48 protein-coding genes, 1 tRNA gene and 8 pseudogenes (1 of these 57 cut by a window edge) are annotated in these 56,677 nt (G+C 68.4%); 28 read left to right on the plus strand and 29 right to left on the minus strand.

Going from position 1 to position 56,677, the window contains the following annotated elements; translation table 11 throughout:
• Nucleotides 1-60 precede the first annotated feature (60 nt).
• Nucleotides 61-509: pseudogene (locus ACTWQC_RS04570) on the plus strand (helix-turn-helix domain-containing protein); the annotation flags it as partial.
• Nucleotides 510-556: 47 nt separating this feature from the next.
• Nucleotides 557-1,399, plus strand: coding sequence for a GNAT family N-acetyltransferase (locus ACTWQC_RS04575; protein ID WP_443314213.1), 843 nt, complete (start codon nt 557-559; stop codon nt 1,397-1,399).
• A 57-nt stretch (nt 1,400-1,456) separates the two neighbouring features.
• Here the strand turns inward: ACTWQC_RS04575 and ACTWQC_RS04580 are convergent, their stop codons facing one another.
• The 4 genes from ACTWQC_RS04580 to ACTWQC_RS04595 all read right to left on the minus strand — a co-directional run bounded on the left by ACTWQC_RS04580 (nt 1,457) and on the right by ACTWQC_RS04595 (nt 5,438).
• Complete coding sequence (locus ACTWQC_RS04580; protein WP_443314214.1) at nt 1,457-1,606, minus strand: hotdog domain-containing protein; 150 nt, start codon at nt 1,604-1,606, stop codon at nt 1,457-1,459.
• 37 nt (nt 1,607-1,643) lie between these two features.
• Complete coding sequence (locus ACTWQC_RS04585) at nt 1,644-3,881, minus strand: molybdopterin-dependent oxidoreductase (protein ID WP_443314215.1); 2,238 nt, start codon at nt 3,879-3,881, stop codon at nt 1,644-1,646.
• Between the two features lie 233 nt (nt 3,882-4,114).
• Nucleotides 4,115-4,786, minus strand: coding sequence for an enoyl-CoA hydratase-related protein (locus tag ACTWQC_RS04590; protein WP_443314216.1), 672 nt, complete (start codon nt 4,784-4,786; stop codon nt 4,115-4,117).
• A gap of 40 nt (nt 4,787-4,826) precedes the next feature.
• Nucleotides 4,827-5,438, minus strand: a complete 612-nt coding sequence (locus ACTWQC_RS04595; protein ID WP_443314217.1) for a TetR/AcrR family transcriptional regulator — start codon at nt 5,436-5,438, stop codon at nt 4,827-4,829.
• A gap of 314 nt (nt 5,439-5,752) precedes the next feature.
• Here ACTWQC_RS04595 and ACTWQC_RS04600 point away from each other — a divergent pair.
• Nucleotides 5,753-5,990 (plus strand): annotated as a pseudogene (locus ACTWQC_RS04600) (DUF4158 domain-containing protein); the annotation flags it as partial.
• A 189-nt stretch (nt 5,991-6,179) separates the two neighbouring features.
• Here the strand turns inward: ACTWQC_RS04600 and ACTWQC_RS04605 are convergent.
• Together ACTWQC_RS04605 and ACTWQC_RS04610 are read right to left on the minus strand one after the other, a co-directional pair.
• Nucleotides 6,180-6,677, minus strand: a complete 498-nt coding sequence (locus tag ACTWQC_RS04605) for a lamin tail domain-containing protein (RefSeq protein ID WP_443314218.1) — start codon at nt 6,675-6,677, stop codon at nt 6,180-6,182.
• 478 nt (nt 6,678-7,155) lie between these two features.
• Nucleotides 7,156-8,592, minus strand: a complete 1,437-nt coding sequence (locus ACTWQC_RS04610; protein WP_443314219.1) for an MFS transporter — start codon at nt 8,590-8,592, stop codon at nt 7,156-7,158.
• Between the two features lie 63 nt (nt 8,593-8,655).
• On the opposite strand from ACTWQC_RS04610, the gene ACTWQC_RS04615 reads away from it, so the two are divergent.
• Nucleotides 8,656-9,480, plus strand: coding sequence for an ArsR/SmtB family transcription factor (locus tag ACTWQC_RS04615; RefSeq protein ID WP_443314220.1), 825 nt, complete (start codon nt 8,656-8,658; stop codon nt 9,478-9,480).
• A gap of 244 nt (nt 9,481-9,724) precedes the next feature.
• Here ACTWQC_RS04615 and ACTWQC_RS04620 read toward each other — a convergent pair whose 3' ends face one another.
• On the minus strand, nt 9,725-10,051 hold the full coding sequence (locus ACTWQC_RS04620; RefSeq protein ID WP_443314441.1) for a GYD domain-containing protein: 327 nt from the start codon (nt 10,049-10,051) through the stop codon (nt 9,725-9,727).
• 553 nt (nt 10,052-10,604) lie between these two features.
• A pseudogene (locus tag ACTWQC_RS04625) lies at nt 10,605-11,663 on the minus strand (IS110 family transposase).
• Between the two features lie 940 nt (nt 11,664-12,603).
• Here ACTWQC_RS04625 and ACTWQC_RS04630 point away from each other — a divergent pair.
• The 3 genes from ACTWQC_RS04630 to ACTWQC_RS04640 all read left to right on the plus strand — a co-directional run bounded on the left by ACTWQC_RS04630 (nt 12,604) and on the right by ACTWQC_RS04640 (nt 14,441).
• Nucleotides 12,604-13,011, plus strand: a complete 408-nt coding sequence (locus tag ACTWQC_RS04630; protein ID WP_443314221.1) for a hypothetical protein — start codon at nt 12,604-12,606, stop codon at nt 13,009-13,011.
• The gene (locus ACTWQC_RS04635) at nt 13,008-13,748 is read left to right on the plus strand and encodes a hypothetical protein (RefSeq protein ID WP_443314222.1); all 741 of its coding nucleotides are present in this window, start codon (nt 13,008-13,010) and stop codon (nt 13,746-13,748) included. The genes ACTWQC_RS04630 and ACTWQC_RS04635 overlap by 4 nt, the downstream gene beginning before the upstream one ends.
• Nucleotides 13,749-14,027: 279 nt before the next feature.
• Nucleotides 14,028-14,441: a hypothetical protein gene (locus ACTWQC_RS04640; protein WP_443314223.1), complete on the plus strand. Its 414-nt coding sequence runs from the start codon at nt 14,028-14,030 to the stop codon at nt 14,439-14,441.
• Between the two features lie 872 nt (nt 14,442-15,313).
• Here the strand turns inward: ACTWQC_RS04640 and ACTWQC_RS04645 are convergent.
• The 8 genes from ACTWQC_RS04645 to ACTWQC_RS04680 all read right to left on the minus strand — a co-directional run bounded on the left by ACTWQC_RS04645 (nt 15,314) and on the right by ACTWQC_RS04680 (nt 23,102).
• Complete coding sequence (locus tag ACTWQC_RS04645; RefSeq protein ID WP_443314224.1) at nt 15,314-16,984, minus strand: Shedu anti-phage system protein SduA domain-containing protein; 1,671 nt, start codon at nt 16,982-16,984, stop codon at nt 15,314-15,316.
• Nucleotides 16,985-17,803: 819 nt separating this feature from the next.
• The gene (locus ACTWQC_RS04650) at nt 17,804-18,472 is read right to left on the minus strand and encodes a hypothetical protein (protein WP_443314225.1); all 669 of its coding nucleotides are present in this window, start codon (nt 18,470-18,472) and stop codon (nt 17,804-17,806) included.
• The gene (locus tag ACTWQC_RS04655; protein ID WP_443314226.1) at nt 18,469-19,146 is read right to left on the minus strand and encodes a hypothetical protein; all 678 of its coding nucleotides are present in this window, start codon (nt 19,144-19,146) and stop codon (nt 18,469-18,471) included. Before ACTWQC_RS04655 ends, ACTWQC_RS04650 begins: the two co-directional genes overlap by 4 nt.
• The gene (locus tag ACTWQC_RS04660) at nt 19,139-19,486 is read right to left on the minus strand and encodes a hypothetical protein (protein WP_443314227.1); all 348 of its coding nucleotides are present in this window, start codon (nt 19,484-19,486) and stop codon (nt 19,139-19,141) included. Before ACTWQC_RS04660 ends, ACTWQC_RS04655 begins: the two co-directional genes overlap by 8 nt.
• A gap of 221 nt (nt 19,487-19,707) precedes the next feature.
• Entirely contained in the window at nt 19,708-20,988 is a 1,281-nt protein-coding gene (locus ACTWQC_RS04665) for a putative T7SS-secreted protein (RefSeq protein WP_443314228.1), read from the minus strand.
• Between the two features lie 23 nt (nt 20,989-21,011).
• Nucleotides 21,012-21,332: a hypothetical protein gene (locus tag ACTWQC_RS04670; protein ID WP_443314229.1), complete on the minus strand. Its 321-nt coding sequence runs from the start codon at nt 21,330-21,332 to the stop codon at nt 21,012-21,014.
• A gap of 34 nt (nt 21,333-21,366) precedes the next feature.
• Complete coding sequence (locus tag ACTWQC_RS04675) at nt 21,367-22,389, minus strand: hypothetical protein (RefSeq protein WP_443314442.1); 1,023 nt, start codon at nt 22,387-22,389, stop codon at nt 21,367-21,369.
• A 50-nt stretch (nt 22,390-22,439) separates the two neighbouring features.
• Nucleotides 22,440-23,102, minus strand: coding sequence for a hypothetical protein (locus tag ACTWQC_RS04680; RefSeq protein ID WP_443314230.1), 663 nt, complete (start codon nt 23,100-23,102; stop codon nt 22,440-22,442).
• Between the two features lie 598 nt (nt 23,103-23,700).
• Between ACTWQC_RS04680 and ACTWQC_RS04685 the strand changes: the two genes are divergently transcribed.
• Entirely contained in the window at nt 23,701-24,498 is a 798-nt protein-coding gene (locus ACTWQC_RS04685; RefSeq protein ID WP_443314231.1) for a fumarylacetoacetate hydrolase family protein, read from the plus strand.
• A 10-nt stretch (nt 24,499-24,508) separates the two neighbouring features.
• Here the strand turns inward: ACTWQC_RS04685 and ACTWQC_RS04690 are convergent, their stop codons facing one another.
• A complete protein-coding gene (locus ACTWQC_RS04690; protein ID WP_443314232.1) occupies nt 24,509-25,864 on the minus strand; it encodes a hypothetical protein in 1,356 nt (451 codons plus the stop codon).
• Nucleotides 25,865-26,304: 440 nt separating this feature from the next.
• Here ACTWQC_RS04690 and ACTWQC_RS04695 point away from each other — a divergent pair, with 440 nt between their 5' ends.
• From ACTWQC_RS04695 to ACTWQC_RS04725, 7 genes and pseudogenes are all read left to right on the plus strand, one after another.
• Entirely contained in the window at nt 26,305-26,760 is a 456-nt protein-coding gene (locus tag ACTWQC_RS04695; RefSeq protein ID WP_443314233.1) for an ATP-binding protein, read from the plus strand.
• Nucleotides 26,761-26,888: 128 nt separating this feature from the next.
• Nucleotides 26,889-27,173 (plus strand): hypothetical protein, encoded by a 285-nt coding sequence (locus ACTWQC_RS04700; RefSeq protein ID WP_443314234.1) that lies wholly within the window; start codon nt 26,889-26,891, stop codon nt 27,171-27,173.
• Nucleotides 27,174-27,569: 396 nt separating this feature from the next.
• Nucleotides 27,570-27,998, plus strand: a complete 429-nt coding sequence (locus ACTWQC_RS04705; RefSeq protein WP_443314235.1) for a hypothetical protein — start codon at nt 27,570-27,572, stop codon at nt 27,996-27,998.
• Nucleotides 27,950-28,498 carry a hypothetical protein gene (locus tag ACTWQC_RS04710; RefSeq protein ID WP_443314236.1) on the plus strand — a complete coding sequence of 183 codons (549 nt, stop codon included), beginning with the start codon at nt 27,950-27,952 and terminating at the stop codon, nt 28,496-28,498. The genes ACTWQC_RS04705 and ACTWQC_RS04710 overlap by 49 nt, the downstream gene beginning before the upstream one ends.
• 116 nt (nt 28,499-28,614) lie before the next feature.
• Nucleotides 28,615-28,941: pseudogene (locus tag ACTWQC_RS04715) on the plus strand (cobalamin-dependent protein); the annotation flags it as partial.
• Nucleotides 28,890-30,659: a radical SAM protein gene (locus tag ACTWQC_RS04720; protein ID WP_443314237.1), complete on the plus strand. Its 1,770-nt coding sequence runs from the start codon at nt 28,890-28,892 to the stop codon at nt 30,657-30,659. The pseudogene ACTWQC_RS04715 and the gene ACTWQC_RS04720, both read left to right, overlap by 52 nt.
• A pseudogene (locus ACTWQC_RS04725) lies at nt 30,656-31,848 on the plus strand (UDP-N-acetylglucosamine--N-acetylmuramyl-(pentapeptide) pyrophosphoryl-undecaprenol N-acetylglucosamine transferase). Before ACTWQC_RS04720 ends, ACTWQC_RS04725 begins: the two are co-directional and overlap by 4 nt.
• A 410-nt stretch (nt 31,849-32,258) precedes the next feature.
• Here the strand turns inward: ACTWQC_RS04725 and haaN are convergent.
• The 4 genes from haaN to haaT form a co-directional block, all read right to left on the minus strand.
• On the minus strand, nt 32,259-32,732 hold the full coding sequence (haaN, locus tag ACTWQC_RS04730; RefSeq protein ID WP_443314238.1) for a cyclophane-containing RiPP N-acetyltransferase HaaN: 474 nt from the start codon (nt 32,730-32,732) through the stop codon (nt 32,259-32,261).
• Between the two features lie 80 nt (nt 32,733-32,812).
• The gene (locus tag ACTWQC_RS04735; protein ID WP_443314239.1) at nt 32,813-33,973 is read right to left on the minus strand and encodes an FxsB family cyclophane-forming radical SAM/SPASM peptide maturase; all 1,161 of its coding nucleotides are present in this window, start codon (nt 33,971-33,973) and stop codon (nt 32,813-32,815) included.
• Nucleotides 33,974-33,986: 13 nt separating this feature from the next.
• Nucleotides 33,987-34,187, minus strand: coding sequence for a HaaA family cyclophane-containing RiPP peptide (gene haaA, locus ACTWQC_RS04740; RefSeq protein WP_443314240.1), 201 nt, complete (start codon nt 34,185-34,187; stop codon nt 33,987-33,989).
• A gap of 127 nt (nt 34,188-34,314) precedes the next feature.
• Nucleotides 34,315-37,095 (minus strand): cyclophane-containing RiPP biosynthesis TPR protein HaaT, encoded by a 2,781-nt coding sequence (gene haaT / locus ACTWQC_RS04745; RefSeq protein WP_443314241.1) that lies wholly within the window; start codon nt 37,093-37,095, stop codon nt 34,315-34,317.
• A 379-nt stretch (nt 37,096-37,474) separates the two neighbouring features.
• Between haaT and ACTWQC_RS04750 the strand changes: the two are divergent.
• The 4 genes and pseudogenes from ACTWQC_RS04750 to ACTWQC_RS04765 all read left to right on the plus strand — a co-directional run.
• Nucleotides 37,475-37,811, plus strand: a pseudogene (locus ACTWQC_RS04750) (IS1634 family transposase); the annotation flags it as partial.
• Between the two features lie 947 nt (nt 37,812-38,758).
• Nucleotides 38,759-39,367, plus strand: coding sequence for a restriction endonuclease (locus ACTWQC_RS04755; RefSeq protein WP_443314242.1), 609 nt, complete (start codon nt 38,759-38,761; stop codon nt 39,365-39,367).
• A 262-nt stretch (nt 39,368-39,629) separates the two neighbouring features.
• On the plus strand, nt 39,630-39,842 hold the full coding sequence (locus ACTWQC_RS04760) for a hypothetical protein (RefSeq protein ID WP_443314443.1): 213 nt from the start codon (nt 39,630-39,632) through the stop codon (nt 39,840-39,842).
• A gap of 263 nt (nt 39,843-40,105) precedes the next feature.
• Entirely contained in the window at nt 40,106-40,525 is a 420-nt protein-coding gene (locus tag ACTWQC_RS04765; RefSeq protein ID WP_443314243.1) for a hypothetical protein, read from the plus strand.
• A gap of 136 nt (nt 40,526-40,661) precedes the next feature.
• On the opposite strand, the gene ACTWQC_RS04770 is transcribed toward ACTWQC_RS04765, so the two are convergent.
• The 5 genes from ACTWQC_RS04770 to ACTWQC_RS04790 form a co-directional block, all read right to left on the minus strand.
• Nucleotides 40,662-42,398, minus strand: a complete 1,737-nt coding sequence (locus ACTWQC_RS04770) for a mobilization protein (protein ID WP_443314244.1) — start codon at nt 42,396-42,398, stop codon at nt 40,662-40,664.
• A complete protein-coding gene (locus tag ACTWQC_RS04775; RefSeq protein WP_443314245.1) occupies nt 42,395-43,018 on the minus strand; it encodes a mobilization protein in 624 nt (207 codons plus the stop codon). The genes ACTWQC_RS04770 and ACTWQC_RS04775 overlap by 4 nt, the downstream gene beginning before the upstream one ends.
• Before the next feature lie 226 nt (nt 43,019-43,244).
• Nucleotides 43,245-44,537: a hypothetical protein gene (locus ACTWQC_RS04780; RefSeq protein WP_443314246.1), complete on the minus strand. Its 1,293-nt coding sequence runs from the start codon at nt 44,535-44,537 to the stop codon at nt 43,245-43,247.
• A gap of 196 nt (nt 44,538-44,733) precedes the next feature.
• Nucleotides 44,734-45,885, minus strand: coding sequence for a DUF3631 domain-containing protein (locus ACTWQC_RS04785; RefSeq protein WP_443314247.1), 1,152 nt, complete (start codon nt 45,883-45,885; stop codon nt 44,734-44,736).
• A gap of 140 nt (nt 45,886-46,025) precedes the next feature.
• Nucleotides 46,026-46,268 (minus strand): helix-turn-helix transcriptional regulator, encoded by a 243-nt coding sequence (locus ACTWQC_RS04790; RefSeq protein ID WP_443314248.1) that lies wholly within the window; start codon nt 46,266-46,268, stop codon nt 46,026-46,028.
• A gap of 517 nt (nt 46,269-46,785) precedes the next feature.
• Between ACTWQC_RS04790 and ACTWQC_RS04795 the strand changes: the two genes are divergently transcribed.
• From ACTWQC_RS04795 to ACTWQC_RS04815, 5 genes and pseudogenes are all read left to right on the plus strand, one after another.
• Nucleotides 46,786-47,067 (plus strand): helix-turn-helix domain-containing protein, encoded by a 282-nt coding sequence (locus ACTWQC_RS04795; protein WP_443314249.1) that lies wholly within the window; start codon nt 46,786-46,788, stop codon nt 47,065-47,067.
• Entirely contained in the window at nt 47,068-47,526 is a 459-nt protein-coding gene (locus tag ACTWQC_RS04800; protein WP_443314250.1) for a hypothetical protein, read from the plus strand.
• A 124-nt stretch (nt 47,527-47,650) separates the two neighbouring features.
• Nucleotides 47,651-47,908 (plus strand): annotated as a pseudogene (locus ACTWQC_RS04805) (site-specific integrase); the annotation flags it as partial.
• A gap of 104 nt (nt 47,909-48,012) precedes the next feature.
• Nucleotides 48,013-48,099: pseudogene (locus tag ACTWQC_RS04810) on the plus strand (tyrosine-type recombinase/integrase); the annotation flags it as partial.
• Between the two features lie 6 nt (nt 48,100-48,105).
• Nucleotides 48,106-48,306 (plus strand): hypothetical protein, encoded by a 201-nt coding sequence (locus ACTWQC_RS04815; protein ID WP_443314251.1) that lies wholly within the window; start codon nt 48,106-48,108, stop codon nt 48,304-48,306.
• Between the two features lie 103 nt (nt 48,307-48,409).
• Here the strand turns inward: ACTWQC_RS04815 and ACTWQC_RS04820 are convergent, their stop codons facing one another.
• Together ACTWQC_RS04820 and ACTWQC_RS04825 are read right to left on the minus strand one after the other, a co-directional pair.
• Nucleotides 48,410-48,742, minus strand: coding sequence for a hypothetical protein (locus ACTWQC_RS04820; protein WP_443314252.1), 333 nt, complete (start codon nt 48,740-48,742; stop codon nt 48,410-48,412).
• Nucleotides 48,743-48,856: 114 nt separating this feature from the next.
• Nucleotides 48,857-48,929 (minus strand) — tRNA-Arg (locus tag ACTWQC_RS04825).
• A 478-nt stretch (nt 48,930-49,407) separates the two neighbouring features.
• On the opposite strand from ACTWQC_RS04825, the gene ACTWQC_RS04830 reads away from it, so the two are divergent.
• On the plus strand, nt 49,408-50,964 hold the full coding sequence (locus ACTWQC_RS04830) for an alpha/beta hydrolase (RefSeq protein ID WP_443314253.1): 1,557 nt from the start codon (nt 49,408-49,410) through the stop codon (nt 50,962-50,964).
• Nucleotides 50,965-51,117: 153 nt separating this feature from the next.
• On the opposite strand, the gene ACTWQC_RS04835 is transcribed toward ACTWQC_RS04830, so the two are convergent.
• Entirely contained in the window at nt 51,118-52,197 is a 1,080-nt protein-coding gene (locus ACTWQC_RS04835) for a M6 family metalloprotease domain-containing protein (protein WP_443314254.1), read from the minus strand.
• A 766-nt stretch (nt 52,198-52,963) separates the two neighbouring features.
• Between ACTWQC_RS04835 and ACTWQC_RS04840 the strand changes: the two genes are divergently transcribed.
• The 3 genes from ACTWQC_RS04840 to ACTWQC_RS04850 all read left to right on the plus strand — a co-directional run.
• Complete coding sequence (locus ACTWQC_RS04840) at nt 52,964-53,611, plus strand: TetR/AcrR family transcriptional regulator (RefSeq protein ID WP_443314255.1); 648 nt, start codon at nt 52,964-52,966, stop codon at nt 53,609-53,611.
• A 238-nt stretch (nt 53,612-53,849) separates the two neighbouring features.
• The gene (locus ACTWQC_RS04845; RefSeq protein ID WP_443314256.1) at nt 53,850-55,406 is read left to right on the plus strand and encodes an MFS transporter; all 1,557 of its coding nucleotides are present in this window, start codon (nt 53,850-53,852) and stop codon (nt 55,404-55,406) included.
• A gap of 267 nt (nt 55,407-55,673) precedes the next feature.
• Nucleotides 55,674-56,677, plus strand: the 5' portion of a protein-coding gene (locus tag ACTWQC_RS04850; RefSeq protein ID WP_443314257.1) for a DUF5954 family protein. 10 nt of this gene lie beyond the right edge of the window; 1,004 of the gene's 1,014 nt are visible here — the first part of the coding sequence; its start codon is at nt 55,674-55,676; its stop codon lies off the right edge, out of view.

Genomic DNA, 56,677 nt, shown 5'->3' on the forward strand with positions numbered 1-56,677 from the left:
AGAGCCGTGACCAGCGCCTCCAGATCAGGCAGGTGAACTTGCCATGGGATGATCTTGGCCATGGCTGGTGTGATCACGGCATCGGAACCCTCCTGGATAGCCCCATTCACCGGGCTGAACCCACGCGCCTTCGACAAATTGGTGACCGCGCTGCGCCGTGAGGGTGCCGACGAAGTGCGGCGGGGACGGCCCTGGGGGCTGCCCCTGGAGGACCGGGTGCTGCTGGTCGCCGCCTACCGAACTTGACGCTGCGCCAGCTCGCCCCGCTGTTCGGCGTCTCGAAGTCCGCCGCGGACCGCATCATCGGACAGCTCGGTCCGATGCTCGCGCTCCAGCCGCGCAAGCGGTTCCGCACGGACACCGTGCTCATCGTGGACGGCACCCCGGTGCCCACCCGCGACCATACGGTGGCCGAGCAGTCCAAGAACTACCGGTACTCGACCAACCACCAGGTTGTCATCGACGCCGACACCCGCCTGGTCGTCGTAGTCGGCCAGCCCCTGCCAGGGCGTAATGCGGTGGCAGCGGTTCGCGACCTGCTGCTTGGATGCGCGGTGTGACTTCTGTGGATCTTGATGATCGTAGTGAGCTGCTGGACCGGCTCGAGCAGTACTACGACGCTGTTCCCCGATCCGGTGCCCGGGCCGAGGACTTCGGGCCGCTCACGCTGTTCATCCGGGAGGGGCAGGGATGGCCCTTCTACGCCCGCCCGGCCCTGAGGTGGTCCGGAGCGGTGAGTGCCGCCGATGTCACTCGGGTGCGCGTCCGGCAGCGGGAACTGGGCGTCCCGGAGAGTTTCGAGTGGATTGCCGAGACGACGCCCGCGCTGAGGGCCGCGGTCGAGCAGACGGGGCTTGCGGTGCGCGAGCACCCCTTGATGGTGCTTTGCTCGGACGTACCGACCCCCGCCGTGCCCGAACGGGCTGACGATGTGGTGCTGCGGACCGTCGGGCCGGACGATCCCGTGCTGCCGAGCGCGCTGGCCGTCCCTCACCTGGCCTTCGCCGATCCCGGAACCGGTGTCGGTGAGGCCGGTGTGGCGGAACTGGGCGCGGCGGTGCGGGACCGCGCCGGTGACGGGTCGGTGGACGGCGCGGTGGCACGCATCCGGGCCGGTCTGACGTGTCTTGCCGCCGCGGTGGAGAACAGAACGGCGCTGTGCGCCGGTCAGCACCAGCCGGTCGGGAAAGTCAGTGAAATCGTCGGGGTGGGCACCCTGCCGACCGCACGCCGTCGTGGCCTTGCGCGCGCGGTCACCGCGGTGCTGGTGGCCGACACCCGGTCGCGAGGTGTCGAGACGGTGTTCTTGTCCGCGGGCAACGACGATGTCGCTCGGATCTATGCCCGGCTCGGCTTCCGCCGCGTGGCCACCGCACTGATCGCCGAACCCGTCGAGTAGCGACTCCTGGGCAGGGTTCCAGAGGCCTCTGTGGTGCTGGGAACGCTTGCTACAAGATCATGCAGGTGGTGGTGGCGTGGGCGATGGGCTTGCCTGGCCGTCCAGCACTTTGCCTTCGGCGGTGGCAGTGCGGCGGCCGGCGTGGATGACGGTGCCTTCTGCGGTGAGGGTTTGTCCGTCGGCACGCGCGGCGCGGATGTAGTTCACCTCATGCGGCCGTGATCGACCTCAGGGTCGGGGGGCGTCAGGCCGGGAGGGGTTCGATGCGGGCGGGGACGTGTTTGTGCCAGGGGGTGCCGGCGATGGGGTCGCGCCAGTGCAGGTCGGTGAGGGTGTTCAGGGCGACGCCGGTGCGCTCGGTGCCGTCCGCTGTGGGCAGGTCGAGGCCGAATCCGTTGGGCAGGGCGGCATGGCCCGCCTGCATGCGGTCGTCGATCTCGACGGTGGCCTGGGCGGTGCCGCGTTGGGTGGTGATCTGTGCGAATGCGCCGTCGGCCAGGCCGAGTTGCTCGGCATCGTGGCAGCTGATGCGCAGGGCGCCCTCCTGGTCGCGCTTGCGCCAGGTGTTGTCGCGGAAGATGGTGTTCGCGGTGAAGGCCCGGCGCTGGCCAGCGGCCAGGACGATGGGGAACTCCTCGGTGGTGTGCACGGCCTGGGTGGTGTCCAGACCGGTCAGCAGGTCCAGGAGTTCGGGGATGGGCAGCGGGATGCGGTGTCCGGGATGGGACACGTACCGCCAGGCGCCGTCGTGCTCATCCTGGGTGAAGGTGACGCCGGAGCGGCCGGCCAGCATCGCGGCGAACAGAGCGTCGGCGTCGGCATGTCCGGCGCGGCGCATGGCGGAGGGGTACTCCCTGGCGATGCGCTGGGCGAGCGCCCACAGCACGGCGGCAGACCGGGCGCCATCCGGCAAGGTCGGACCGAGGGTCTCGTACAGCAGGTACGGGGCCATGCCGATCGTGCTCTTGTCGATGGCGGCCAGGGCGGCGAAGGCGAGCTTGTAGGGCGTACGGCCCATGCGGGCCGCGGCGCGCAGCAGCGCCAGGCGGCTGTGGGGGACGGCGTGGAGTTCGCGGATGAGGCGTGCGTAGATCTCGGGTTCGGTCAGGGTGCCGGGAAGCGGGTCGAGGACCGGGGCGCGCAGGTGGAAGGTGTTGCGGGGGAACTCGAAGGTGAAGAAGGTGGCCTCCCACTTCTCGAACTGGGAGGCGGCGGGCAGCACATAGTCGGCCTGGCGGCCGGTCTCGGTCAGCGCGATGTCGATGACCACGACCACATCCAGAGCGGCCAGCGCCTCGGTGAAGGCGGCGGAGTCGGCCAGGGAGTGCGCAGGGTTGGACGACTCGATGATCATCGCGCGGAACCGGTCGGGGTGGTCGGTGAGGATCTCCTCGGCGATGACGTTGCACGGCACCAGCCCGCCGGGCATGCGGGCGCCGGTGACCGGGGTGCGGCGCGGACGGGTGGAGTAGTGGGCCAGCGGGGCGATCCACGAGTGCGGCTGCATGGCGCCGGGCTTGGCGAAGTTCCCGGTCAGGAGCCAGATCAGCTTGTTGAGGTAGGACACCAGCGTGCTGTTGGGGCCCTGCTGCACCCCCAGATCCTCATACGTCGACACGCTCGATGCGGTGCCGATCCGCCGCGCCGCCGTGCGCAGTTGCTCCTCGTCCAGGCCACAGGTCTGCGCGCAGCGGGCGATGTCCACCGTCTTCAACTGCTCCAGCACGGTCTCGGCGCCGGTGGTGCGGTCGGTCAGGAAGGCGTGGTCGACGAGGTCTTCCTGGACCAGGACGCCGAGGATGCCGGCCAGGCACCAGGCGTCGGTGCCGGGCCGCACCTGGAGGTGGATGTCGGCGAGGTCGGCGGTCTCGGTGCGCACCGGATCGATGACGATCATGGCGCGGTCCGGGTCTTTGGCGATGTCCTTCAGGACCGTACGGGCCCGGGGCACGCCGTGGGACTGCCAGGGATTCTTGCCGAGGAAGACGGCGACCTCGGCGTGCTCGAAGTCGCCGGTGGTGTGCCCGCCTGTCAAGTGGGCGTCGACGTAACCCTCACCGGTCTTCTCCTGAGCGAGGGGGTTGGAGCGGTAGCGGGCGCCGAGGGCGCGCATCAGCGCGCCGCTGTAGACGCCGCCGAGGTGGTTGCCCTGCCCGCCGCCGCCGAAGAAGAAGATCGACTTGCCGCCGTGGGTGTCGCGCACCGTCTTCAGCCGGGCGGCGATCTCGCTGATGGCGGTGTCCCAGTCGATCGGCGTGAAGTGGCCGTCCGCCTCCCGGCGCAGCGGCGTGGTCAGCCGGACGCCACCGTTTTGGTAATGGTCCAGGCGCAGCGCCTTGTTGCAGGTGTAGCCGGCGGTGGCGACGTGCTCCTTGTCGCCGCGAATCTTCGCGAACGCGCGTCCGTCGGTCTGGATCTGGATGCCGCAGTTGTTCTCGCACAGGATGCACGCGCTCTTGTGCCAGGTGGCGTCGGCTGTCATCTGCTGCTCCTCGGTTTGGTGTGCGGCCGTCCCGGCGCGCGGCATCTGTCCGTGGGTGGATCTGCGCTATCTGTCAGTGGGTGGATCTGCGGTGGGCCGGGCACCTGAGGCTCGAGGGTTCGGCGTCGTCGTCTGCTGCGCCGGTCCCAGCCCGTCGTCGTCTGCTGCGCCGGTCCCAGCCCGTCGTCGTCTGCTGCGCCGGTCCCAGCCCGTCGTCGTCTGCTGCGCCGGTCTCAGCCCAGGGGGTTGGTGGTGTCGCGCAGGGTGGCCAGCGAGGGAGCGTACATGCGGGCCTTGATGGTGCCGAGGGTGTCGCCCGCCTTGGTCACCTGTGCCTGGGCGATCTCGATGGCGGTCGACCGGACGGCGTCCTGCGCGACCGCCTGGTCGACGATGCCGGCGGCCGCGGCGGCGGACCCGCCGTAGCGGCGGGCGGTGACCATGGCCTCGTGCGCGGTCTGAGGAGCCAGCCGGGCCTGGATGAGGGCGGCCATGCCTGGGCTGAAGGGGATGTTGATGTCCGCTTCGGGCAGGCACCAGAAGCCGCGGTCGGCTCGCATGACGCGGAAGTCGTGGGCGAGGGAGAACATCGCGCCGGCGGCGAAGGTGTGCCCCTGCAGCGCTGCCACGGTGATCACCGGCAGGGACAGCATGCGCGCGAAGAGCTCATGGACGGATACGACGTAGTTCTGGTGCTGGTCGGCGTTGGCGAACAGCCATTCCAGGTCCAGGCCGTTGGAGAAGAACTTCCCCGTCGCGGCCGTCACCAGGGCCCGCGGCCCTTCCGCCTTCTCCACCTCGTCCAGTGCGGCGCTGACGGAGGTGAGCCAGTCGGGGTGGAAACGGTTCTCGCCGCCCCCGAGGTCGAGGACGAAGACGTTGTCCTGGCGGTCGAGCGTGGGCATAGCTGCTCCTCACATGGGATGGGTCAGGGGTGATGGCAGGTCACGGTCGTGGACCCGGACCGGTCTCGGGCCGGGTACGCAGCGCGTAGACCAGCAGGTCATGGATCTCGGCCGCGGCAGCGTCCAGCGGCGCGGTGCTCTGCTCGGCCCGGCACATGATCACCGCGCCTTCGACCGCGGCGATGATGAAGGCGGCCAGCCTCTTGCCCCGCTCCTCCGGCAGGCCATGCTGGGCGAACAGGGCAGCGAGAGCCTCCTGCCAGCGGGCGAAGACCGCGGCGGCGGACCGGGCCAGCTGCGGGGCGTCGTCGTTGGTCTCCACCGCCACCGCCACAATCGGGCAGCCGGCTCGGAAGTCGCTCTCGACGAGCCGGTCACGCCACAGCGCGAAGAACGCGTCGACCGCCTCCACCGGGTCATCGGCCTGCGTCGCCGCGTCGATCAGACCGGCAATGAAGTCGCCCGCAAGCGCCACCGCCTCGTCGATCAACTGCGCCCGCCCGCCGGGAAAATGGTGATACACCGAGCCCCGCGGGGCACCGCTGTGCGCGAGCACCCGGTCGATGCTCGTGGCGCTCGCACCGTACTCCCGCAGCAGCACCGCGGCACTGAGGACCATCCGGTCCCGGCTGTCGCTCCTGCGCGGGCTCACGCGCCCACCACCTCGACTACCGGGCGATTGACGGCCACAGCTTCAGCGCTCGAACCTTCGGACATACCGGATGCCGCCCTCCGAACCCTGGCGCAAGAGGCGCCCACAGGTAACTACCGGGCGGTAACTTAGGCTGTATGGCATAGAACCTGCAAGGCTTCCTGCAAGGGTTCCTGAACGGCGTCCTGAACGGCTCGGGACTGAGGAACATCCGTGCCAGTTCGCGACGCTAAGCCTGCGCTGCCCTGACCGTCGCTTTGACCTGGGCTGATTGTGCGGAAAGCCTTTCGCGGGCCGATGTTGTCGATCTCCGGAGGGCCGGGCCGTGGCGGTACTCCTTCCTGGACGGCGCGGACCGGGGGAAGGTGCAGGCCAAGCGGCGTGCGCACAACCGGCTCGGATTCGCCGTCCAGCTGACGAGCGTGCGGCATCTAGACCGGGTTCATGCCGGACCCGCGGCAGGTGCCGGCGGAGGTCACCGAGCACCTGGCCGAGCAGCTCGGCATCGCCGATGCGTCGTGCCTGAAGGAGTACGAGGAGAGGGACGGGACGGTCTACCGGGGCGGGTCGGTGATGCGAGGTCGAGCCACTCCTACAGGAGGCTCTGCTCCCGGTCGGTCAGGGCGGTGGTCTGCGGACGGATGCTGCCACGCCGGCGGCGTGCGGACTTGGTGTTCAGCCGTGGATGCCAACGGACGAGCCCCACCTCCGCTCAGGAGATGGGGCTCGCGCGTATCCGGCTCAGCTGTGGAAGCGGATGTAGCCGTTGCCGTCGGGGTCAGATCCGCTCTTGGTGTAGGAGTGGGAATCCGAGCCGCTGCCGGAGGGCTTGTACAGGTAGATCGTGTCGCGGTCGTTGTTCCATATGAAGTTGCAGTTGTCGCGGTACACCACGTTGTTCGCGTCGGAATCGGTGCCGTAGCCGCCACGGAGCTTCACGTAGTCACCGGGCTGGAGGTAGTGGTTGGCGGTGAAGGTGAAGGGATTGCCAGCGGCGTCCTTGACGAGGTAGCCCTTGAGGTTGATGGTCGCCGAGGACGAGTAGTTCTTGATCGTCAGATATTCCTCGTCGGTGTTGCCGCTGGAGCAGCTGTTGGAGTCCCGGCCTGGCGCGTCGTATTGGACTCCGCGGATTTTCAACGCCGAGTGGTACTCGGTGGCCTGAGCCGGCGTGGCGGCGAGGACGGCGGCGCCTGCGACGGCAACGGTCGCGACGGTGACACGAAAACGGTTCTTCAACGAAGAGTCCCCCCTACTTGGAACGGGCCGCGCCTCCCCTATGCGCAGCGGAGACCCAAGGTTACAAACGGAGGAACAGCAATCCTACGGCGAGTTACCAACATGTTACGGAATGCAGGCCCCAACTGCTGTACACCTGTGACGGCAACACCCCTCGCCCAGCGCTGTCGTCGACGCACACGGCTCCGGAGGGCCCTTGCCTGGCGATCAAGGATGCTGGTCTGAGCGTGGCGGGCCGCTTCTGGGTCCCACCCCGTCCACGAAGAGTCCACGGCCGGCTTCACCGGACGCCCCGAGACGCCAAGACGATGAACCCCTCCAAGAGCGCTCTCGCGCGCGGCCGTCTCTGCCGGCTCTCTCGGCTTCGACTTCGTCCGAGCGGTGTCAACGGACCGGCATCGGGCCGCTCATGCGCTGCCATAGCGTCTCCCCCGGATGACGTACGCGCCGTGGTATACGAGGGCGGCTTGTTCCAGGGTCAGGCAGCGGCCCGCGTCTTTGCGTTCCGCCAGGAGGACAGGGCGAGCAGCGCCGCGGCGAAGAATGCCGCCGAAGCGATGAGCGCCGAGGTGTGCAGGCCGGGGATCAGCTCTCCATGGCCCACGGTGAGGGTGGCGAACAGGGCCACGCCGAGGGCGTTGCCGAGCTGGCGTGCCACGTTGAACACCGCCGAGGCCACACCGGCGTTCTCGGCGGGGGCGGCCTGAACGATGGCGGCGGTGGCCGCCGGCACCGTGCTCGGGGTGGCGAGGCCGGTCGCGATCAGCGCGGGGAGCAGCATCCAGTACGGGGTGTCGGGACCAGCGAGTAGCCAGCCGATGAACCCGGCGGCGCCGAGCAGCAGGGCCCCGGTCATCGGCACGTACGGGCCGAAGCGCGCGGTCAGGCGACCGGAGAGCGGGGCCGCGACCACGGCCATGCACACCGTCGGCAGCAGGGCGAGACCAGCGCCCAGCGCGTCGTAGCCGCGCTCGTTCTGCAGGTAGAGCGTGGACAGGTAGAGCATGCCGTAGTAGCCGAGGTTGAGCAGGACGCCCACCGCGGCGGTGGAGGAGAAGCCGGGTGACCGGAAGAGCGAGGGGGGCAGCAGCGGCGGCCTCTCCTTGACCGCGCGCGCTTCCCTCCGGCGCTCGGTCAGGACGAACAGCGCCAGCGCGATGACGGCGAGGGCACCGGCCCCCAGCACCACCGGAGACGTCCATCCCCGGGTGCCGGCCTCGTTGAGCATGCCGGCCAGCGCTATCACGCCGATGAGGCCCAGCACTTGGCCGAGCGGGTCCAGGCCGCGTCCGTCTGCCCGGGCCGTGGGCGCGGGGATGTTTTTGCGGGTCAGCCAGACAGCCACCAGCGCGATGGGCACGTTGATCCAGAAGGCGGCGCGCCAGTTCAGGCCTGCCACCAGCAGGCCGCCGGCGAGGGGTCCCGCGGCGAACGCGATGCCGGAGATTCCGGCCCAGATCCCGAGCGCCCTGGCCCGCACCTCCGCGGCCGGGTAGGAGACGGTCAGCAGGGCCAGCGAGGTGGGCACCAGCAGGGCACCGCCCGCGCCCTGCAGGAGGCGCGAGGCGATGAGCGTCTCCTGGTTGGTGGCCAGGGCGCAGCCGACCGAGGCGAGGGCGAAGACAGCGAGGCCGCACAGGAACACCTTTCGGTGCCCGAGCCGGTCGCCGAAGCCGCCGCCCATGAGCAGTAGTCCACCGAAGACGACGCTGTAGCCGTCGACGACCCACGCCATCGCCGAGGCACCGGCGCCCACCGAGTCACGGATGGCGGGGACGGCGACGGTGACGATGGTGACGTCCAGCATCACCAGGAAATAGCCCAGGCTGAGGGCGATAAGCGGCGGCCAGGACAGCCGCCCGGTTGCGGGGGGCGATGCCGCCCGCCCCGTTGCCGTTCCGCTCGTTGAACTCATGACAGAGATCCTCCGCCGCCCATACTTAGGCGCATGCCAAAGTGTGCTTGTAGAGTGAGGGCCATGGGCGAAGCCAGGGACCAGGTCACGGACCCGAGCAAGGACGAGAGCAAGGGCCCGAGCACGGGCCGGGCCCTGGACAAGACGGAGCCCGATCTGGCGCGGACCGCACGCCTGTTGGCGAGCGCCTCCCGGGCCCGGATGCTCAAGGCGCTGTCCGACGGCCGGCCGCTGGCGGTCACGGTCCTGGCGGCCGAGGCCGGAGTGAGCGTGCCGACGGCGAGCGTGCACCTCGCGCACCTGGCCGAGGCGGGGCTCGTACGGGCCGAACACTCCGGACGGCACCGCTACTTCCGCCTGGACGGCCCCGACGTCGCCGCTGCCCTGGAGGCGCTGGCCGTCATCGCGCCGCCCGACCCCACCCCGGTGACCACTCTGCGCGCGCACAGCCGTCACAACGCGCTGCGCCGCTCGCGCACCTGTTACGACCACTTGGCGGGATCCCTGGGAGTGGCGATCATGTGCGCCTTCCTCGACCAGGGGCTGCTGCGGCGGGGTCAGAGCGAACCCGCGCCGGACCGGTCCGATCAGCCCGGCTCGTACGGCAGGGAGGCCACGTACGATCTGACGGCCGCGGGGACCGAGCGCTTCGCCGCGTTCGGCATCGACATGGGGGAGCTGGCCCGGGGGCGGCGCCCGTTGGTGCGCTACTGCGTCGACTGGAGCGAGCGGCGCCACCATCTCGCCGGTGCGCTGGGGGCCGCGCTGGCCACCCGGTTCTTCGACCTGGACTGGCTGCGTTACGGCATCTCGCCTCGCGTCGTCCACCTCACCGACACCGGTAGGTGCGGGGTGGCGGACACCTTCGCGGTCGAGATCGTGAACTGAACCGGTGGCCGGGCCCTACGGCCAGCGCGGAGAGGCACGCCTTCGCCCCGTCAGCGGCACCGGATACAGGCGGACAGCGAGGCCTGCGTGAAACACAATGCGGCTGGCAACGGGCGGAGTTGAACCCTCGCCCATCCCAGCCGCCCGTCGCGTCCCCCGCCGCGGGGAACGCCTCGCGCTGCCGCGGCGCTCTCCCTGACCGGAAAGGTCAGTCGCCCTCTCGGGCAACCGTGGGTGCCTTCCGCTACGCGCCAGGAGCCCGGTACTGGACTTGCTCCGCTGTGTGCAGGGCCTCCAGTGTTTCATCGACGGTCAGGAGAACAGTCGTCTCAAACGAGCTCAGCGCGCCGCCTCCGCTGATCGCCAGCGCAACCGCGGCCATGGACACGTTGTCCGGGGCCTCCCACAGGTTGTAGCCGTCGTGCGTGCCGAAGGCGTACCAGAAGCCGTGGAGCTTCCCGCCGACGGACTCGATGTACGACTGAGCGGCCTGCGCGCGGTCCTCCGGGTGGCCGATCAGCCTCGCCCAAGTCTCCGGCGTGTAGCTGAACCTCGATAGATACAGCGGCATCATGTCTCCCTTTCGTTCCATCAAGGGATGCCCTGCGGGGCGGGAAACGCGCCGACGGCGGCCCGCGTATCCCCCAAACGGCCGGGACGGTGACCGGTACGGCGACAGTCGGCGGATGAGAGACCCACCCGGGCGGTGTGGAGAGGCTTTGGGCGGGAGCTTCCGATGCGCTGATCTATCAGCACATGACCAGCGACCGTGACCGGGCCATCGCCGACCGACTTGGCGCCATGGTTCGTGGCGTTGGGGAGGGACCATGGCGTTGGGGAGGGGCCCTCGGGGTCTCAGAAGCGGGCCCCGAGGAGACGTAGTGGCACGCGTGTGGCACGGCGCCTGAAACGGCTAAGGGCCAGCCTGGGAGGGAAACCCTCCTGAGCTGGCCCTTTTCTCTGTGCCCCCGGCAGGATTCGAACCTGCGACACCCGCTTTAGGAGTTCGATCGAGAGACCGGCCCACCCCCTGGACCGCCGCGCCTACGGTGCCGCGCCTACTCCACAGGGAACCGTCGCGATCCGCGCGCGTCCGCCGTCGTTGATGAAGCTCCTATAGACCGTCAAGCGGTCTGAAGGGGCGGCTTGGGCTGGGGATTTGGGCGGGCGAGGTGTTGGTAGACCTCGCGGGCGATGAAGCGTTTGAGGCAGCGCAGGATGTCCTTCTTGGACATCCCTTCGGCGGTGCGGCGGGCGACGTACTCCTTGGTGCGGTTGTCGTAGCGCATGCGGACCAAGGCGATCATGTGGAGGGCGTGGTTGGCCCGTCGGTCGCCGCGGCGGTTGAGGCGGTGCCGGTGGGTGCGGCCCGAGCTGGCGGGGACGGGTGCGGCCGCGCACAGGTGCGCGAAGGACGCGTCCGATTTCAGCCGGTCGGGGGTGGTCGCCCGCGGTGATCAGGAGCTGGGCGGCGGTCTCGGTGCCCACCCCGGGTAGGGCGACCAGCGTGGGGGCGGTCTGGGCAGCCAGGGGCTCCAGTTCGGCGTCGGCGTCGGCGTCGGCGATCTCCTCGCTGAGGTGCTGGTAGCGGCGGGCCAGGCGTCGCAGGGCGGTGCGGACCGCGCAGGCCGGGTCGCTGGGGTCCGCGCCGGGGCGGGAACGGGCCAGGTGCCTGATGAGCTCGGCGGGGTGCAGGGGGCGCAGTCGTTCGCGGACCTGGCCGGGTGCGGTGACGATGAGGGTGAGGATCTGGGTGCGGGCCTTGACCGCGGAGCGGCGGACCACCCGCAGGGCTCGGATGGCCTCCACGATGCCGTCGCGGGTCTTCGGTGTCCCGCTGGCCCGGCCGGAGAGCACGGCGGTGGCGGCGGCGTAGGCGTCGACGGGGTCGGACTTGCCGTTCGCCCTGCGGACCCGCCGGTCGGGCCGGTCCACCTCGACGACGGTGACCTGGTGTGTTCGCAGGACGCGGGTGAGTTGCGAGCCGTAGGCGCCGGTGCCCTCGACGCCGACAGCGGTGACCTCGCCGTGCGAGCGCAGCCAGTTGAGCAGCCGGCGGTAGCCGTCGGGGGTAGTGGGGAGGCCTGGGTGGCCAAGTGCCGGCCGATGGAGTCGATCACGGCGGCCTGGTGGAAGTCGGTGTGGGTGTCGACTCCGCCGACCACCGTTATTTGGTCTGCCATCCTGGTTGCTGCTGTCCTTCCATGCGACGCGTGAGGGACGGCGCGCGCCGGTCGGGCGGCAGGACAAGACTGTGATGGGACCTTTGGCCGGGCTCCTATGAGGTCACAGACGCCCGACCGGCCGCGCGGAGCGGCACCGCCCAGGACGGCCGACAAAACATCAACAGGACAGCCGGATGGCGTCGGTCAGACAGAGAGTCAGACCCCCAGGGCGGCACCACCGGCATCCTCACAGTCAGAAGTAGATGTCAAAGGCCCCGGACCATGATCGGTCCGGGGCCTTTTGCCTGGTGCCCCCGGCAGGATTCGAACCTGCGACACCCGCTTTAGGAGTTTTCCCTGATCAAGGCTGCGACCTGCATAAATGTCACCCGTAGTGCCTCTGGCCTGGGGAAACTCCTCTCTGTAGTTCTCACGTGTTCGTGGGTTTCCCATCCTCATGTGTGCTGAATGCGTTCCGGGCGCCTACCTGACGGGCACCGCGGCACAGCTCATCAGCAACGGCCAGCCCTTGGTTCCAAGCAATCGGTCAGGTCCGCGACTGTGGCGATCACCCCTGCAGGTTGCTGAACCTGGCCTTCTCTTGATCAGTGGCGACGGGTCGGGACGATCTTGACCGGGTGTCTGGCGGCCGTGTGGAGCAGCCGGCCTCCTGGACTGGCCCGCGGAGGAGGCCCTGGGGCGCTCCCATGCCATGGACTTCGACCGTGGAGACCGACGGGCATGGGCTTGGGAGCTGCTACAGAGTCGCCGCAGCGGGCGTGGCTCGTGGCCGATCCGCAGTGATTCCGCCGCTCAGGTCGTGATTTCCAGTCAACTACCAGGAGACGATGGTTGGTTACTGAAGACCATCGACGCTTGAGCTCTGTTACGAGAGACCATCTATCCGTCACGGACGCGCGTAGCACCGCGCTCGGCATCTACCTCGGGGGTCTTCCACGTGCTTGACGCAGCAGCCGTAGCCGTCGCCACTGGCGCCGCCAGCAACGTTCTCGCCTACCTGCTTCAAGGCCGGGCCGACGCCCTACGCACCCGGATCTCTGCGATCTTCCAGCGCGGGACCGCGCGGGAAGAGTCTGACGCGCTGCGTGCGCTTGAAGAGCACGCCGAGGCTCTGGAACAGCGGCGGGTTACCCAGGTCGAGGTCACCGCCCAGTGGAGCAGCATGCTGACCGCGTTCCTCACCGCCTACCCCGAAGCCCGTGCGGATATCGAGGCGCTGCGCTCTTCGACGCCTTCCGGTACGAAGACGGTCCACATCGGATCTCAGCACAACCACGGGCGCGGCACTTTCATTGGCGGCGACAACCACGGCACTATCCGCGTCGATGGGCAGGAGGATCGGTGACGGACACTGTTCCAGAGCCGGAGCGGCACATCACCGAGCAGCACAACCACGGAGACGGTGCCTTCGTCGGTGGTGACAACCACGGCGAGATCCGCATCGAGGCGGTCGATGCGAAGACCAAAGCGCTGCTCAGAAAGATTTCCAAAGATTCCCCCGCCCTGGCCCAGCTGCTCGAAGAGGCTTTGGACGACGGGGTGATCTCCCCTGATACCGCGAGCTTGCTCGCCCTGGCGGCACGCAGCATCAACGAAGACGTCGCTCACACTCTCTGGCAGGCAGCCCAGCGCATTAACGAAGATGTCGCCGCGTTGCTCACGCGCGCCAGCTACAGCATCAACGAGGACGTCGCAGGCCAGGTGTCCCACGCCGCAGATACCCTCGACAAGGCGTCCAAGCAGCTCGACCTCAACGGGTTCAACAGGATCGTCAGTCGCTTTGAGGGGACCATCAGCTCGCAAAGCCACGACGACCTCAGCGGCTTGGTCACGCGTCTTGAGGGCAGTCTGAGTTCCCTGGACCAACTGGTCAGGGACATGGAAAGATCGCAAAGCAGGGACAAGCCTCTTGGACGGATCGAGGAGATAGGGACCGCACTGAATGGCGTGGCTGAGCGGATCGAGGCCACGGTGACCCCACCTCCACCAAAGATCCTTCCTGACCACCTGGCGCGAGCCGTCGCATTCTTCTGGGGCCTCGGAATCGGCGCAGCCTTCATCTTCTACCTGGTGAACCGTTGAGCCGTTCGGGCTGCAGCCCTGAAGTGAACGCTAGGCTCAGTGCCCAGTGCCCAGGAAGGGAGTATCTGGCCACGGGCCCGTGACCCTGCCCGGTCGGAGTTCACCTGCCTGCAGCGAGGCGGTCGAGTAGGGCAGGGGCGGCTGGCGCGCCGGTGCCGGCCGTAGGTGTGCCGGAGTCATTCCCCCCGACTGTGTACACGGATTGTCCCCTCGGAGTGTCAGTGTCGCCCGGTAGGTTCTGCTGGGGCACGTCACCACGAGCGGGGAGACATCTCGATCATGTACGACGCCGAATTAATGGCAGTGGCCACTGGTGCAGCTGGCACGCTCGTCGCGGCGATTGCCACGTCGGGTGCCGAGAAGATGCGCCTGAAGGTCGCGCACTTCTTCCGCCGGGCCACTCCGGATCAACAGAGAGCGGCTGCTCAGGCAGTGGACGACACCGCTGTGCAGCTCACCCCGCCCTCTCTAGAGGCTCAGGCGCTCGCGGCGACCGCGTGGGCGCAGCTCATCGCCCCATACCTTGCGGAGCACCGCGACGCCGTGAGAGAGGTGGACGAACTCGCGGTGCCTACCCCTCCGGCTTCGAAGGTCTGGAACCAGCACAACACCGGAACAGGAACGTTTATCGGTGGTGACGTGCATGGTGCCGTGACCTTCAACTACGGCGGGGCGTCAGATGGCGGACAATGAGCGCCGGGAGCAGCACAACCACGGATCCGGCACGTTTGTGGGTGGCGACGTCCACGGTGGCATATGGCAGGTCTTTCTCCCGCCTTACGGGAAGAAGACCTCCAGGAACCCGTCGCCGACTAAGGGGCAGCCCGAGCAGGATGACGAGGGGACGGATGACTACGAGGACGTCCTGAGCTCTCTGATCGGGTCTGCATGGATTGCCGCTTCGGCTGGTCTGGCAACCGTGTATGCGGTCATGGGCTGGCCTTGGACTGATGGTGCACCGACTCCGGGCATTGCTGCACGGCTCGGTGGAGGGCTCGTGGCCTTCTACTGTTGCTTGGCTGCGGTGGCTGCATTTTTTGCCCGTCTCGCTCAGGTCTTTGAGGTCTGGTCCGAACAATGCGCCGTCACGACTGTACAGAGCCAAGGCCGATGGGTTGCTAGACCCCCTGCGTTCATGTCCGGGGCTATGGCTGCCCTGACAGCAGCGGCAGCTGTTGCAGCCGAACTGCTTGCGTCTCTCTACGGCTGGTCATCTTTCGGGGGTGAAGTATCGCAACGCGCGCATCTAGCCCGACTCAACGCGGCTGCCAACGCGAAGTCGGCTCGCGCCGCGGCTAGGAGGCCCAAGACATAGTCAGCTTCCGCAGCTCACCTTGATCGCTAACACGTGCGAGCTTCTACCTGCACCTCTACCCGCATGATCTGCTCCTCCGATCAGCCCACTTGAGTAGGGGGCGTGCGTATTCGAGCTGGCATCCCCGGGGCCATCGCCTGGCGACATCAGCAACGGCTGATCGTTGAAGAGGGCGCTCTCCACCGACGGATGGAGGGCGCCCTTACTGCTTCCAACCCGAGGGCATGGGTGGGCTCGAAGTGTCTGCGCCCTATCGGTCCGAGGCCGTCAGATCGATTGTCCGCTGCGCGTTCTCGATCAGGCGGCCGTATGTAGTGACGCTCACACGCGTCAGGTACGAGTTGAAGGTGCGAATGGTTTCGTCGATCTCTTCGGGCGATGCATCTGTGGTCACGAATCCGCTGTGCCCGATCACGACCGTCATCGATGCGCGTCGGCAGTCGATACCCAAGTCGACCAGGATCTGGGGACGCTTCTCGTCCAGCTCGCGTAGGTAGTTCATTGCCTGCCCGACCGCCTTGTTGACCTCTGTGCCAACAATCAGGTGGTTCCGCTGCCCAGTGACCAGCCGCTCGATGTTGGCCTTCTTGAGTTCCACACCGTGCAGGGTGCCATCCGGCCGGAGCAGAGCCAGGTCGAGCTGGTCTCGCAGGGTGAGGTTGCGGCGGACCGTGCCCGGCAGGAACTCGCCACCGAAGATCCAGGTCATCCGCTCGACGAGTCTTTGCAGGTCACCTTCGCTGCTTTCGGGATCCTCGACTGCGGCACGCAGCTCATCCAGATCAGCCTGCCGTCTAGCACGCTGGACCAGAGTTGCGAGCAGCTGAGCCTCGTCGAGCTCACCGAGGGACGTGGCGGTCGCCGGCTCGCTTTCCAGAATGGTAAGTAGCTTGCGGATGGCGGTCGCAGCTGGCTGGTCACCGGCAGGGTGCAGCCGAAGGCTGATACGGGAAGCGTTCCGAAACGGGTCCAGGCAGTCCGTTGGCATCGTGACGCCGTTCAGCTGACGAAGCCGGAAAAGGGGCACTCGGGTGGCCACCATGCGTGGTCGCCGGGAGTAAGAGGACCGGATATCTCGTTCGCCGGTATCCACCCAGCGCTCCACCGGTGATTCGGGCTCAATTGCGAACTCCCCGAGATACAGACTCTCGCTGCGGTGCGCCACGAAGACCCTCAGCGGCACCCCGCGCCGCCTGTGCGCGAGCGCGGCCAGGTTGTCGTTCGAGAAGCTGTCCGTCCACTGTGACTGTCCGGAAGCCACCAGCACGGGGCCATCCCACCGAGGGGCGAGTTCGCCCGTGGCGGAGTGATCAAGGAAGAGGAACGCGTTGGGAGTCCTTCCACTGGCACCGACAGTGAGTCGTGAGCTGCCTCCGTAGACATCGTGCAGTTCGCTCCGCTTGACTACTGCCCCAGGCGGGATGCTCCACGCTGTGGGCATGTCATCCGGCGCCTGTGCTTTCTCCACGAGTTGAATCAACTCGCTCCATTGCTTGCCGGTCAGATCGGCCCCTACCAGCTGGCGCCCTTCAGTCGACGACCGCGCCCGCTTCACTACGTGATCAAGGCCCGAAGCCCGGAGGGTCTGGGCCGAGACAGGAGCGGCGAACGAGAGCTTCCCGAAGGACAGACGCACTCTCACATGAGGGGGAGCCGATCCGTCGTCGCCCCTCTCCATGAGCCGCGTGAGCGACCAATCAAGCGTGCCAGACTCCACAGGAGTCGTGTTGGCGATCTCCCCCAGCGCCACCACGCCGCCGCCTCGTCCCCTCCGCCACAGGAGGACTGCGTCACCTTCCTCAACCCCGAGGTGGCTGATGGTTGAAAGCGACGAATCCCAGCCCTCGGCCGTCTGGGAAGACCCGCGGGACATCTCGTACGCGGAGGTCTTGTTCTCGGCGGCTAACAGCCAGTACTTCACGTCTCTCCTCCCACTCCTGGAACACCGCGAAAGTACAGCGACTCGGCTCGCCTGCAGAGGGAGGTCGACACCAGCGGTCATCGCGGGCTGTCCCCTTCGAGCGGCTGCGCCGCTCGAAGACGGCGGGTCACCGTGGGCGCCGGCAGCGGGTGGCGCGGATCATCACAGTGAGCTCCCCGGACCGTGTGCCGTTTCCTGCAGGGACTCACTCACGAGCTTGGCTGGATTGGCGCCGACAATCCGGCAGTTGTCCTGGGAGCACGAGGTGGGCCCCGGGGGGGATTCACTGTTCAGCAGCTCAGACACATCCAGCCTGGCGTCGGTCGGTCGGCGACCCTTGTCAGAATCTCGACCATATCTGGTGGCTGGGCCCTGACGATGTTCCTGATGGCTGCCTCCTGTACGTGACCATCAGGGTCGTCGAGGAGCTGCCGGATTCAAACCAACGCCAGCGCCAGCCGCACATCGTCCGCGGCTACTTCGGCGGCCCCCACGTCCCCTACATCCTCGAATAGAACCCCTTGAGTTTCGGATCAATAAGCGCTGGGCCAGGAGTGTCAAGCTGCAGTACGAGCTGCACAGCGTAGATCCTTGTTGGATCTCGCCCACGCGGTCGCGATCAACCAGCCAGATGGCGGCCCTCTGCCCGAACTGCCACGTGGTCAAGACACGGGGAGTAAACGCGAAGCCCTCCGCGAGGTCCTGCTCAGGGTGGCGATGGAGCGAGGCTTGGCCTACGGGGTATCCGGAGACCGAAGCCCGGCCCACAGGCACGGACATGATCCCTCACGGTGACAGGAGCCGACGACCGCCCACGCCTCAGCCCTGCGACTTCGCGTCCGGCGGAGGATCCTCGTCTTCCGGTTCGAGATCCCAAACCGCGACGCTCACCGCATGCGCCAGCTCTCCAATGTCAGGAGCAGCCCGGATGACCTGCGCGGTGTCGTCGGTGGCGGTCCACAGTACGACGTCGGCGCCGACTTCCTCGACTCGCCAGGCGTAGCGGAGTGCGGCGAGCACTTCGGGGGTGTCGTCCTGCCGCAGGTAGCGAAATGCCCGCAGCCCCTCGCCGAGCAGTTCCGTGTGGAAGGACTCGATGACCGGCGGCTCGACGGCGTCCGGGTCCTCCGCTCCGACGAGGAAGCGCAGCGTCTCTTCGCGGTCGCCCTGCGCGGGCTTGACCATGGTGCAGACCTGGAGCGGCATGCTCGTCGGTTCCCACATACGCAGCAACACCCGCGTGTCGAAGGGCTCCGGCGCGAAGGCTTCCGCGAAGTGCCGCAGCCTACCTGCGAGGAAGGAGATTCCCGACTCTCCCGGATCCCGCCCGTACGACCGCCAGAAGAGCTCGGCGCACGACTGCGCCCAGACGCCGATGTCCTGCCACTCCTCGGTGTCCCAGCGCGGGGGAAGCTCCAGCCAGCGGCTCGGGTTGTAGTCGATGTCGAGGCTGAACTCGTGCTCCAGCTCAACCCGGGGCTCAGTCATGTCCAGCTCCACCGGAAGGTCGTCATCAACGCGTCGAACCACTCGACCATCGCATGAGCCAGGTCATCGCGGGGATTCCCGGCGCCGATCGTGGAGAAAGCGGCCACGAGCCACTGGCTGGGATCTGCGGGTACCGCCACGAGATACTCCACCCTGCGGCTGGCGAGCTCGACACCACGCTCCGGGTCCGCTGGCACGACGTGCTCCCGACGAACCGCGACGGCTCCATCGACCTCGCCACTGCTCAGGTCCGTCTCCGAGGCACTCGTCGCACTCTCGCCGGCCAGCAACTGCACAGCGATCTCGGCCGGGTCGGACACCCGGCTCGAGCCGCCGTCGGGTCCGGAGCGCACCGGAAGGCGCGCATGGGAAACGGTGAACGACGCCCCGAGATTCGCCTCGCCGGCCAGCTTCACGGGCAGATACATCTCCAGTGCCTCGGCCCTGCGCGCCTCCGCAACGGCCGCCAGGAGTCTGCGCTCCAACTCCAGCCGGAGAGGCGTCAACTTGTCACGCGGCACGTCGGTCGCCACGCGCGCAAAGGCAGAAGTGACGATGGAACGTACGGCGACCTCTGCGTCTCCCTGTTGGAGCGGGATCTGCACCCAGTCCTCGGGCAGGAGGAGGTGGTAACCGGTGGGTGGAGAGGTCGACTGGGTCGTGGGATCAACCATGGCTGCCAGCCCGCCTGTTCGTGTACCAGATCCCCGCATGCACCGCGACGCTGATCGCGACCCCAGGCCACAGCTGCCAGTATCCGCCGAGGGCTGCTCCGAGGAGGGCCATGAGGAAGTAGAGACCGCTGAAAACCCTCAAGTCGAAGTCCAGCGTGTCGCTCCTCCTCCTGGTCTCTGGATTCCAGAACCGGACCAGCACCAGCAGGGGGCTGAGTGCGGCAATGTCCAGCGCCCACGTGGGCACGGGCAGTTCCGGCCCCCAGCTCTCGTTGTCCTGCAACGCGACCATGAACCAGAGCAGCATGACAAGGGCGATGGCGAGCAGTACATAGCGCACGTAGGCTGCCCGCCTGAGGAACCTCTCGTCGCCCGGGTCGGAGGTGTTTGCTCCGGAGCCGACGGCATCGGGTTGCGACTGGTTTCCCGCTCCACGGGCAGGTCGCGCAGACCGGTGCGTGTCCTGAGCTGCTGCGACACGAACGCGGTCCTGAGCCTGACGTGCTTGCCGGGTGCGGGCGCTCTCGGTGAGGCCGGTTCTCCTCTTCTCCGGCTTGGGCCTCACCATTGCGATCCGATCCCTGCTCCCGGCGCTGTCATGTTTCCCTTTGCATTCGTGTAGGTACTCGACCAAGCGTCTCCGGCTCTGCCGCCGAGGTCAAGTGCCGTACTCGTCCCCCAGTAGGCTTGGGCGATGCCCTTCTGGCGTGCCGCTTCCGAGGCCATGTCGCTCAGCCCTTGACTGTCCGGGTACCGGCCGCTCATGCGCTTGATGTCCTTCACCTGTTCCGCCATGCGCTTGTCCCCAAGGGCCTTGAACTTCTCCTTCCGCGTCACCTGCGGCATGGCCTCATCCCGGGTTCTCACGCCTGCCGCTCGCCCCTGCTGGTTGTCAGCAGTTCGGCGCAGTCGGCCCAGCCGTCCGCTGCCGACCCGTCCGCTGGCCGCGCGGTTCATCCTCGCCAGCCGCTTCGCCTTCTGCTCCGCGAGGTCCTTGGCGACGGTGCGCCCTTCCTTCTGCAGCCCCTTGATCGCCTTGGCTGCCTTGATGCCGTTCCGGGCCATCTTGAACGCCGCGATATCGGTGATGACATCGAACCATGAGCCGTTGCCCGTCAGGGCCATCAGGAAGTGGATGCCGAAGACGAGGCCGGTGAGGATTCCTGCCAGCACTCCGAGGGCGGGAAAGAAGATCGCTGCGAACGTCAGCAGGGTAGTGGCGTGGCTCAACCACGTGGCCATCGTGTCCAGCCAACCCGCGTCGCCCACCCACGCCTTGAAGTCGTTCCACCAGCTGTCCTTCATGTCGTCGTCGACCGACGACCGGATCTTGCCGGCCCAGTGATCCGCCCGATCGCCGTAGAACGTCACGGCCGAGTTCAGCTTCCGGCGCGCCTCTTCCAGATCGTCCTCGGCCCGCTTTGCCGCCGGGTCGTCACTCGGATCGCTCGACTCGCCCTTGCCGGAGTCCTTCCCCGTGCCCTCGCTCTTGTGGCGATCGAGAACACGTTGGGCGTCCTTCGCGTCATCCAGCGCCCGGTTCGCCTTCTTCTGGGCGGTCTCCATGTCGTCCGCCCAGCCACCCAGGTGCCCCTTCACCTCGCGGTAGCGGTCCTCGGCAAGGTCCAGCCTGCGCGACAGTCCACGTGCCTTCTCGGCGAGCTCGTCCGCGTACTTGCCCTTCAACCCATCGCTATCGGCGATCGCCTCCATCGCGGCGGCCTGCGTACGCAGCTTCGCCGCCACCTTCTTCATGTGGTCGACCTCGTCCCGGATTCCCTCCGGGTCTCCCGGTACGGGATCGGTCTCGGCGAGCGGTGCCCAGTCAGCGGGCCGCGCCATGGAAGTTCCCCCCTGAAGAGACGTCAGTCTGCAAGCGCCCTTTGGCGCTGTTTCTTCCCCTTGGTGGCCTTCGCCAGGTCGACGTCGAGGTCCTTGAAGGCGTCACGGGTCGCCCTGACCATCTTCCCGACCTCTTCGATCTCTTTCACCAGCCGCTTGCGGTTGTCGTCCCAGTTGTCCACGAAGTCACCCATGGCTTTCTGGACACGGCTGTCACCAAGCAGGGACTTGATGTCTTGCTTCCACTCCTCCAGGCCGTTGAACTCGGTGCGGATCTGACGAAGCTGCTTGGCGCTCGTCTCCAGCAGCTCATAGTCGACCTGGAGGTCCGATCCCTTCGACATGCTTGCGCCCCCCTCGTACGTCGCGCGTCACTGGTCAGCGGGTGATCGCCTGGACTTCTTGAACGGTGACGTCGGTGGTCGTGCCGAACGTGCCGTCCGGGAGTTCTCCACCGGTGCCGCCCGAGCCCTCCCAGGAGATCTTCCAGGTCAGCGTGGCCTTGAGCTTGTGCGGCGGTGCGTTGGTCGTGGAACGCAGGTAGGTGACGCCGCACGGCGGGTCTTGGTCGGATTTGCCCTTGGTGTACGGGGAGCCGATGCTCCCGTCGTCGTTGATCCGGCAGTCGCCGGAGGCGGGGAAAACCTGGGCGTCCTCAGTGCCGGGGTCGATATGCAGACTCACTGGCTCGGCAGTGGTCTCGGCCCACAAGCCCGCCTCCTGCAGGCTCGCCCTCACCTTTACCGGTTTGAAGGTCCCCTTATCCAGCCACATCCAAGTCGGCAGATTGACCGTCTGCTTGCCGTCCGGATTCATCTCTACCCTGGTATCGGGCACACGGATCTTGTCGTAGGCGTACTCGGCGAGAATCTTCGGGGAAATGGCCTGCGGGACGTCTGGGATTTCGCCTTGGTCGGCCCAGAACATGATCTTCTTGCAGTCCCAAGCCTTAGGGTCCTCCTCGTGCCCCTTCCGGACAACACTGCGCCAGAACATGCCGTCCTTGCCGAGGTTGTAATTCTTGTATCCGGGTGCGGGATCACCGTCCCAGTTCTTATCCGGCTTGCCCTCCTTGTAGTGGTCGATGAAGATGCCACTGGTCCACCACTGGTGGGCATTAACGGCGCCTAAGCCGGTGAGCTTCTCCGTGCCCTCCTTGAGCTGCTCGGGCGTCATGACGGGCTCGTACCAGCAGGCGGGAGGCTCCCAGTTCGGGTCGGCGGATGAGATCTCTCCGGTGGAGACGTTCGAACTGCCGCCTGGGGACTCGACCCTGATCTTTGTATGCGTGACGTTGGCGATCAGGTCCCGGCCATTTGTGTCGCCCCCTTGGGGCGGTTGCTGCGTATTGTTGCTGGGGACGTTGTCGCCATTAGCGACACCTGCGGCGCACAACACCATCGCGGCGGCCAGAGTGACGACGCCCGCGCGTCGACCGCTGCTCGCGATCCCTACTTCCGGCACTGCTCGGCCTCCCCCTCGACAGTAATCTCCCCCGCTCGCCAAACACCCTTCTCAGTGGGCGGCTTGGCCATCAAAATCCTATAGCGGGAGTAGCTCTTGATGCTCTCCTTCGTATAATGGATCTTTCCCGTCGAGATCTTCCTGCTGAACGCCTTTGCCTGGTTGTTGCAGAAAGAGACGAGCACGGCCTTTCCACCCGCCGCGGGGGCGGTACTGGGATCGTAGAAGACGTTGGTCCCCGTGGCGGTCCAACCACCGTCCACCCAGGTTTGAATCTGACTCTGCGCGTACTTCTCGGCGCCGCTGGTCGAGTAGAAGCCGTAGGCCGGATCGTTGACGTCCTGCTTCACTACGCCGTGCATGATCGCCCGGATGTAGTTGGCCGCATCGCCAAGAGCAGCGGCCTGCTTGGGGTCGCTGGGTTCATCCCAGTCGAACACGAGCTTCAAGTCCTTGGGCACGGACACGTCGGGCCGTTTGACCGAAGAGCCATCCGATGCGCTTGGTGACGCCAACGACTTGTCACCCTGGTCGGCGCCGGCAATCTTGTCGTTGGTTTCTGAGCCGTCATCGCCACCGCTGCAGGCTGTCAAGAGCAGGACTGCGGCTGCGGTGAGCGTGGCAGCACCGGGCAAAGTGCGGCGGATCACTGGCGACTCCCGATGGGGGGAAGACTGTCTCGGTAAACCGACGCTATCGGTGGTGCGCGCGGTTTCGCCAACGCCAACTCCCCTATGGCGAGGAGAAAGAGAGCATTCCGGGCGAGTTCACTGGGTCCGGATGTCCCGGATGGTACCCAAGCTGCACAGCGGTCCCGGATGGTGTCTGCGGTTATCCAGCTCACCGCTCACGGCTCCGCACCGGATGCCCGCCGGCTGCTCGTCCCTTCCCGCCAGAGGGTGTGGTGCCCACCCTGGCTACCGGGCGGTGACTGCGCTGGCGACACCATGATCGACACCATATGGCTCGCCGGTTGTTCGGCGACAAGGCCACCGCAGGTATTCAGCCATCCCTGGTGACGTGAAGACCCCGGGTTCGAGTTCCCCGTCGCGGCAGCCACGCACTCAACGGCGGCGGCGCGTTCTCTCACGTCCATGCCATTCACGGCGACTGCGCACGAGCGGCCGTTGAAGGCAAGGCGTCGAGATCCATATCGGCGAGGGCGCGGGCAGTCGTGTGCGGGTCTACCTCGCGGCGCACTGACCCACGCAATAGGACCACCTGCCGCGTCGAGGGTACGGTGCAAGTATGGGGCTGACGGATGGATCGCAGCGGCTGGCGAGGTTCGAGTGGCAGGGGCAAGTCCTGTACGGGTGGCTCACCACCACGGCCGACGGCAAGGACGTCCTAGAGGTGCTGACCGCTGATCCGGTCCGCGGCACTGCGGCATCCACCGGCCGCAGCGTCGCGCTCGCTGAGGTGCGGCTGCTCGCCCCTATCCTTCCCGGAAAGATCGTCGCGGTGGGGCGGAACTACGCCGATCACATCGCCGAGACGCAGCTGGACACACCGGCCGCGCCCCGGCTGTTCTTCAAGCCGCCCTCCGCTGTGATCGGTCCTGGAGAGGCGATCCGTTACCCGGCCCAGTCACGGGAGGTGCACCATGAGGCTGAGCTCGCCGTGGTCATGGGCCGTACGGCCCGTAACGTTGCCGCCGATGAGGCGCTGGGCTATGTCTTCGGCTACACCTGTGCCAACGACGTGACCGCCCGGGACATCCAGCGGGCGGATGGGCAGCCTTCCTGGGCGAAGGGGTTCGACACGTTCTGCCCGCTCGGTCCGTGGATCGCCACGGGTCTGGACCCAAGCGGGGTCGAGGTGCGCTGCGAAGTCGGCGGTACCGAGCGGCAGCGTGCCACGACGGCGACGATGCTGCATCCGGTCGCCTCCCTGCTGGCGTACATCACAGCGGCGGTCACGCTCTACCCCGGGGATGTCCTGCTGACCGGCACGCCGTCGGGGGTCGGTCCGATCATGCCGGGCGACGAGGTGGCAGTGCACATCTCCGGGATCGGTTCCCTGATCAACCCGGTGTCCGGTGGGTAAGTCGGTCGCCTCAGGACCGCAGCAGTTCTGCGAATTCCTTGCCCGCGGGGAGCTGGGCGTGCCCTGCGATACGGCTGAAGTCGGTGGCGTACTTCACGATCATGCCGGTGCGGTGTTCGTCCGGCAGCGACGTGATGGCCTGTGCTGCGGTGCAATACGCCTCCTCCGCTTCGCCGCTGCGCGCGAGGCAGATTGCCCGGTCCAGGCGGATCAGGGTCGGGTCGAGGTACTCGGTGGGCGGGTACTTCTCCAGCGCTCGCTGCTGGACCTGCCAGGCGTCGTCGGCACGCCCCAGGTGGGTCCATGCGTTGCCGAGGTGAAAGAGGAACTGCCGTTCGGTGTGGCCGAGAGCAGGGTCGCTGCGGTCTTCGTCCGTGAGGCGTCCGAAGACGTCGTCGGCTTGCCGAAGCAACGCTAGAGCTTCTTCCCCTCGCCGCAGACGGGCGAGCGCGCGGGCTTCGACGACCAGTGCGCGTGTGGTGGCTGGGCCGACGGTGTTCCCCAGAGTGTGGCAGGCTCGGGCAGCCTGCTCGTGGGCGGAAGCCGGGGTCCCGTAGTAGAGCGAGACGATGGCCGACCGGACCGCGAGCGACCCCTCAAGCTGGGTATCACCGGCTTCGGCGGCAGCAAGGCGCCCGGTGTGGAACCATCCGCGCGCCTCACCGTGGGCGCCAAGTGCAGAGGCGAAGATCCCGGCGAGCGCGGCGAGTTGGCCAGCTACCCGGCACAGTCGGCGCCGGTATCGGATGGGCTGTCGTTGTTCCAGCAGGCGCTGCACTTCGGTGAAGTCGGCGAGGACGTCGCCGAGGAGTTGCTGCGGCGGCACTGTTTGGTAGGCGTGTGCGTATTCGAAGGCGGTGATCTCCCAGCGTTCCAACGTTGCTGGCCCGATGACCGACGCCTCCAGGGCCACGTCCATGCGCTGTCGTGCAGCGGCCATGACCTCCAGGGCGGTTTCGGAAACGCCGAGACCGGTCCCGATGACAAGGCCGCGGATCAGGGTCCGCCGCTTCATCTCGTCCTCCTCAAGCAGCACGTCCGCCGCCTGGGGCGCGTGCTCGGGTTCTTGCTCAGTGCGCGCCGGTGTGGCGTCAGCGTTCACAGGAAGCGGTGAAGCGTCCGCCGGGGCGAGCAGCTTCTTTGCCGTCCATCCTGGGAACATCCGTTCCAGAACCTCGCACGCCTCCGTACGCGGTACCCCCTTGATCTGGCCGAAACGCCACCGATCGAACTGCTTGCGCTGCGGGGTCACGTCGTCCAAGCGCAACTCAGCGCAGACCCGCTTGCACTCGCGGCTGAAACGTGCGTACCCCCAGCCGCGCTGCCGCACCAACATGCCGAACACCGTCAGCTGCTTGTCGCCCACCGTGACCCCTCTGGAATGGACGCCGTCGGGCCCTGCGCCCGCCCGCCGCGATTGTCGATCCCCTTACCCACCTCGCGGCCCCGCAGGACGCAGTGGTGTCCCAAAAGACCACGACGGGGGCAGCCAAAGTCTCAGGAGACGAGGCCAGGTGCGTATGAAAGTCCATCAACTCACCGTCATCGTTCGATAACTGCGATCACGCGGCGTCGACAGAGACGGAGGACTGGGCCGTGGACTGTCCAGCAGCGAGCTTTCCAAGAGCTGAGGGCATCACCCCGCCCGGACCACCCTGGCCTCCTGAATTACTCGCTCCACGGCCGTGCTTCGTGCTCCCCGGTTACGACCACCGGAAGGACTGGGCGATGGTGTCCTCGGTTCCAACCACGACCGTTCCCACAATTCCCACGAGCTCCTGCACCACCTCCCCCGCTGGAGCGCGCATGGCGCTTCCGTCGCCCGTCGAGGTTGCCCTCGCACGCGATGAGTCACGGGTCTCGCAGGCGCGGCGAATCGGAACCTCGTGGCTGCGGAACGCGTGCCACGTGTCCAAGGACCGAGTCGACTTCGTCGAAGTGGTGATCTCGGAACTATTCACCAATGCAGTTCTCCACGGGCGCGGCGACACGATCAGCTTCCGCATGACGCACACCGACGGACAGGTCCGGCTAGAGATCAACGATCACTCGCCGTCCGCGGTGCCCAGCCCGGCGAGGGCCAACCCGGACGACGAAGGTGGGCGGGGTCTGTGGCTCGTGGACACGCTCATCGACGCACTCGGCGGAAGATGGGGATTCACCGCCGACGGAACGATCGCCTGGTGCGTCCTTCCGGTCGCTCCGCAGCCCTCGTACGAGACCCGCGATCACGACTCCGAGGACCGGAGGCGGGAACTGTGAGCGCCGTGGTCGAGGCCCCAGCGGAGCGGGGGCCTCGTGGCACTCCGGTCGTGGTGTATGCGTGCCTGAGCCCGGGGTCAGCCCGTCGACGGTGCAGGACCAGGGCGGTGCGCAGGGTGCTCCGCTGCGTGGACGAGCGCGGATGGGTCCCGGTGGCGACGTTCGTGGACCGCGCGATCGTTCTTTCCAGCCGTGCCGACCGACCCGAGTGGCCGAAGGCCCTGGCTGCGGTCGAGGAGGGCCCGGCGCGGGGGATCGTGGTGCCGTCGATGGTCATGCTCCGGTTTCACCCGGAGGAGCGGGACTCGCTCGCCGCGTGGCTGGAGGAGGCCGATGCGTTCGTCTCGACGCCCAGTCGCTCAATGATCTGCGGCGGCGGAACCCAGGCGGTTTCCGCCACGGGCCGGCGGTGACCGGGAGACGGCGATGACGATGACCGGCCTGCTGCTCTCGATCACGCTGTACGTGGCCTTCGGAGCCCTTGTGTTCTTCGGATCGAAGCGCAGGCTCCGATGAACCCGGCACCCAGGGACACGATCCAACGACGACCTCGGCCCTGGCGGACGGGACTGCCACCGCTGTGCTGGGGACTCTGCCACCCACTCCGACTCCTGCGGCGCTACGGCTTCGGCTAGTTCCAGCTCGCGGTGCTGGTCGTACCCGTCCTGCTGATCCTTTGGCTCGTCGGTGATATCGGCCACTTGCTCCGCCCGTAGCCGCGTGCCGGCCTACGCCAAAGGCCCTCTCGTCACCCTCGCACGCACGTGGCTCCGTGCACCCCATCAGCCACACCACATGAGGAGTGCCATATGCCCACCCCGACCCTGCCCGAGTATCGCGTGTCACTGCCGAAGGAGCTCGTCGCCGACTTGGCCCGACACGCCGCGATCCTTCCCGACTGGAAGCTCACTGACGGTCTGCTGTCCCCAGAGACCGCCGTCGCCTACCGTCGAACGCTGCGTGGCCTCCCGCACACCGCGGAGTTCGTCGCCATCTGCGACCGGCTGCTGAACGTCCCTGCTGGCGAAGGCTTCGCCGTTCTCGAGCTGGCCGACCTGCTCGACGCTCTCGGCACCGAGAACAACGGCCTATGCGCTGTCACCGCCCTCGTCTCCCTCATCGCCACTCCGCTACGCGCCTTCGACCGCTGGCCGCTGTGGAAACCGCTGGGCACCTGGCTATTGACCCCATGCGCGCCACCGGCACGGGGTACAACCCGATGCACCTGGACATCGTGAACTCCACCTGGCCGCCTGACTACAGCGCTCTCCTATGCGTACGTCCCGACCCTAAGGGCCAAGGCCACAGCCTTATCTCCCAGATCCGCCGTGCCGTGGACCGGCTCAGCTTCTTCGATGCCGAGCTGCTGACCCACCCGCGGTACGAGGACGGGGACTTCTACGACCTGACGGGCGTCGGCGAGGAGTGGCGGCCCTTCCCCATCATCGACGGCCTGTCGCCGCTGGGAGGCTTCGTCCGGTTCACAGCGAAGATGTTCGCCGACGCCGACCCCGCCGACCCATACATCAAGGCGGCCCGGGCCCTGGAGCGCGAACTGATCGTCGGACAGCGGAGGTTCCTGCTCGGCCGTGGCGACATGCTCATCGTCAACCAGCACTTGTGCTGCCACGGTCGCGAGGCGCTCGGCCGGGGGCAGGAGGACGTGCCCGAGAGCGAGCGCCGTCTGCTTCTACAGATCTTCCTCCGCCGCCCGTCGCCTCTGGAGGTCACGGCATGACGGCGCACGTGTTGCTGCCTGTGCCGGCCGTGGCCCCGGTTGCCCAGCGAAAGGTCACGCTCACGGTGTGGCTGGCCGACCTCACGTATACCCAGCAGGCGATCTCGGCCGAGGCGATGCCGCAGGCGGTGGCGGGGCTGGCCACCTACGCGGCCACGAAGGTGGACCTCGTCCACCCCGTTCGGGTGTTCAAGTATCCCGAAGCGCTTGCGGACGCGCTGGAGCAGGACGGGCCCCCTGACGTGATCGGGTTCTCGCACTACATCTGGACCAGCCAGCTCTCACTCGCCTTCGCCGAGCTGATAAAGCGGCGCTTTCCGTGTACGACGGTTGTCTTCGGCGGTCCCCACTATCCGCTCCGCGTTCAGGAGCAGACCGAATTCTGGCGCGAGTGCCTGGCCGGGAAGGTGGACGTCTACATCGATGGGGAGGGCGAGGTCGCGTTCTGCGATCTTCTGCTCACCCTCAACGGCGGCGGTCGAGCCGAGATGCGCGGCAGCATCCCCGGCGTGCATCGCATGGACAAGGACGGGACCTTCTACGCTTCGCCGCCACGGCCCCGGCTCCACGACCTGTCCGACGTGCCTTCCCCGTACACGCTCGGCCTCATGGACGAATTCTTCGACGGCAAGCTCGTTCCCACCGTTCAGACCAACCGGGCTGCCCGTTCAAGTGCACCTTCTGCCAGGAGGGCACCGCGTACTTCCAGAAGGTCGCCAAAAAGAACCCTGAGCACATCCGCGCCGAGCTGCACTACATCGGCCGCCACATGAAACCGCTCGTCGAGGCCGGGACCGCCCGCAACGAACTTCTCATCATCGACAGCAACTTCGGCATGTACCCCGAGGACCACGAGACCTGCCGGGTGATCGCCGAATGCCAGCAGCTCTACGGCTGGCCGCACGTCGTCAACGTCACCACCGGCAAGAACCAGCGCGATCGCGTCGTGTCCGCAGTCGCCCAAGTCCCCGGCGCGATCAGCCTGTCCGGCGCCGTACAGTCCCTCGACTCCGACGTCCTACGCAGGGTCGCCCGTACGAACATCGACGCCGGCAAGCTGATGGAGATCGCCCTCGCCGCGGCGGACGCCGGGGCGGGCACCTACAGCGAGGTGATCCTCGCCCTGCCAGGTGACTCGAAGGCCAAGCACCTCGGCACCCTGCGCCAGCTCGTGGACGCCGGGTTCGACCGACTCAACATGTTCCAGCTCACCCTCCTGCCAGGCAGCGAGATGTGCACCGACGCCTACCGCCGCGAACACGGACTGGTCACCAAGTGGCGGGTCGTACCGCGCTGCTATGGCGCCTACACCGTGCTCGGTGAGGAGTTGCGCGCGGCCGAGCTGGACGAGGTGTGCGTCACCGTGCCCGGCATGCCGTATGAGGACTACCGGGAGTGCCGGGTGATGAACCTGCTCCTGGCCTCCCTCTACAACGGCGGCGTCTTCGCCGTCCTTCTGGCCATCCTGCGCGGACACTGCGTCTCGCCGATGCGTTGGCTGGAGCTCGCACGGACCATGCACCACGGGCCCGCCCTGGCGGCCGTGCTGAAGGAGTTCGCGGCTGAGACCGACGAGCAGCTGTGGAACGACCGCGCCGAGCTCCTGACGTACGCCACCGAGAACATCGACCGCTACGTCGAGGGCCACCTGGGGAACAACCTGCTCTACACCTACCGAACGCGGATCATCTCCGAGGCCCTGGACGACACCGCGGATCTCGCCGCCCGCGCCTGCCTGGCCGCGCTCCGTGACATCGGTGTCGGCGTGGGCGGCGGTGGCCTGATCGAGGCGCTGGTACGCGAGGGCGCCGAATACCACCGCCTCATCCTGTCCGACATCTTCCGCCCTGACCCGCCCGAGGTGCTGCGCCAGACCGCGCACTTCGACCTCGACGCTCTCTTGGTGGCCGCGAGCCGTCGGGAGAACATCCGCGATCCGCGCCGCTTCCGGCGTATAGAGAAGGGCGTGCGCGAGTTCGTGCTCTCCACCGCGCAGCAGCGCACGCTGAGCATGTATCTCCGCCAGTTCGGGACTACTCCCTGGGGCGTCGGACGGCTCCTCACGAAGGTGCGGCTGCCTGATATCGTCCGGCACGTCCGAATGTCCCCAGGCCCAGGCACAACCCCGGAGCCCGCCGGAACGGGAAGCCCCACGACGTGACCAGCACTGACCTCGACCGCCGTATCGCCGCCCTGGGCCGGCCCTTCCGGCTGATCGTCACGGGCGGCGGGACCGGCGGCCACACCTACCCCGCGCTCACCGCGATCCGCACGACCAGCACCCGGCTCGCCCGCCTCGGCATCGGGCTGGACGTCCTGTGGGTCGGAACCGCCACCGGTCTTGAGGCCCGCGTCACCGAGCGTGAGGGCATCCCCTTCAAGACCGTACCACCGGCAAGATCCGCCGGTCCAGCAACCCGCTCAAGCTGGCCTCCCCGGCGAACATCAAGGACATGGGACGCGTCCCCCTCGGCGCGGCCCAGGCCCGCGCGATCGTCTCCGACTTCAAGCCCGACGTGGTGCTGTCCACTGGTGGCTACGTCGCCGTCCCCGTCGGCCTCGCGGTCAAGTTCTGCCGCCGCCCGCTCGTCATCCATGAACAGACCGTCCGCCTCGGTTTGGCCAACCGGGCCCTGGTCCGGGCCGCTACCCGCGTCGCCGTCTCCTCCGAGTCGACCCTGCCGCTCCTGCCCGACTCCGTCCGCAGTTCGGCGGTCGTCACCGGCAACCCCGTACGCCCCGAAGTCCTTACCGGCCAGCCGGACAAAGCGATCGGTGGCCTCGGCCTCACCGGTTTCAACCGCACCCTGCCCACTGTCTACATCACCGGCGGCGCCCAGGGCTCCGTCCAGATCAACACAGTGGTCCGCGCGGTCCTCCCGTGGCTGCTCACCCAGGCCAACGTCATCCACCAGTGCGGCGCTACCTCCATTGAGGAGTCCCGCCAGTACGCCGCCCAGCTCCCGGACGATATCCGGCCCCGCTACCTGGTCACCGACTTCGTCGGCTCGGAGCTCCCCGACGTCCTCGCCCTCGCCGATGTCGTCATCTCCCGCAGCGGCGCTGGCACGATCGCCGAGCTCACTGCCCTCGGTAAGCCCTCTGTCCTCATCCCGCTCGCAACCTCGGCCGGCAACGAGCAGGAGCACAACGCGCTCCACCTCCAGCAGGCGGGAGCCGCCGTCGCGCTGCTCAAGGAGGCGGTCACGCCCGAGGGTCTGCGCACGGCCGTCTCCTCGATCCTCTACTCACCAGAGAAGCGACAGCACATGGTGGATCAGGCACGCGCCCTGGGCCGCCCGGACGCGGCGGACCGCCTGACGGACGTCCTGCTGAGCGTGGCCACCTGACGCGCTTGAGTTGGCCCGATTGCCGCCGCGGCCACCGGACTCACGTCACGACAAGGCCGACTGGCACTCCTCGCACCGCCGTATCGCCTGCCGCTCGGTGTTGCCTTCCGTTGCGGTCGCCGGGTAACTGCTGCTCAACCGGTCCCAGAGCCCGGGCGGCGGGTCAGGGATCCAGCCCCAGCGCGGCGCCTTCACCAAGTCTTCAATCAGGTGAGTGCACGCCCCTGGTAGGTGCGCGTACCGCGTGGGCGAGATCAGGATCGTGTCTGCGGGGAAACGCCGCCATTCCCGCCTCGGCTGGAATGCAGGACGCACCTTCGGCACGGCCCCGTCACGCAGGCAGCCACATCCCAGCCCGATGATGCAGTCACATCGATCGCAGCGCTCTTCCTTCACAGCCTCGCTCCTCCTCATGCCGTGCCAGTGTCGACCCGATAGACGATCTTCCCGTCGAACTCGGCGAACCCCAGCGACTTGTAGAAGGCCCGCGCGCCTGGGTTGTCGCGGTCCGTCATCCACTCGACTCGGCTGCACCCGGGGCGTCCGGCGGCCAGGGCGCGGAGTTCGTCCATGAGGCGGGCGCCGACGCCCTGTCGGCGGAGGGTGTCGCGGACGTAGAGCTCCTTGAGGAAGAGGGAGTGGGAGGAGCCGGCGGCTGGCCAGAGGAAGGAGTATGCCGCAAGGCCGACGAGGCCACCGGTCTCGTCCTCAACCAGGAGGGCGGACGCCAGCGGCGGCGAGCCGAACAGGGCCTCCTCCACTTGGAACCGGCGCTCCTCGAGCGGCTGGATCTCGGTTGACCCGTAGAACCGCTCGATCTCCTCGATCAGCTCGGCCACGGCCAGGACGTCCCGCTTCTCTGCGGGGCGGATCGTCACGGTCATCGGCGTCTCCCATCGTTCGTCGGTCGCTTCACTCGCTCGCTCCAACACTTGATCCCCTTGTGGCGGTACGGCATGTGTGCCTACGGGGACGGAGCGGCCGACGCATACGGGCTCCAGCCGTGTTGCCGCAGGGAGCCTTGGACATGCCGGATGAGATACTCCAGGTCCGCGCAGTAGACGGAGGGATTCCCGTAGCCGCGAGCGGCGCTGAAGCGGTGCGGGAGGTAGCCTCCGCCGCACACGTCCACCAGCGGGCAGCTCCGGCACTTCTCGGCGAGCGCGGCCTTGCCGTACTGCCGGTGCAGGAGCTTTGGATGGTGCAGGGCCTCGTCGAAGGAGTGGTCGAAGACGTCGAGCCCGAGCCAGGACGCACCCTCCTCGACGGACCGCAGGGTATCCACGCCCTCGACCGTTCCGTCGGACTCGATCACGACGCTCGTCGGTGGGGCCAGACCGAGCGTTTCCACCGAGCCGCGCACGCCGGAGCTGAGGGCCACAATGTCCTCCAGCATCCGAACGCTGTGTCGGTACTCTGGCCGGACGAGCCAGGCGTCGTACACCCGGCTCATCCACAGCCCGTACTCGGGGACGCTCGGGTCGTCGCGGTGCGGCGGGTCGTCGTGGGTCCCGTGCGGCAGGCCGAAGTCGATCACCGGTGGCTCGAACGACGCCAGATAGTCGTGAACCTCCACGGGGTTGTTAGCCAGGTCCACGACGGCGAGCAGTCCCGCGAACAGATGCGGTCGGGACCGGAGCAGCTCGATGCCGCGCACGGCTGAGGCGGCGCTCGACCGCCCAGCGTGCGTCAGCCTGTGCCGGTCGTTTGCGGCCGGCGGCCCGTCGAGGCTGACGCCCACCACCACTGCGTGCCGCTCGAAGAGGTCCAGCCACGCGTTGGACAGAAGCGTCCCATTGGTCTGGAGCTCGAAGCGGACCTCCGTGCCCGCCGGAATCCCTTTCCGGATGGTGCCTAGCAGGTCGGCCAGGTGCCGGGCACCGGCGAGCAACGGTTCCCCACCATGTAGGACGACATGCACAGTCTGCAGGCCGTGTGCCGCGACGTGTTCACCGATCCGCCGGGCGGCAGCCCGTGCTACGTCAACGTCCATCCGGGCGGGCAGATGCCGCGCCGCCTGGTCCTTGGAGTTGAACACGAAGCAGTAGTCGCAGTCGATGTTGCAGCGGTTGGCGATCTTGAGAATGAATGTCCGGAAAGGGGTGGTGCCTTCGAGCTGCGTCATCAAGCGGAGGTGCTCACACGGGCCAGGGCCAGATGATCGAGGCCGCGTGGGAGCCGTCGCCAACGCGGTTTGTCGCGGACTGCTCGGCTTCCAGCCGCTGTCGCACGCGGGCGGCCACGCGGTCGAGGACCGCGGTACCCGGCGCCGCATCCGTGGACGCCGGGCCGACTGGCGTCGCGGTGCGCGGTTCGGTTGCGGACGTGGGTGACGGCATTCAACGCTCCTCGTGATGGACGTGCTGGGCCTGGCACGGTGCGACGGCAGTTGAAGCAACAGATCGGCTGGCAACGTAGCAGCCTCACCGCCTGTGCCGGCATACGGAATCCGGCCACATGGTCGACTCAGCCCGAGTGCGAGACCAGCAGCCGTTCGACGTCGTCGGCCGCCGCGCTCACGCCCAGCTGCCGGTACACGGTGACCGCGTCACGCAGCGGGCCCTCGGCCCGAGCGGGCCCGTCGACTACCCAGTGGCAGCGACCGATGCCTTCCAGCGCCCGAGCCTCTTCCAGCGGACAGCGGATGTCCCGTGCCAAGCCCAGTGCCCGTTCAAAGCGCCCGTGCGCCGCTGCCGGGTCGTCGGAGGTGCGCAGCAGCGTCCCCCAGTGGTTCAGCACCTCCGCCTCGCCGCACCGGTCGCCGAGCTCCCGGAGGATCTCCAGGCTCCGCTGGAACGCCTCGACGGCGTCATCCCGCTCTCCGACGATCCCCCGAGCCGCGCCCAGCTCGCTCAGCGATGCGGCCTCGCCTCCGCGGCTGCCGAGATCGTGGTACGCGGTCAGGGACTCGTCCAGCAGCCGGATCGCCTCGGTGGTGTTCCCGGACACGCGCTCAAGCACCCCGAGGTGGCGGACGCTGTTCGCGCGGCCGAACCGGCCGCCGAGTTCGGTGTAGTGCTCCAGTGCCTGGGAGTGAGCCTCTCGTGCCCCGACGAGATCGCCGGTAAGTCGTCGTACGACTCCCAACTCGGTGAGGGCGTACGCCTGGTGGACCCGGTCGTCGAGTTCCAGATAGATGTCGAACGCGTCACGGTGGCGCCGCGTCGCCAGATCGTACTCGCCCATCAGGCAGTGCACGACGCCCAGGTCGCGCAGGGAGTTGGCCTCTCCGTACCGGTCGTTCAGCTCGCGGTAGATCGACAGGGCCTCCGTCTGTGCCTCCACGGCCGCGTCGAACTGACTGGTCTGGCGACGCACCATGCCAAGGTCCGCGAGTGCGTTGGCCTGTCCGAGCCGGTCCCCTAGCCCGCGGTAGAGGGCGAGGGCTTCGGTCTGTGCGCGGGCCGCAGCGTCGTTGTCCGCTGTCAGGTACCAGACGATGCCCGCCTGGTTCAGTGCGTCGGCCTTGCCGCGCCGGTCGCCGACCGCCTCGTACTGTGTTGCCGCCTCGTTCAGGGCCTCGGTCGCCTCGGGGTAGGCGGCCATGAAGCGCCGTACGACTCCGAGCTCGGCGAGCGCGCTGGCCAGCGCCCGCTGGTCGCCGGTGCGCCGAGCGGCCTCGGCGGCGGTCCGGTGGAGCCCAACGGCCTGGTCCCAGGGCCCCGCCTGCCGCAGGAAGGGCGCCATGGCCGCGGCCAGACGGATCACGAGGTCGTTCAGCGCGAGGCTGTTCGCCCGTCGGATGCAGGCCAGGACGTTGGGGCGCTCGTTCTCCAGCCAGCCCAGGGCCGCCGTACGCGACTCCATGGGAGGGGTCTCCACCTGCGCCACGTCATCCAGCGGAGGCGGCAGGACCGCGCCGCCACGGACGATGTGTCTGTTCGCGACGGCGAGAGCGGCCAGATAGTAGGTGCACACACGTTGAACGGCCTGAGTGTTCTCCATGCTGTCTCCCTCGGCGGCGAGACCGCGGGCGTAGTCGCGCAAGAGGTCGTGAAGCCGGTAGCGGCTCCCGGGGTATTCGTCGATCAGGTGAGCGTCGTAGAGCTCGTCGAGCTGGCGGCGGGCCACGGACACCGAGACCGAGCCGAGCGCAGCCCCGACATACGCATCGAAGTCTGTACCAGGATAGAAGCCAAGGAACCGGAAGAAACCCTGCAACTCCGGCTCGAGGTCCCGGAAGGACAGATCAAACGTCGCAGCGACCGCGCGCTCTCCAGCACGCAGCTCTCCCAGCCGGTCCCGGGCCGCCACCAACCGCTCCCGCAGGTCCTCGGCACTCCACGACGGATGGTGCCGCAGCCGTGCCGCGAGCAGTGACACCCCCAGCGGCAGGTACCCGCACAGCTCCACCAGCTCCTCTAACGCGCCCCGGTCGAGCGCGTCCGCCGGCCGCCCGCTGAGCCGTACGAACAGGTCGACCGCATGATCCGGCGGCAGCGCCTCCACTGGCAGCACCACCTCCTCATACGCCGCCAGCCGCTTCCGGCTGGTCACCAGCACGAGAGAGCCACCCCCGCCCGGCAGCAGAGGCTCCAGCTGCCGATAGCTGGCCACGTTGTCGAGGATGAGTAGCGCATTCTTCCCCGCAAGCCGACTCCGCCACATGGCGGCCCGCGCCTCGGTGACCGCGCCCACATCGTCACCCACGGGTATCTGCTGCGTCGGCACCCCAGTGGCCGCCAGCAGCGAGGCCAGCGCCTCCGTGGCCTGCACCGGGCTCCGTCCTGCCGTGTGCCCGTTGAGGTTCACAAAGAGCTGCCCGTCCGGAAACCGCTCCGAGAGCATGTGCCCGGCGTGCACCGCGAACGTCGTTTTTCCGACCCCCGGCATTCCATCGATCACGTGGACCGGCAGGGCCTCGCCGCTCTCCTGTGATGCCCGGACCGACCGCACGAGTGCCTCCAGCTCAGCGGACCGGTCGGTGAACGCCGCGGTGTCGCGCGGCAGCGACCGCAGCACCAGGGCAGCTCCCGGAGGCCCCGACTCGTCGTCCGGCCGAGGCGGCGACTGAGCAGGCGGTACGGGTGTCCGGGTCTCCGACAGCGCGGCGAGCAACACCGTCAGCCCGACCATCGCCGCGCCCAGAATGGCGAACGAGAACCAAGCGTGCCGCTGTAACCACCCCAGCCAGCCGGGCCATTGTGACTGATCGGACACCGCGTTCGTGACGAGCCCCACAAGCATCGTCGTCACGGCACCCCCGGCGGCCACGACGGCGATCGCGATCCCCCGCCGGAGCCTCATGCGCGGGCCGCCCCGCCCACGATGGGGCCGGTCGAATCCGCTCCAATGCCACTGACGCGACACAGCACACCAAGCACCGACCTGGCCACGAAGGCAACCCCCGAGTTCGACACCCCAACTGCCCAAGCGGACCAGCCCTCATGGACCTTGGTCAAGGTCGTCTCTGCGCCATCGAGCAGTTCGGTTTCAGCGGCCCGAGGTCGCCGCACCGGGAGCCCCAAGTGCCCGGCTTTCGACAGTTGGGGGACACAGGTTCGGGACTGACCGGGCATCTTCGCTGCTGAGCGGGTTGTGACTGGTCTAGATCAGATGGCCGTGTGGGCATGCGCATTCGGGAATTCCGCGTCGGTGATCTCGGGATCTGCCGCATTCTGCGGGCATGCACGTGCGGAAGATCCAGCGCCGGAACAAGAACGGCAGCGTGGTGCGTTATGTGCAGCTGACCACCAACTACAGGGCCGACGGCACCACCAAGGCCGAGGTTTTGCTGAACCTGGGCCGCGAGGACCGGCTCCACCTGGGATCCCTGCGCCGTCTGGTCGCCTCGATCACCGCTACCTGGGCGACAGCGGCCAGGATGCCGTCGAGCCGCTCGCCGCGGTGACGACCCTCTGTGCGTGACCGGCTCCCGCGCGATCGGCGCGACCTGGCTCCTGAACGGGCTGTGGAAACTGCTGGGCATCGATGCGGCGCTGGCGAAGGCGCTGGACTCGCGGATGATCCTTGGGAGTGCGGGAGAGAAGGGCAACTCGCGGTGCCACCGCACTCGTCGCCACATGGTGGCGGCCTGGTTCGGGCCCGGTGACGGGGCCAGCCGGCAGGGCATTGGACCACCAACCGGGGTCGTTCCTCCCTGCGCTCGGGAGGGTCTTCACCTCGGGACGCGAGACCGCCTTCCCAGCTCCCGGCGGCTCTCTCGGCTCGCGTGAGCCCTTGGCTACTCGTCTCCGTCAACGCGTTGCCAGGAGGAGAGGATACGAACACCGTGACCGCGTCGGCAATCAAGCAAGGCCGTACGACCGCCTCACGCATGGACCCAGAGGCCGGGAATCAGCCTGCCCGTGGACTTGCGAGCCACGGTTCCGAGGGGCACGAGCGCACGGCTCGGGTGGCCCGACAGACACGGCGGCCGGGCGCGCGGGGCACTGCGCTCGGCCCGAGTCGCGAAACGGCTAAAGCCGGTCGGTCGAGCCGTGAAACGCGCAGGTCGCCGACACGCGGGGCGCACGGGTGCCGGGTTGCATTGACCGAAAAAGCACTACTGCCAGTGATCGACTCCTGACCTGGTGTCGGTGGCACGTGCTGTCATACGACCTGCGCGGGGATACGCCAACTACCTTGGACAGAGGGGGAGTTCCTTCATGGCCGTTCAGGTGAAGGCGCACGTTCGGGGCGGTGGCCCGGTACGGGCCCACACCCGGTCCCATCCCGGAGACAGGCGCCAGCTCGTGATCGCGGCCGTCGTCCTGATGCTGATCTGGGGAGCCTCTGCGGGCGGTATTAAGTTCCAGGGTGAGGCCACGACTTCACCGCCGTACCGCCTCGCTTCCGCCGCTCCCGTTAAGCCGGGTGGGGTTCGGTGAGCCGCCGCCCGGTACGGCGTACCTCCCGGCGCCATCGGGTCCGCCGTTCCAGGAAGCAGGACGAACAGTTTGCCCTTCTGGTGGCCGCCGTCGTGGCGATCGGTCTGGCGGCCGCTGCCGTGCAGTGGCTCCTCACGCACTGGTGGGTCCTCGTCCTCACGGCCGTGGTCGTCTCTGTGGCTGGTGGCCTGTGGTACCAGCAGGCGCGGCAGCGGGCCGAGTGGGCACGGGTGCGTGCCAGGGCCCTGCGGCTGCGGATCGCCGAGCTTGACGCACTCGATCACCGTGCGTTCGAGTTCGCCATACGGGACCTGATGCGCCGGGATGGCTGTAAGGCCGAGCGGCTCGGCGGTGCCGGCGACAACGCCTGCGATGTACGCGCCGTCGATCCTGCCGGTCGCGTCTGGGCCATCCAGTGCAAGCACCGCCGGAACGGGGACCGTGGCTCTGCCGTCGGTGTCGGTGTGCTGCAGCAGGTCAACGGCACCGCACGGCAGATCCACGGGGCGGACATAGCGGTCGTCCTCACCAACGGCCGCTTCTCTTCTAAATCCATCCCCTGGGGTAAGGAGAACCGAATCCATCTCGTCGACCGCCGTGTGCTCGGCGAGTGGGCCGCAGGATCTCGCCCCCTGTGGGACCTGCTGGATCGCATCCCGCCCCCACGCCGTCCGACCGCCCTGTCCTGAGCCGTGGGATGGCAGAACGGGTGCGGCGAGGTACCTAGCGGCCTGTGCTCGGACACTGCGGGGTGGCGTCCTGCAGGTCGCCACACCACTCGACGGGACGTGACGCTTGCGCGTATGCGCTGCTCACGTGCCGACAAATTCAGCCCTGGACAAGCGCTTTGTCGCCAAGCACTGGTAACCGAACGACCACATCGCCCAGTTCAAGCTATGCAGAAAGGCTGGGATGTCTGATGTCTTGCCTGACGGGAGGTCTGGCCGGGTGATTCTGACGATCAACGTAGCGCTCCTGTTGGCTGTCATCATCGTCCTGCGATTACGTCGACGCACAGAGGCCCGAAGCCGGTTCGACGAGAAACTGACCGTGATCATTGTGCTGGTGTTCGGCGTGCTTATCGCCCCGACCAGCTTCGGGCAGGGAATCCTGAACGTTGTCGGCCAACTCGCCCAAAGCGTCACGCAGTCCGGCAGCCGGTGAACTCCCCGGCACCCGCCCACCTTCGTAGGCCGCGAGGTGACGCAGGAGCCAGACAAGAACGTCGTTGCCGGACTCTGCGGCGTCCAGTACGTGATGGAGCTGGCGGGTTCTCCCACAGCAGACGGAGACATCCCGCAACGCACTGGATACTGCTCGCTGGTCATGTCACAGTCGACCACTTCTAACGAACCACCAGGTCACAGGACTCGTGCCAGTGCCGGTGACAGGCTCGACGAAGGGGGATCGATTGTTGCGGCGCCGACGTGCTCGTCGCGTACGACGGGAGTTCCAGGAGCTATGGCAGTTACCGCGCTGACTTCCTCGCCCAGGTCGACGACGATCCGTCGAGTATCCGGTCTGAGCAGGACCCGTCCTGTGGGCCGGAGGCCGACGCCCAAGCGCTTGCGGGGCGCATGATGCCGTACGCGAGTCCGGTGGTCATCGACGGCAGGGTGCGGTTGTGCGCGGAGTGCGGCGCCGAGCGGGACTGGCTCGTCATCAATCAGGGGCAGCACGTGTGGATGCGATGTCGCTGCGGTCACCAATGGCACGAGCCTGTGCTCAGCCACATCTGGTACGACCAGCACCAAGTCGAGGGCGAGGGCATCGTCTTCGACAGCCTGGAGGACGGCATCAGCAGCCTCGGCTTCGACGGCTCGCTGCGCGGACTGTACTGGAACTGATTCCGCTCACGTAGGCGCTGCGTCGGCCCCCGACCGGGTTCCCGGTCGGGGGCCGACGCATGCCCGGCATGCCCGGTGCTGCGACGAAGGCTTCGGCGCGTCTCAGCAAGCGGATGACGCTATGTGCCGTCTGGTGTCAGCGACGTGGCAGGCGAGCCGCAGGAGCGTGCGGGGGCGCCGGATGCGGTGCGACGTCGGGGGAATGCCGACGGGCACCTTGGGCCTGGGGATGTGCGGCTGTCTCGGTGTGTGCGGGCAGGTCGGCGAGGTGGTGCAGGCGCCAGACGAGGACATCGCTGACGGACCCTGCGCTGTCCAGTTCCCGATGGGCGATGGCTTCGGTCAGCAATGCCTGTGGGTTGTGGCCAGTCTGGTAGGCGTGGGTGAGGGTAGCGGCAAGCGCGGGCCAGCCCGGTTCGCGCAGTACCGCCTCGGCGATCTCTGGCGCGGTGGCGCGCAGGAGGGCAGCAGACCAGTTGCGTACGGGCTGGGCCAGACGCTGGCCCTGGACCCGCAGACGGGCCATCGGCTCCTCGGCGGCAATGCTGTACGCGGCGTGGAGGTGGGCGGCAGCCTGTTGGGCGGACTCGGCCTGCTGGGCGTGCTGAAGCTTGGCGTGCCAGTGGGCGGCGGCGGTGGCGAGGAAGAACAGGGTGTCGATCAGCATCGCCGTGCTCGCACCGTCTGCGGCGCGGCCCGACACAGGGCCGCCGTGGCGCAGGTCGCGGGCGGCTCGGCGCAGGGCCTGAGCGTGACGGTATTCCTCTCGGGTGTGGGACCGGCTGGCGCGTTCGAATGCCCAGGCCGCGTCGCGGAGCTGCTGGCTGGTGTGGGCAGCGCTGGTCAGGGCGAGGCTGTCGAGGATCTCGCCGGTGGCGGCGATGCGGGCGGCTGCGGCGCCTTCGCCGTCCTGGTCGAGGGTGATCAGGGCGGTCCAGGCAGCACGGGTGGCCGAGCACCGGGCTGCGGCGGGTGCCGACAGCGGTCTGCGCGACCGGGCGGTGTCCCAGCGCATGGGCTGTTCGCGCTCGGCGGTGGGGGTCGGGGCGAATCGGGCGCGGATGCGGGGCAGGGACAGGTTGGGGGCGAGCGTGGAGCCGGCGTAGAAGACGGGCTCGGTGTCCCTGTTGTGGTTGCCGGGCAGGGCGACTTTGTAGCCAAGCAGGTCCCCGGATGGCGCGACACGCTGCCGGACCAGGAGCCCGGCGGCCTGGAGCCGGGCAAGAAACTCTGTTTCGGTGGCGGCTCCGGCCACGGCCTGGCGGACGGTCTCGCGCAGTTCCTCCCGTGCGGTGCGGTCCCGGCCCTGGTGCTCGGCCTTGTGGCGCTCTGCACTGGTGGGGCGCTTGGCGGCGGTGCCGTCCCCGGGCGTGACGCGGTGCAGGTCGTAGTCGGCCTCGATGACCCGGGCTTCGGCCTGGGCGCGCTTACCGGAGCGGTGGTGGTCGGGACGGCGGCCGTCCTCGCGTACGAGAGTGGCGATGATGTGGATGTGGTCGTCGGCATGCCGGACAACGGCCCAGCGGCAGCCTGCGCCGTCGCCGGGGTCGATGCCGGTGGCCGCCACCATGCGACGGGCGATCTCGCCCCACTGTTCATCGCTGAGGATCGGGTCGGCGGGGGCGGCGCGCACGGAACAGTGCCAGACGTGCTTGTCGGGACGCTGGTCCCTGCCGAGGAGGGACAGGGGCTGGTCGAGGAGGTGCTGGAGGTCCTTCTTCGTTACCGAAGGGTCACGGCCGGGGTCGGGTGCCATGGTGTCGAAGGAAGCGACCAGGTGCGGATCGACGTGCTCCTCGTGGGTGCCCTTGCCGTACAGGTAGTGCAGGAGGCCGAGGGTGTTGCTGCCCTGTTTGTGGATCCGGGGTATCAAGCCGCCTCACCCTCCTGCCGGTTGGCGATCCTGTCGGCCGCACGTTGGACTGCCTGCGCGGCGCGTTGCAGATCGACGAGCGCGGCAGCGAAGTTGGGTGCATCGCCACCAGAGTTGAGGGCCTTGACGGCTTGGTTGACGTTGCTGCCGGCCCAGCCGAGCTGATGGCGTACGCCGAACAGAGCGGTCAGTACGTCCCGTTCGGTGGCGATGGCTGCGGCGGTGGGCGACTGGTCACGGGCGGCGGCAAGGGCGGAATAGGCCAGGAACCCGGCCACGCTCATGTCGACGTGCTCAGCGCCGGAGCGGATGATGGCGAGTTCGTGCTCGTTGAGGCGGACGCTGTAGGCGGGACGCTGCTTCTTGTCGCGCGGGCGCGACTTCCCCTTCTTGGCCTTGCCCCTTCGGCTGACCTGGCCCGGCTGCGGTCCGCCCTCGGCCGCAGCCTTCCCGTCCGGCTTCCCCTGGTGCCGGACGGGCCCCGCCACCCCCGGGGCAGGGTCGGGTTCGGGCGCTCCCCCTGCGGGGGAGTGTCCGAACCTCCAACTTGCTGTGCTGGTGGACGGGGTGGCGTCCTTCTCCTGCTGGTGAAGTGGGGTTTCATGGTGCGTCTTGCGCATCGGGGTTGTCTTCTCCGTTGTGTTTGGGCGCGGCGGGTACGGGGGGCCGAGCACGCCGGATCGGATGTGTGCGCGGTGGCGCGCCGTCGCTTGTGACCGACCCGGTGAGGTTGCGCCTATGAGATTGGGGTGTGCGCTGTCGCGGTCGTCGGTAGTGGCGTGCGTGGGGGGGCGGTGGTACCGGAAGTACTTCCGGTACCACCGGAAGGGCGCTGTTCCTGGCTGGTTAGCTGCCGCTGTGGCCTGGCTCGCGTTCAATCCCGAACTCGGCTTCCAGGGCGTCGATGACCTGCTTGAGGCGGTCGTTGCCGACCTTCAGGCCGTGGTTCCGGATCTCTTCCAGGACGGCCTTGCGGGATACCGTCCCGGTCTGGGCCACTACGATGCGGCCGATGGCCAGCAGTTCCTCGTGGGAGGCATCCGGCGGGCGGCCGGTGCGCCGAAGCGTCGTCGCGGCTCGTTGCTGAACCAAGCCGGTGACCGGTCCGCTGCTACGGCTGGTGCCGGCGGTTGGAGGGTCCGGGGCGGGGTGTTCCTGGGCGTGCTCGCCATCTTGCGCACCCCCACTCGCTGTCGGGCAGCTCTCGTGCGGGCGGTCGGCGAGCGACGAGGCAGCGAAGTCGAGGACAGGCTCGGTCCAAGGCGAGGGGAGGTCGATGGTGGCCAGCGCCTCGGCGTGGCGGCGGGCGGCGAGCTGGTGCAGCAACTCCTGGCGCTGTCGCAGGTCGGTGCCCACCTGAGCGCGCGCGATGGCCTTGGACAGGCGCCTCGCGTTGCGCCGGGCTTGCCAACCGCCGCGCTGCTGCGGTGACCGTTCCGCGTGGCGGGCAGCGATGGCGACAGCTTGACGGGTGGCGCGGTCGCGGGTGATCTGGGCAGCATCCCGGTCGCGTTCAGCGATCCCGAGGCGAGAGAGCGCTCGTTCGCGGATCTCCCGACCGACCCGGGCGATGAGGCTGCGGGAGGCGGCCTCCGGGGTACGCAGCCGCAGTTCGATGCCCATGGCTTGGTGCCAGAGCATCGCGGCCATGACCGGGCCGACGAAGGCCCGTACCGTGCCACCGACCGGTCCGGATTCGGCGTACGCAGGGAGGATCTGCACGGCGGTGATCAGCCAGGTCAGGATGCCGGGCAGGCCAGGAGCCTGCCGAGGGCCGTTGAGGTTCTGACGGGCCAGCAGGGCGGTGGCGAACAGGGCGAACTCGGCGGCGGCGAACATCGCGGCGCGCTCCACGGTGCTGCCCATGTCCAGGTAGTCGGCGGCGAACCGCCAGCTGGTGTCCGCGCTGTAGGCGGTGCAGCCGACCGCAGCCAGGGACGCAACCCAAACTGCGGGCGTGCCCGCCCGGCGCTCGACGTCGCTGCGGCGGGTGCGCCGCCGGACCAGCAACCAGATCAGAAGGGCCAAGGTGCTGAGCACGACCGCAGCCAGCGCAAGGACGATGGCCTGTCCGTCAGCGGTGCCGTCGCGGGCCGCGAGGAGCCGGGTATGTATCGCAGGTATTGGGATGGTGGACAAACAGCTCTCCGGATGGGAGTGAAGGACCTTGGCCAGCCGCGCGCTCAGGCAGCCAGCAGGGGAGGTGGGGACTCGTCACACTCATCGCGCGCCAGGTCAGAGCAGGTACGAGAGGTCGGCGTGATACGAGAGGACTCGTCGCGGCCATGGCACTCGTCGCCGGGCTGACCTGCGCGGCGACGAGTGTGACGAGTCGCTACCGAACCAGGCCCGAATCCTGCGGGGTGCTTCCGTCGCCGCTCTCGGGCCCTGGCTCGTCGGGGCAGTAGCGGGCCCAGGCGTCGGTGAAGCGGGCGCGGGCGAAGCCCTTGGCCTGCCGTCCGCCCTCGAAGCGGTGGGTGGCGGACTTGATGCCGAAGTCCTTCAGCAGTAGCCCCAGGTGGCGCGGGGTCAGGCCGTTGGTGCCGTACTCCGCCCACGGCGCCTCGCGGTCGTCGTTGAGTTCCTGCAGCAGATCGCAGGTCCGCAGGATGTCGGGGTCCTCCCGGCGGGCGAACACGCACCGGATGTCCTGCAGCAGGCGGGTTTTCAGGTTCCCCTCGTCGTCCTGCCCCACCTCCGCCGCGCACATCGCCACACACGCGGCGCGGGCCTGCTCCGGCCAGGAACCGCCGGCCAGTTCGGCGACGATCACCAGCGGCTCCCAGGTGTCCGCCGCCCCGTCCTTGACCGGCATCACCGGCACCAACTCGGCGGCCGTGTCCACGAGCGGACGCAGCCAGGCGGTCAGCCGGTCGCGCACAGCGTGCAGGGAGGGGATGTCGCGACGGGAGCGGAACTGCTCCACCCTCTCCCCTTCCTTGCGGCGCTGCATGCGGATCACGACCGCCCGGTCCATGATCGTGTCCGGCAGGTCCCCGATCCCGGCCAGCGCCGCCATGGCGAAGGTCGGGAACGCCTGCGGCTTGTGCTCGGGCCCGGAGATCCGCAGCGCGGGCCGGTTGCGCTGGTGCCCGGCGTTGAGCAGGCCGCGCAGTTCCTCGTTCTTCTCCGCCGCCTTGACGCTGCCGAAGATCGTGTCGGCTTCGTCCACCAACAAGGTGGGCGGATCCTCGCCGATGGCACGGAAGACCACCGCCGGGCTGGTGTTCACCGTGATCAGCGGATCGTGCACGGTCTCCGTGATCACATCCAGCAGGCGGGACTTGCCGCACCGCTTCGCAGGCCCGACCACCGCCAGGCGTGGGGCGTGCTGCAGCGCGGGCTGCAGGTGCGTGGCCGCCACCCACAGCGTGACGGCGGTCAGTGCCTCCCCGCTGGGCAGGATCACGTACCTGGCCGTCGCTTCGCGCAGTTCGTCCAGCAGCGCGGCACCCGCGGGGTTGGTGGAGGACGTAGATTCGTCCACAGGCGTTCCTCCCTGGTGGGCCGGACGGGCTAGGTCCGGCCGCACCGGATCGATCGTTTGAGCAAGGGCGATGGGGCAGGGACTCTCGTGGCTCTCGGCGGTGACTCGCCGAGAGCCGCTTCGCTGTCCCCGGGTGGGCTTCAGACCGCGAGTTCGTACGTGGCTTGGGCGGTCAGCCAGGCGTCCACCTCGGGCCAGCGGTAGCGCAGGTGGCGGCCGACCTTGTGCACGTTGGGGCCAATGCCCCGGTACTTCCACTGGTAGAGGGTCTTCACCGGCACCCCGAGGTAGGCGGCGACCTCCTGCGGGGTGGCCAGCGGGCCACGCCCGGCGACCTGGGCGGTAGCAGTGGCGCGGGTGCGGCTGGGAGAAAGGCTCGGCACAGGGCTCCTTTTCGTTTTCGGACAGCGGGCATGGACAACACAGCCACAGCTCGTGCGAAGAAGTCCAGCGGTAATTCTCAAACTCTGTACTCCTTCTGGAAGTGGCTGGTTGCGCCATTACGGTAAGGGTGGATCCCCGGTTGCCGAAATTGCTCGTCGGCCCCGGTCTTTCCTTGCGGAAGTCCCGGGGCAGCCGGGGGAGAGATGTATACCTCAGAACCCGGCCGTCACGTTCCGCAAAAACGATCTCGGGGGCAGTGGTGGGCATCACTGCAGCTCGGGGGTCATGTCAACGATCGCCAAGGGCTACGCCGCCGCCCGGCGGGCACTCGAACCGATGCTGCCTCAAATCGCCCACCTCGTATGCGCCGAGGGAAGTTAGCACAGTGCCGCCCCGAAATTGCCAGGCCCACATCGTGAATTCCTGAGACGAACGCCACCCGGCCTAGGCGGCTTGTGGAGAGTTTTAGAGCTATCCCTTGCCAAGGCGCTTGGTTTCGAGTTACAGCTACCTGTCATGGCAACTCGACCTGTCGAAATTGGCCCCGCCGGCCTCCAAACCGCCCGCGCCATCGAGCACAGACGCCTCGCGCGCGGCCTGACACAGCACCAGCTGGCCGTCCGCTGCACGGCCCTGGGGCGCCCCATGACCAACACCGCCCTCAGCCGCACCGAACGCGCCCGCCGCCGCTGCGACATCGACGACCTCGTCGCAATCGCCGCCGCACTCGGCGTCACGCCCATGACCTTGCTCCTGCCGCTCCCGCTGGAAGCGGCAGTCGACCGGAGGGGGTGCTGATTGGCGCGGGTCTGGATAGAGGACCGCAACGGGCACAAGGCGTACGCCGAGGCCGTGGCTCGGGCCAAGCAGGTGGGTCGCACGCCTCCCGGGCGCTACCGCATGCGCTGGTACGGCCCCGACGGCAAGCCGAAGATGAAGACCTTTACCCGAAAGGTCGACGCCGAGGTGGAGCGGACGAGGATGGAGTCCCGCCTCAACGACGGCTCCTACCGTGATCCGGCTGCCGCACGCGTGAAGTTTGCCGAGGTGGCGGAGTCCTGGCTGGCCGCGCAGATCCATCTCAAGCGCTCAACTCGCAACCGCTATCGAGGCGTTCTCGACGTACACGTGATCCCCAAGTGGGGCACAACGTCCTTGGACCGCATCCACTTCGAGGAGGTGGCCGAGTGGCTCGCGGACACGCTGTCCGGCGAGGCGACGGGCGGCAGGAAGCTGAGCCCGCCGTTCGGTCCGTAAGGCGTACGTCATCCTCAGCCAGGTCCTCGGTTACGCGGTCAAGTCCCGTCGCCTGGCAGTTAATCCGGCCGTCGGTGTGCCCCTACCGAAAGCGGTACCAGCTGACCACGTTTACCTCGACGACATGCAGGTCGAGGCGCTGGCCAACGCGGCCGGCGCCTACGGGGTGTTCATCCTGCTGCTGGCCTACACCGGTCTGCGGTGGGGCGAGGCGTCCGCGCTCAAGGTGGGGCGGGTCGACCTGGACGCGTGCCGGGCGCACATCGTCGAGGCGTACGTTGAGGACAACGGCAAGCTGTACCTCGACACCCCCAAGAACCACGAGCGCAGATCCGTACCGATCCCGCGATTCCTGGCCGAGGAGCTGAAGCCTCACGTCGAAGGGCGGGGCGAAGGTGAGCTGCTCTTCACCGCCCCGCAGGGCGGACCGCTGCGGGACGCAACTTCCGCCAGCGGTTCTTCGCACCGGCGGTCGTCAAGGCAGGACTGGGCCACCTCAAGGTCACTCCGCACAAACTGCGCCACACGGCGGCCTCGCTGGCCATCGCCAGCGGCGCGGACGTCAACGTCGTCCAGACCATGCTGGGCCATAAGTCGGCGACGCTGACGCTGGACACGTACGGTCACCTCTTCCCCGACAGGCTCGACGAGGTCTCGAAGAAGATGCACAAGCGCCGCGCCAAGCAACTGGCCAAGGCGAAGGCCAAGCTGGAGAAGGCGGAGAGGAAGGCGCGTATGGCTGCCGAGGCGGTGGCCACGCTGGATGAGGGTGCGGCGTGATGTGTGCCTTATCCGTGCCAGGTAGCCGTACCCGAGGGGCCGCCCCACCGTGTCGAAGTGGGGCGGCCCCTCGGGCTTTCCTTGAATTAGGTCAGCCGCGTGCTCAGCGGCCGTCTCGCCATGCGCGGTCCATGGCCGCGGCGGCTGAAGCCGCAGCACGCAGCTCGATCTCCTCGGGCACCTCCCGCTCGTCGAGCACGAAGAGCCGACCACCGACGAGGTGGGTGGTCGGCTTCCACCCCAGGCGACGGGCCGCCTCCCGAGCGGCACGCCGGACGTCCTTAAGCTCGCCCATCTCCGCAAGGTCGTCGCCGCTCAAGATCAGCTGCCCGTAATACCCCTCGTACTGCGGCTTGAGGGCGGCCCGCATCATCGACTCAAGCCGGTCGACCAGGTTCTCGTACCGGCGCCGGGCCAGTTCGTCCTTGACGGGCATCCTGCGACAGCTCCCCACCCTCTGCGCGCACGGCATGTGTGCCATATGTGTGCTGCAAGCGCAGAGGCCCTCCCGTCCGCTGGACGGAAGGGCCCCTGACCTGGTGTTTCTCTGTGCCCCCGGCAGGATTCGAACCTGCGACACCCGCTTTAGGAGAGCGGTGCTCTATCCCCTGAGCTACGGAGGCGGGGCTTGTGCGAGCGGTGCTCGCAAGGCATGCAGGCACTCTGCAGGACCTTGCTGTGCGAGGCGCTCGTCCGACAGGTTAGCGGATCTGCGTCCGAGCGGTGAGCCGGCCACGGTGGGTGAGCGGGCCGAGCGCGTCAGTGAGCGCGGTCAGTCGATGGTCACGATCACCACCGCCGGGCCGGAAGTGTCTCCGCGCACGCCTCTGCCGCGCTATGGGCAGGCGGCGCGCGCCCAGCGCCCCGCCGCGCCGCCGCCCGAGGGCTGGGGCTGGCGCTGCTGAAGGGCCATCAGTCCCGTGCGGCCCAGGGCCCCCGTACGTACGCAGGGCTACCACGTTCTCAGGGATCTCCCCCACTTGTCCTACCCCTCCTACACCGCGAGTCGCACAAAACCCTGCCCCCGAGAGGGATTCGACCAAATCCCCTGAAACGAAAGGGTCGTTCCGTACCGAACCCAGATCGGAAGGAACGGCTATCGTGCGGATACGACGCATAGCGCCCCTGCTCGCGGCGGGGGTCATTGCGACGCTGGTCCCTGGGCTCGCTCCGGCGCGGGCCGCTGCTGCCGACCCGCTGGAGCGATATCACCAGCAAAAGCCCGCCTGGCACCGCTGCGACAGCTCATCGCCCGCCGAGTACCAGTGCGCAACGATCAAGGTCCCGCTCGACTACCGGCGCCCCGCCGGCAAGAAGATCAACCTGGCTGTCTCCCGCATCAGGACGAGTGTCGCCGGCAAGCGGCACGGCGTGATGCTGTTCAATCCCGGCGGCCCCGGTGGCGAAGGGCTCTCCCAGCCGTTGGTGAAGAAGAGCATGCTGCCCAAGGCCGTCCGCGATCAGTACGATCTCATCGGATTCGATCCGCGTGGCGTCGGCCGGAGCAGCCCGATCACCTGCGGTCTGTCCACCGAGGAACAGAACTGGCTACGGCCGTACCAGCCCGATACGTTCGGCCGAAACGTCGCGTGGGCACGCAGCGTTGCCAAGGAGTGCCGCGCCAGGGCCGGTGACAGGCTTCAGCACATCACCACCCGAAACACCGTCCGCGACATGAACGTGATCCGCAGCGTGCTAGGTGAGAAGAAGATCTCCTATCTGGGCACGTCCTACGGGACGTACCTGGGCGCCGTCTACACGCAGATGTTCCCCGACCGTGCCGACCGCTTTGTTCTGGACAGCGCAGTCGATCCCGGCAGGGTCTGGCGCGGCATGGTCCAGGTGTGGGCCTCAGGGGCCGAGCCGGCGTTCACTCGGTGGACCGAGTGGACCGCCCGGCGCGACAGCGTCTACCGGCTCGGCGACACCCCCGCAGAGGTCAGGAAGACCTTCTGGGACCTGGTCGCCCTGGCCGACCGCGAGCCCATCGAGTACGAGGGCGAGAAGCACACCGGCGACGACATCCGCGCCATGCGAGGCGTTTTCTTCAGTCCCCGGAGCGCGGCCGAGGTGGTCGCCGACCTGAAGAAAGCCGCCGACGGCAGGACGGGCGACCGCAACTCGTCCGCCCCGGCCGGTCCGGACGACGAGGTGCCGGAGGACAACAGCCTCGCCGCCTTCTTCTCTGTCGTGTGCGGCGACACCTCGGCTTGGCCGCGCGACCCCGAGCAGTACCGGCGCGACGCGATCCGGGAGAAGGCCAGGTACCCGCTGTTCGGCGACTTCGCCTCCAACATCATGCCCTGCGCGTTCTGGAACAAGGCCGCCGAGTCGGTCACGACCGTGGACAACACCGTGGGCGTGCTCACCGTCCAGAATCAGTGGGATTCGCAGACGCCCCTGTCCAGCGGCCGCGGCATGCACCGTGCCCTGAAGGGCTCGCGCATGGTGTACGTCGCAGGCGGCGAGGGACACGGTGTCTACTCCGAGGACCCCCGGGCGTGCGCGAACCGCGCGGTCAACGCCTATCTGAGCACCGGTGAGCTTCCGGCCGGGGACGTGACCTGCCGGGCGACGAGCGACCGGAACCGCGACGCGGGCGATCGGCGGCCGGGGACGACCCCGCCGCGCGTCCCGGGAGCGCCCGACCGCTTCTGATGCCGTCTCGAACGCGGGCGTGGGTCTCCGACCGTCGCGACGGAGACCCACGGAGACCCACGGAGACCCGTTGGAGACCCACGTCGCCGCGACGCGAGACGCCGCTCGTCGCGGCGCCTGCCCCCTCGCCGGGACGCGTAGCCCCAGCCGCCGTCACGGCCGGGTGACCTTCACCCGGTAGTTGCCCGCCGGGTCCCGGTCCGTGATCTCGATCGTGACGCCGGTCCTCCTGTCCGACAGCTTCTGGCCCACCCCGTACGCCGCGTCCGTCAGCTCGGCGTTCACATTCGGCCGGTGGGCGCAGCCGCCGCTGCGGGGGCGGCTGTCGCGTACCGTGACCGGGCCCTCGCCGCTGCTGATCCCCGTGTCCAGCCAGTAGACGAGGACGCCGGGGCGGCAGACGGCGGCGTCGTTGCCCTCCTGGGTACGGGCCTCGATGCCGTAGCCGGTGCGGTCCGAGACCGGTACGTACAGGAGCTTCGTGCCGTCCGGCCGGGCCAGCGGGCTCAGCGTGTGCTCGGTCGTGCCACTGCCGTCGGCACAGGCGACCTGTTCGGCGCCGAGCCAGCCCAGCTTGCGCTTGTGCCAGGCCAGGAAGTCGTTGTTGGCGCCCCAGTCCTCGGACATGAGGTCCCAGTGCCCGGCCTTCGCGCCGCCCTGCGCGGTGTAGAGGTCGGGGAGGCCGAGCGCGTGGGCGTTCTCGTGCGGGAGCACCCGGTACGCGTTCTCGGGGGCGGCCGACGAGCCGTCGTCCTGACGGCTGTAGACGAACGACATGTGGCTGAGCGGGACGCCGTCCGCCTTCGGTGCGTCCCGGAGCCCGGCGAAGGTCACGGACAGAACGCTGTCCAGGGCCGAGGGCCCGGCGTTGGGTGTGACGAGGACGTTGATCAGGTCGTACGCGGCGAAGTCGACCCGGCCGTCGGCGGCGGCCGCGATGTCCCGTACGAGCTGCCGGTAGCCCGGCTCGTAGCCGACTCCGCGGTCGATGCCGTACGCGCTGAAGGACCGGGGCATCCGCAGCCACTCCTGGACCGGGGCCTGCGCCTCGTACGCGAGGGCGCCGTACGAGCTGGTCGCGTACCAGTCGGAGGTCTTCGGGAAGAACTCGCCGAGCCGCGCCTCCGCGCTGCCCTCGCCCACCGCGTCGGGGAAGTCGACCATGAGATTGAGGGCCCGGAGCGTACCGGTGCTGGGGGCGTGGCCGGTCGGCGTCGGGAGCCCTTCCGACATCTGCACGCCCGGGACGGGGGGCGGGGAACAGGGGGCGCCGGGCTGGGCACGGGAGACGGGGGTGGGTCCGGAGGCGCCGAGGGAGGCAGTGGCCGTGGCGGCGGTGGGGGCCGTGAGGGCGAGGGCCCCGACGGTGAGGAGCGCGGTGCCGCGGCGGGGCCCGCGGATTCTCCGGCCCGGCCGGCCCTGACGGTCCGGGTGACCCGGATGACCCAGGTGGCCGAGGTGGCCCAGGTATGCGGAGCGTATGTGGGGCCTGCTCTGCGAGTCCCGGGCCCCGCTCTGGGATCCGCTGTGTGATGCGCGTGCGCGGGACTCGCGTATTCGGGGGCGGGTGGGCTTCATGCTTCCGCCTTCCGTCCTGGCAGCCGTACCTCTCCGCGGCTGCGCTGGTGCGATCACCGTGCGGCGGCCGCCCGATCGGACGCGCGCCGGATGCGGCCGGACGGGGGGAGTCTGTGCGCTGTTCGGGGGCAGTTCGGCTGCGGAGCGTTAGTCGGCGGGCCGGGAGGGTTACTGGCGCGCGGCTCGTACGGGCCCACACGACGCCCGCGCGAAGGCTGCACGGAAGCCCGCACGCAAGCCCCCACGACGCCCGCAGGGAAGCCCGCACGGAAGGTGATGCAGGTCACATTCCAGAGAGGAAATATCCGGGGAGCCCTTCCCCGTTTACGCCTGTGTCGAACGAACCGGGGAGGCTTTCCCCGGTTCCCGGAGAACACCAGAGACACGAGAACACCGAAGACAGGGGGAGAGGAGCGCCGCCGTGGTCAGCACGACCCTGAAGAACCCGGAGCCCCGGCTGCGGGCGGACGCCCTGCGCAACCGCGAGCGGATCATCACCGCCGCACGCGAGATGTTCGTCGAGTACGGGGCAGAGGTGCCGCTGGACGAGGTCGCGCGCCGCGCCGGCGTCGGCAACGCCACGCTCTACCGGCACTTCGCGGACCGCCGCGAACTGATCCATCGCGTCAGCCTCCACGTCATGGACCGGATCGCCACCCAGGCGGAGGCGGCCCTCGCCGAGGAGCCCGACGCCTTCGAGGCGCTGCGGCGCTTCGCGCACGCGGCGGCCGACGAGCGGATCGGCGCGCTGTGCCCGCTGCTCTCCCAGAGCGGCAACGACAAGAACCACTCCGAACGCCTGGAGGCCCGCGACCGCCTGGGGCGCATCATCGACGCGCTGATGGAGCGGGCGCGCTCCGCCGGGCAGCTCCGCACCGACATCGACGCCGGTGACCTGATGGTGGCGATCACCCAGCTGACCAGGCCGCTGCCGGGCAACGACTGCGTCGCCTTCGACCAGTTCGTCCACCGCCATCTGCAGCTGCTCCTGGACGGGCTGCGGGCCCCGGCGCGTTCCGAACTCCCCGGCTCCGCAGCCACGTTGGAGGATCTTCGACAGCGGCGGTGAGGGCGGTCGCCCGGAGCCGGCCGTAGAGCCCGTATGCCCCGAAGCTCATACGCACCGTAAGACCCATTCACCCCGTAAAACTCATTCGTCCTCAAGCCTATTCGTCCGTAAGCTCATTCGCCCCTGAGCCATACGCCCCGCATCCACAGCCCACTTCGGTCCCCGAGGCAAGACCTCGCCCCACCGACTTCTTCTGAGCCCGGTTTTGACCCTTCCGTATCGCTAGATAGGCACCGTCATGCCAGATTCCGCCCGTTCAGCCACCTCTCCCGAACGTCCGCAGCCCGATCCCAGACGCTGGAGAGCGCTGGTCTTCATCGCGATAGCCCAGCTGATGGTCGTCCTCGACGCGACCATCGTGAACATCGCCCTGCCCTCGGCCCAAACGGATCTCGGCATCTCCGACGGCAACCGGCAGTGGGTCATCACCGCGTACGCCCTCGCCTTCGGCGGCCTCCTGCTCTTCGGCGGCCGGATCGCCGATCTGTGGGGACGCAAGCGCACGTTCGTCGTCGGCCTGCTCGGCTTCGCGGCCGCCTCCGCGCTCGGCGGTGCCGCGGCCAACCCCGCCATGCTGCTCGGCTCCCGCGCCCTCCAGGGCGTCTTCGGCGCCCTGCTGGCCCCGGCCGCGCTCTCGCTGCTCGCGGTGATGTTCACCGAGGCGAAGGAGCGGGCCAAGGCCTTCGGCATCTACGGCGCCATCGCGGGCGGCGGCGGCGCCGTCGGCCTGATCCTCGGCGGCGTGCTCACCGAGTACATGGACTGGCGCTGGACCTTCTTCGTCAACATCCCCTTCGCCCTGATCGCCGCGGCCGGCGCGTACTTCGTCATCCGCGAGCCCGAGGGCAGCCGCAACCCTTCCCGGCTCGACATCCCGGGCGTGGTCCTGGCCACGCTGGGCCTGGTCTCGCTGGTGTACGGGTTCACGCGCGCCGAGTCCGACGGCTGGAGCGACAGCGTCACCATCGCTCTCTTCGTCGCGTCCGCCGTGCTGCTCGCCGGCTTCGCGCTGGTCGAGTCGAAGGTCAGGGCCCCGCTGCTGCCGCTGCGCGTGGTGACCGAGCGGAACCGCGGCGGCGTCTACGCGTCGCTGGGCCTGGCCATCATCGCGATGTTCGGCCTGTTCCTCTTCCTCACCTACTACCTCCAGGTCGTGAAGGGGTACACGCCCATCACCACGGGCTTCGCCTTCCTCCCGATGATCGCGGGAATGATCATCGGCTCCACGCAGATCGGCGCCCGGCTGATGAACCGCGTCCCGCCGCGCTTTCTCATGGCGCCGGGCTTCCTGGTCGCGGGGACCGGCATGCTGCTGCTGACCCAGCTGGAGGTCGGCACCTCGTACGCCGGGCTGATCCTGCCCGCGCAGCTGATGCTCGGCCTCGGCATGGGTACGGCGTTCATGCCCGCGATGAGCCTGGCGACGTACGGCGTCGAGCCGCGCGACGCGGGCGTCGCCTCCGCGATGGTCAACACCTCGCAGCAGGTGGGCGGCGCGATCGGCACGGCGCTGCTGAACACCATCGCGGCGAGCGCCACCACCGCGTACGCCACCTCGCACGCGGCGGGGGCCACGGGCCCGGCATCCCTCAAGGCGCTGCAGCTGCAGTCGATGGTGCACGGCTACACCACCGCCATCTGGTGGGCGGTCGGCATCCTGGTGCTGTCCGCGGTGATCGCCTTCACCTTCATCAACACCCGGGGGCAGGGCGGCAGCGGGCCGGTCGCGAGCTCGTCCGAGGACGGGGACGCGGGCGCGGGCGCGGACGCGACGGCTCCGGCCCTCGCGCACTGACGCCGGCACCTGAATACCGGTATCTGAACGCCCGGAACACCTGCATCTGAACAGCTGCACCTGAACACCGGCGGCGGACGGCCCCGGACCGAGCGTGGTCCGGGGCGTCCGCCGTTCGTGCGGGCGCGGGACCGTCCCGGAGCGCTGACCGGGGGAACACTCCGGCCATAGCACGTCGGCCGCCCGCTACGGGCCCAATCCCCCGGACATGCCGGGCCGGTTGCGGGAAGTGCTGCGGACGAACCGACCCGCGCGCACACTGAGTGCATGACTCATGACGCTGAGCAAGTACCCCACGTACCTGAGCATCTGGTCATCAAAGTGGCGAAGGGGGACGACCCCGTGTCGGCCGTCACCGGGCACGACGCCCCGGAAGCCGTGGAGGCCTTCCCCGAAGTGGCGGGCATCGGGCCGGTGTTCGGCTGCGCGGAGGAGATCGAGGGGCGGTGGAGGATTCTGAGCCTCGGGGACGGATTTCCGCAGATGGCGCGGGATTCGCTGGGCTCGCATTTCCGCCTGCTCGCCAAGGAGGCCGAGGAGACGGGGTACGGCGCCGTGTGCGACGAGTTCTTGGCGGCGGCGCTGCGGCTGGACTGGGAAGCCGCGAACGAACTGGCCGTCGCCGGGCAGCGGTTCCGGGTGATCCGCGGGGATCAGTTCACCCGGATGGGCCCGGACGGGCCCGAGCCGCCGCGTCCCACCGATCCCGACACGGGGCCCGGCGGCGACAGCCACGGGGCGTCGCAGCGCGCGCAGGGGTTCATCGTCGACCCCGCCACCGCGACCGGCCTGACCGACGGGCTGCTCAGGCTGGAGCTGCTGCCCCTGGTCTACAAGGCCGCCGATGTCCCGCACGCCGTACGGGCCGACTCCCTCCGGGCGCTGGAGACCCACCCCAAAGGGGCCCTGCTGCCCACCGAGTTCGCCGTCGCCGAGGAGGTCGACGGCCGGTGGCAGCCGATGGCCGCGTCCTGCCCGACCCCGCAGAGCGCCCGCGACACCCTCGCCTTCTACTTCCGTGAAATGGGGCCGCGCATCCTGCGGTTGGACGAGGTCGAGCAGGCGCAGTTCGCCCAGGCGGCCGACCGGCTCGACGCCAGGCGGGGCAACGAGATCAGGGTGCTCGGGCGCCGCTTCCGCGTGGTGCGCGTCCAGCAGCTGATCCGCGTCGGTTCTGACGGCCCGGAGCCGCCGCGGCCGTCGGACTACGACCCGTACCCGCCCTCGGAGGTGCAGGCACAACAGTTCCGGGAGGAGGGGGCACTCGACGC

Origin of the sequence: Streptomyces sp. 8N616 (assembly GCF_052246385.1) — a bacterium.
Lineage (GTDB): Bacteria > Actinomycetota > Actinomycetes > Streptomycetales > Streptomycetaceae > Streptomyces.

Bases quoted from the DNA above. Each gene is read 5' to 3' on its own strand.
- ACTWQC_RS04735 (WP_443314239.1), bottom strand. From the start codon at position 33,973: ATGACGCAGCTCGAAGGCACCACCCCTTTCCGGACATTCATTCTCAAG.
- ACTWQC_RS04670 (WP_443314229.1), bottom strand. From the start codon at position 21,332: ATGTCGAAGGGATCGGACCTCCAGGTCGACTATGAGCTGCTGGAGACG.
- ACTWQC_RS04640 (WP_443314223.1), top strand. From the start codon at position 14,028: ATGTACGACGCCGAATTAATGGCAGTGGCCACTGGTGCAGCTGGCACG.
- ACTWQC_RS04650 (WP_443314225.1), bottom strand. From the start codon at position 18,472: ATGACTGAGCCCCGGGTTGAGCTGGAGCACGAGTTCAGCCTCGACATC.
- ACTWQC_RS04665 (WP_443314228.1), bottom strand. From the start codon at position 20,988: ATGGCGCGGCCCGCTGACTGGGCACCGCTCGCCGAGACCGATCCCGTA.
- ACTWQC_RS04675 (WP_443314442.1), bottom strand. From the start codon at position 22,389: ATGGTGTTGTGCGCCGCAGGTGTCGCTAATGGCGACAACGTCCCCAGC.
- ACTWQC_RS04775 (WP_443314245.1), bottom strand. From the start codon at position 43,018: ATGCGCAAGACGCACCATGAAACCCCACTTCACCAGCAGGAGAAGGAC.
- ACTWQC_RS04820 (WP_443314252.1), bottom strand. From the start codon at position 48,742: ATGCCCGTCAAGGACGAACTGGCCCGGCGCCGGTACGAGAACCTGGTC.
- ACTWQC_RS04705 (WP_443314235.1), top strand. From the start codon at position 27,570: ATGCCCACCCCGACCCTGCCCGAGTATCGCGTGTCACTGCCGAAGGAG.
- ACTWQC_RS04835 (WP_443314254.1), bottom strand. From the start codon at position 52,197: ATGTCGGAAGGGCTCCCGACGCCGACCGGCCACGCCCCCAGCACCGGT.
- ACTWQC_RS04590 (WP_443314216.1), bottom strand. From the start codon at position 4,786: ATGCCCACGCTCGACCGCCAGGACAACGTCTTCGTCCTCGACCTCGGG.
- haaN (WP_443314238.1), bottom strand. From the start codon at position 32,732: ATGACCGTGACGATCCGCCCCGCAGAGAAGCGGGACGTCCTGGCCGTG.
- ACTWQC_RS04695 (WP_443314233.1), top strand. From the start codon at position 26,305: ATGGCGCTTCCGTCGCCCGTCGAGGTTGCCCTCGCACGCGATGAGTCA.
- ACTWQC_RS04845 (WP_443314256.1), top strand. From the start codon at position 53,850: ATGCCAGATTCCGCCCGTTCAGCCACCTCTCCCGAACGTCCGCAGCCC.
- ACTWQC_RS04710 (WP_443314236.1), top strand. From the start codon at position 27,950: ATGCGCGCCACCGGCACGGGGTACAACCCGATGCACCTGGACATCGTG.
- ACTWQC_RS04815 (WP_443314251.1), top strand. From the start codon at position 48,106: ATGCTGGGCCATAAGTCGGCGACGCTGACGCTGGACACGTACGGTCAC.
- ACTWQC_RS04620 (WP_443314441.1), bottom strand. From the start codon at position 10,051: ATGCCGCTGTATCTATCGAGGTTCAGCTACACGCCGGAGACTTGGGCG.
- ACTWQC_RS04685 (WP_443314231.1), top strand. From the start codon at position 23,701: ATGGGGCTGACGGATGGATCGCAGCGGCTGGCGAGGTTCGAGTGGCAG.
- ACTWQC_RS04610 (WP_443314219.1), bottom strand. From the start codon at position 8,592: ATGAGTTCAACGAGCGGAACGGCAACGGGGCGGGCGGCATCGCCCCCC.
- ACTWQC_RS04795 (WP_443314249.1), top strand. From the start codon at position 46,786: ATGGCAACTCGACCTGTCGAAATTGGCCCCGCCGGCCTCCAAACCGCC.
- ACTWQC_RS04615 (WP_443314220.1), top strand. From the start codon at position 8,656: ATGGGCGAAGCCAGGGACCAGGTCACGGACCCGAGCAAGGACGAGAGC.
- haaA (WP_443314240.1), bottom strand. From the start codon at position 34,187: ATGCCGTCACCCACGTCCGCAACCGAACCGCGCACCGCGACGCCAGTC.
- haaT (WP_443314241.1), bottom strand. From the start codon at position 37,095: ATGAGGCTCCGGCGGGGGATCGCGATCGCCGTCGTGGCCGCCGGGGGT.
- ACTWQC_RS04585 (WP_443314215.1), bottom strand. From the start codon at position 3,881: ATGACAGCCGACGCCACCTGGCACAAGAGCGCGTGCATCCTGTGCGAG.
- ACTWQC_RS04655 (WP_443314226.1), bottom strand. From the start codon at position 19,146: ATGGTTGATCCCACGACCCAGTCGACCTCTCCACCCACCGGTTACCAC.